The 57671-nt window shown below is 70.6% G+C and carries 50 protein-coding genes and 1 pseudogene (1 of these 51 running past the window's edge); 24 read left to right on the plus strand and 27 right to left on the minus strand.

Annotation, left to right across the window (positions count from 1 at the left end; translation table 11 throughout):
• Positions 1-181 precede the first annotated feature (181 nt).
• The 5 genes from GP2_RS10155 to GP2_RS10175 all read right to left on the minus strand — a co-directional run bounded on the left by GP2_RS10155 (position 182) and on the right by GP2_RS10175 (position 5242).
• On the minus strand, positions 182-988 hold the full coding sequence (locus GP2_RS10155) for a maleylpyruvate isomerase family mycothiol-dependent enzyme (protein ID WP_006900418.1): 807 nt from the start codon (positions 986-988) through the stop codon (positions 182-184).
• A gap of 133 nt (positions 989-1121) precedes the next feature.
• Positions 1122-2063 carry an EamA family transporter gene (locus GP2_RS10160; protein WP_006900419.1) on the minus strand — a complete coding sequence of 314 codons (942 nt, stop codon included), beginning with the start codon at positions 2061-2063 and terminating at the stop codon, positions 1122-1124.
• The gene (locus tag GP2_RS10165; RefSeq protein WP_006900420.1) at positions 2060-2533 is read right to left on the minus strand and encodes a hypothetical protein; all 474 of its coding nucleotides are present in this window, start codon (positions 2531-2533) and stop codon (positions 2060-2062) included. The genes GP2_RS10160 and GP2_RS10165 overlap by 4 nt, the downstream gene beginning before the upstream one ends.
• A 90-nt stretch (positions 2534-2623) precedes the next feature.
• A complete protein-coding gene (locus tag GP2_RS10170) occupies positions 2624-4168 on the minus strand; it encodes a 4Fe-4S binding protein (RefSeq protein WP_006900421.1) in 1545 nt (514 codons plus the stop codon).
• Positions 4169-4201: 33 nt separating this feature from the next.
• A complete protein-coding gene (locus tag GP2_RS10175; RefSeq protein ID WP_006900422.1) occupies positions 4202-5242 on the minus strand; it encodes an AurF N-oxygenase family protein in 1041 nt (346 codons plus the stop codon).
• A 276-nt stretch (positions 5243-5518) separates the two neighbouring features.
• On the opposite strand from GP2_RS10175, the gene GP2_RS10180 reads away from it, so the two are divergent.
• From GP2_RS10180 to GP2_RS10200, 5 genes are read left to right on the plus strand one after another with little or no spacing between them, the layout of a single operon-like run.
• Positions 5519-7195, plus strand: a complete 1677-nt coding sequence (locus tag GP2_RS10180) for an FAD/NAD(P)-binding protein (protein ID WP_174320717.1) — start codon at positions 5519-5521, stop codon at positions 7193-7195.
• A 1-nt stretch (position 7196) separates the two neighbouring features.
• Positions 7197-7646, plus strand: a complete 450-nt coding sequence (locus GP2_RS10185) for a hypothetical protein (protein ID WP_006900424.1) — start codon at positions 7197-7199, stop codon at positions 7644-7646.
• Positions 7643-9232, plus strand: a complete 1590-nt coding sequence (locus tag GP2_RS10190) for an FHA domain-containing protein (RefSeq protein ID WP_006900425.1) — start codon at positions 7643-7645, stop codon at positions 9230-9232. Before GP2_RS10185 ends, GP2_RS10190 begins: the two co-directional genes overlap by 4 nt.
• 16 nt (positions 9233-9248) lie before the next feature.
• The gene (locus tag GP2_RS10195) at positions 9249-11360 is read left to right on the plus strand and encodes a cation:proton antiporter (protein ID WP_006900426.1); all 2112 of its coding nucleotides are present in this window, start codon (positions 9249-9251) and stop codon (positions 11358-11360) included.
• A 1-nt stretch (position 11361) separates the two neighbouring features.
• Entirely contained in the window at positions 11362-12174 is an 813-nt protein-coding gene (locus GP2_RS10200; RefSeq protein ID WP_006900427.1) for a protein kinase domain-containing protein, read from the plus strand.
• A gap of 44 nt (positions 12175-12218) precedes the next feature.
• Here GP2_RS10200 and GP2_RS10205 read toward each other — a convergent pair whose 3' ends face one another.
• The 3 genes and pseudogenes from GP2_RS10205 to GP2_RS10210 all read right to left on the minus strand — a co-directional run bounded on the left by GP2_RS10205 (position 12219) and on the right by GP2_RS10210 (position 14205).
• Entirely contained in the window at positions 12219-13766 is a 1548-nt protein-coding gene (locus tag GP2_RS10205) for a serine/threonine-protein kinase (RefSeq protein ID WP_006900428.1), read from the minus strand.
• A 41-nt stretch (positions 13767-13807) separates the two neighbouring features.
• Positions 13808-13960: pseudogene (locus GP2_RS22150) on the minus strand (IS256 family transposase); the annotation flags it as partial.
• Positions 13888-14205, minus strand: coding sequence for a hypothetical protein (locus tag GP2_RS10210; protein WP_040526741.1), 318 nt, complete (start codon positions 14203-14205; stop codon positions 13888-13890). The pseudogene GP2_RS22150 and the gene GP2_RS10210, both read right to left, overlap by 73 nt.
• 142 nt (positions 14206-14347) lie before the next feature.
• Here GP2_RS10210 and GP2_RS10215 point away from each other — a divergent pair, with 142 nt between their 5' ends.
• From GP2_RS10215 to GP2_RS10245, 7 genes are all read left to right on the plus strand, one after another.
• Positions 14348-15208: a universal stress protein gene (locus tag GP2_RS10215; RefSeq protein ID WP_006900430.1), complete on the plus strand. Its 861-nt coding sequence runs from the start codon at positions 14348-14350 to the stop codon at positions 15206-15208.
• Positions 15209-15285: 77 nt separating this feature from the next.
• Positions 15286-15735, plus strand: coding sequence for a redox-sensitive transcriptional activator SoxR (gene soxR / locus GP2_RS10220; RefSeq protein ID WP_006900431.1), 450 nt, complete (start codon positions 15286-15288; stop codon positions 15733-15735).
• 130 nt (positions 15736-15865) lie between these two features.
• Positions 15866-16912 carry a patatin-like phospholipase family protein gene (locus tag GP2_RS10225; protein WP_006900432.1) on the plus strand — a complete coding sequence of 349 codons (1047 nt, stop codon included), beginning with the start codon at positions 15866-15868 and terminating at the stop codon, positions 16910-16912.
• Positions 16909-18144, plus strand: coding sequence for an MFS transporter (locus tag GP2_RS10230; RefSeq protein WP_006900433.1), 1236 nt, complete (start codon positions 16909-16911; stop codon positions 18142-18144). The genes GP2_RS10225 and GP2_RS10230 overlap by 4 nt, the downstream gene beginning before the upstream one ends.
• Before the next feature lie 93 nt (positions 18145-18237).
• Entirely contained in the window at positions 18238-19509 is a 1272-nt protein-coding gene (gene arcA / locus GP2_RS10235; protein WP_006900434.1) for an arginine deiminase, read from the plus strand.
• 11 nt (positions 19510-19520) lie between these two features.
• Positions 19521-19895: a GntR family transcriptional regulator gene (locus tag GP2_RS10240; protein ID WP_006900435.1), complete on the plus strand. Its 375-nt coding sequence runs from the start codon at positions 19521-19523 to the stop codon at positions 19893-19895.
• A gap of 32 nt (positions 19896-19927) precedes the next feature.
• Positions 19928-21715, plus strand: a complete 1788-nt coding sequence (locus GP2_RS10245; protein WP_006900436.1) for a BCCT family transporter — start codon at positions 19928-19930, stop codon at positions 21713-21715.
• A gap of 75 nt (positions 21716-21790) precedes the next feature.
• On the opposite strand, the gene GP2_RS10250 is transcribed toward GP2_RS10245, so the two are convergent.
• Entirely contained in the window at positions 21791-23371 is a 1581-nt protein-coding gene (locus tag GP2_RS10250) for a dolichyl-phosphate-mannose--protein mannosyltransferase (protein ID WP_006900437.1), read from the minus strand.
• Between the two features lie 38 nt (positions 23372-23409).
• Here GP2_RS10250 and rsmI point away from each other — a divergent pair, with 38 nt between their 5' ends.
• Positions 23410-24312, plus strand: coding sequence for a 16S rRNA (cytidine(1402)-2'-O)-methyltransferase (gene rsmI, locus GP2_RS10255; protein WP_006900438.1), 903 nt, complete (start codon positions 23410-23412; stop codon positions 24310-24312).
• Here the strand turns inward: rsmI and GP2_RS10260 are convergent.
• The 7 genes from GP2_RS10260 to GP2_RS10290 form a co-directional block, all read right to left on the minus strand.
• Positions 24248-25483 carry a helix-turn-helix domain-containing protein gene (locus tag GP2_RS10260; protein ID WP_006900439.1) on the minus strand — a complete coding sequence of 412 codons (1236 nt, stop codon included), beginning with the start codon at positions 25481-25483 and terminating at the stop codon, positions 24248-24250. The genes rsmI and GP2_RS10260 overlap by 65 nt on opposite strands.
• 58 nt (positions 25484-25541) lie before the next feature.
• Positions 25542-26720: an aminodeoxychorismate synthase component I gene (locus GP2_RS10265; RefSeq protein WP_006900440.1), complete on the minus strand. Its 1179-nt coding sequence runs from the start codon at positions 26718-26720 to the stop codon at positions 25542-25544.
• A 16-nt stretch (positions 26721-26736) separates the two neighbouring features.
• The gene (metG, locus tag GP2_RS10270) at positions 26737-28326 is read right to left on the minus strand and encodes a methionine--tRNA ligase (RefSeq protein WP_006900441.1); all 1590 of its coding nucleotides are present in this window, start codon (positions 28324-28326) and stop codon (positions 26737-26739) included.
• A gap of 169 nt (positions 28327-28495) precedes the next feature.
• The gene (locus GP2_RS10275) at positions 28496-29479 is read right to left on the minus strand and encodes a HEAT repeat domain-containing protein (RefSeq protein WP_006900442.1); all 984 of its coding nucleotides are present in this window, start codon (positions 29477-29479) and stop codon (positions 28496-28498) included.
• The gene (locus GP2_RS10280) at positions 29473-30126 is read right to left on the minus strand and encodes a HEAT repeat domain-containing protein (protein ID WP_006900443.1); all 654 of its coding nucleotides are present in this window, start codon (positions 30124-30126) and stop codon (positions 29473-29475) included. The genes GP2_RS10275 and GP2_RS10280 overlap by 7 nt, the downstream gene beginning before the upstream one ends.
• Before the next feature lie 56 nt (positions 30127-30182).
• Positions 30183-32537, minus strand: a complete 2355-nt coding sequence (locus tag GP2_RS10285) for a glycoside hydrolase family 65 protein (protein ID WP_006900444.1) — start codon at positions 32535-32537, stop codon at positions 30183-30185.
• A complete protein-coding gene (locus GP2_RS10290) occupies positions 32534-33316 on the minus strand; it encodes an HAD family hydrolase (protein ID WP_210753658.1) in 783 nt (260 codons plus the stop codon). Before GP2_RS10290 ends, GP2_RS10285 begins: the two co-directional genes overlap by 4 nt.
• A gap of 115 nt (positions 33317-33431) precedes the next feature.
• Here GP2_RS10290 and GP2_RS10295 point away from each other — a divergent pair, with 115 nt between their 5' ends.
• The 4 genes from GP2_RS10295 to rsmA all read left to right on the plus strand — a co-directional run bounded on the left by GP2_RS10295 (position 33432) and on the right by rsmA (position 37389).
• Entirely contained in the window at positions 33432-34268 is an 837-nt protein-coding gene (locus tag GP2_RS10295) for a PhzF family phenazine biosynthesis protein (protein ID WP_040526767.1), read from the plus strand.
• 40 nt (positions 34269-34308) lie between these two features.
• Entirely contained in the window at positions 34309-35226 is a 918-nt protein-coding gene (locus GP2_RS10300) for a TatD family hydrolase (protein WP_006900447.1), read from the plus strand.
• 151 nt (positions 35227-35377) lie between these two features.
• Complete coding sequence (locus tag GP2_RS10305) at positions 35378-36523, plus strand: resuscitation-promoting factor (protein WP_006900448.1); 1146 nt, start codon at positions 35378-35380, stop codon at positions 36521-36523.
• A complete protein-coding gene (rsmA, locus tag GP2_RS10310) occupies positions 36487-37389 on the plus strand; it encodes a 16S rRNA (adenine(1518)-N(6)/adenine(1519)-N(6))-dimethyltransferase RsmA (protein WP_040526745.1) in 903 nt (300 codons plus the stop codon). The genes GP2_RS10305 and rsmA overlap by 37 nt, the downstream gene beginning before the upstream one ends.
• 104 nt (positions 37390-37493) lie before the next feature.
• On the opposite strand, the gene GP2_RS10315 is transcribed toward rsmA, so the two are convergent.
• Positions 37494-38486, minus strand: coding sequence for an LLM class F420-dependent oxidoreductase (locus GP2_RS10315; RefSeq protein WP_006900450.1), 993 nt, complete (start codon positions 38484-38486; stop codon positions 37494-37496).
• A gap of 163 nt (positions 38487-38649) precedes the next feature.
• Between GP2_RS10315 and GP2_RS10320 the strand changes: the two genes are divergently transcribed.
• From GP2_RS10320 to GP2_RS10330, 3 genes are all read left to right on the plus strand, one after another.
• Positions 38650-39318 (plus strand): HAD family hydrolase, encoded by a 669-nt coding sequence (locus GP2_RS10320; RefSeq protein WP_006900451.1) that lies wholly within the window; start codon positions 38650-38652, stop codon positions 39316-39318.
• A 97-nt stretch (positions 39319-39415) separates the two neighbouring features.
• Positions 39416-40366: a 4-(cytidine 5'-diphospho)-2-C-methyl-D-erythritol kinase gene (locus GP2_RS10325; RefSeq protein ID WP_006900452.1), complete on the plus strand. Its 951-nt coding sequence runs from the start codon at positions 39416-39418 to the stop codon at positions 40364-40366.
• Between the two features lie 87 nt (positions 40367-40453).
• Positions 40454-41593 carry an alpha/beta fold hydrolase gene (locus GP2_RS10330; protein WP_006900453.1) on the plus strand — a complete coding sequence of 380 codons (1140 nt, stop codon included), beginning with the start codon at positions 40454-40456 and terminating at the stop codon, positions 41591-41593.
• Between the two features lie 4 nt (positions 41594-41597).
• Here the strand turns inward: GP2_RS10330 and GP2_RS10335 are convergent, their stop codons facing one another.
• The 4 genes from GP2_RS10335 to GP2_RS10350 all read right to left on the minus strand — a co-directional run bounded on the left by GP2_RS10335 (position 41598) and on the right by GP2_RS10350 (position 46967).
• Positions 41598-43415, minus strand: a complete 1818-nt coding sequence (locus GP2_RS10335) for an ABC-F family ATP-binding cassette domain-containing protein (protein ID WP_006900454.1) — start codon at positions 43413-43415, stop codon at positions 41598-41600.
• 57 nt (positions 43416-43472) lie between these two features.
• Positions 43473-44357, minus strand: coding sequence for an SGNH/GDSL hydrolase family protein (locus tag GP2_RS10340; protein ID WP_006900455.1), 885 nt, complete (start codon positions 44355-44357; stop codon positions 43473-43475).
• A gap of 208 nt (positions 44358-44565) precedes the next feature.
• Positions 44566-45723 (minus strand): acyl-CoA dehydrogenase family protein, encoded by a 1158-nt coding sequence (locus GP2_RS10345; protein WP_006900456.1) that lies wholly within the window; start codon positions 45721-45723, stop codon positions 44566-44568.
• Between the two features lie 47 nt (positions 45724-45770).
• The gene (locus GP2_RS10350) at positions 45771-46967 is read right to left on the minus strand and encodes an acyl-CoA dehydrogenase family protein (RefSeq protein WP_006900457.1); all 1197 of its coding nucleotides are present in this window, start codon (positions 46965-46967) and stop codon (positions 45771-45773) included.
• A gap of 334 nt (positions 46968-47301) precedes the next feature.
• On the opposite strand from GP2_RS10350, the gene GP2_RS10355 reads away from it, so the two are divergent.
• Positions 47302-48435, plus strand: coding sequence for a thiolase family protein (locus tag GP2_RS10355; protein WP_006900458.1), 1134 nt, complete (start codon positions 47302-47304; stop codon positions 48433-48435).
• 38 nt (positions 48436-48473) lie between these two features.
• The gene (locus GP2_RS10360) at positions 48474-49238 is read left to right on the plus strand and encodes an SDR family NAD(P)-dependent oxidoreductase (RefSeq protein ID WP_006900459.1); all 765 of its coding nucleotides are present in this window, start codon (positions 48474-48476) and stop codon (positions 49236-49238) included.
• 66 nt (positions 49239-49304) lie between these two features.
• On the opposite strand, the gene GP2_RS10365 is transcribed toward GP2_RS10360, so the two are convergent.
• The gene (locus GP2_RS10365; RefSeq protein ID WP_006900460.1) at positions 49305-50498 is read right to left on the minus strand and encodes an acyl-CoA dehydrogenase family protein; all 1194 of its coding nucleotides are present in this window, start codon (positions 50496-50498) and stop codon (positions 49305-49307) included.
• 235 nt (positions 50499-50733) lie between these two features.
• Here GP2_RS10365 and fabG point away from each other — a divergent pair, with 235 nt between their 5' ends.
• The gene (gene fabG / locus GP2_RS10370; RefSeq protein WP_006900461.1) at positions 50734-51492 is read left to right on the plus strand and encodes a 3-oxoacyl-ACP reductase FabG; all 759 of its coding nucleotides are present in this window, start codon (positions 50734-50736) and stop codon (positions 51490-51492) included.
• Between the two features lie 50 nt (positions 51493-51542).
• The gene (locus GP2_RS10375; RefSeq protein ID WP_006900462.1) at positions 51543-52766 is read left to right on the plus strand and encodes an acetyl-CoA C-acetyltransferase; all 1224 of its coding nucleotides are present in this window, start codon (positions 51543-51545) and stop codon (positions 52764-52766) included.
• Between the two features lie 87 nt (positions 52767-52853).
• Here GP2_RS10375 and GP2_RS10380 read toward each other — a convergent pair whose 3' ends face one another.
• The 5 genes from GP2_RS10380 to GP2_RS10400 all read right to left on the minus strand — a co-directional run.
• The gene (locus tag GP2_RS10380; RefSeq protein ID WP_006900463.1) at positions 52854-53738 is read right to left on the minus strand and encodes a LysR family transcriptional regulator; all 885 of its coding nucleotides are present in this window, start codon (positions 53736-53738) and stop codon (positions 52854-52856) included.
• A 6-nt stretch (positions 53739-53744) separates the two neighbouring features.
• Positions 53745-54644 carry a LysR family transcriptional regulator gene (locus GP2_RS10385; RefSeq protein ID WP_040526747.1) on the minus strand — a complete coding sequence of 300 codons (900 nt, stop codon included), beginning with the start codon at positions 54642-54644 and terminating at the stop codon, positions 53745-53747.
• A gap of 79 nt (positions 54645-54723) precedes the next feature.
• Positions 54724-55485, minus strand: a complete 762-nt coding sequence (locus GP2_RS10390) for a crotonase/enoyl-CoA hydratase family protein (RefSeq protein WP_006900465.1) — start codon at positions 55483-55485, stop codon at positions 54724-54726.
• An 87-nt stretch (positions 55486-55572) separates the two neighbouring features.
• Positions 55573-56700 (minus strand): MBL fold metallo-hydrolase, encoded by a 1128-nt coding sequence (locus tag GP2_RS10395; RefSeq protein ID WP_006900466.1) that lies wholly within the window; start codon positions 56698-56700, stop codon positions 55573-55575.
• A 173-nt stretch (positions 56701-56873) separates the two neighbouring features.
• Positions 56874-57671 carry the 3' portion of an ABC-F family ATP-binding cassette domain-containing protein gene (locus tag GP2_RS10400; RefSeq protein WP_006900467.1) on the minus strand. It continues 786 nt past the right edge of the window, so 798 of the gene's 1584 nt are visible here — the last part of the coding sequence; the start codon falls outside the window, past its right edge; it ends in the stop codon at positions 56874-56876.

Below are 57671 nucleotides of genomic sequence, written 5' to 3' on the forward strand. Positions count from 1 at the left end.
GGCGGCCGCACCTCGGAGAGCCGCGCGACCGGTCACGGGCGCTCCGGCGAGCAGCATCGTGCCGGTGGCCGCGTGCAGACCCGTCGGGTCCGACGCCCCGCGGGATCGCCTGCCGGTCGCTGATCCCCGGGACCGGCCGAATCCCGGAACAGCCGGCCCGCAGAACAACTGAACAACCCGCTCAGGCGGGCAGGAACCTCGAAGCAAGCCGTGGCGCAAGCCACGGCTTGCTTCCCCATGCGAAGGCCCGTCCGGTCAGCGCCGCCCAGGCCGGCGAGATCCGGCCGTATCCGGCCAGCAGCGCGGTGGTCGCGTCGACGCTGATGTGGACGTCGGGACGCCGCGGTTCGGGCGGGTTGATGACCAGGTCGCCGTCGGTGAACTCGTAGATGTAGCGCTCCGAGCATCCCCGGAGCCGGATGTCGTAGGTGGCATCGTGGCCGGCCGCGCCGGCGGAGTCGACCCAGCTCGGCAGGATCTGCTGCCGGCCGCGGATGATCATCAGCACCACATCGGGTTCCACCCACCACTGTGCGCCCACCGCGCGGGCAATGTCGTGGCCGTGGACGACGAACTCGCCGATGAGGATTCCCAGCGCGGCGTCCGCGCGGATGAGCCGGTCGCCGTCGAAACGCATCTGGGGAACCCGGGCGTTGAAGTGCGAGACCGCGTCGACGAGCGTGTCGAGGTCGTCGCGCAATCGATCGGCCAGCACCCGGACGTCGCGGGTCGGCAGGTTCGCGATCTGCTTGGCGTTGAAGTCGGGAACGTCGAGGGCGTCCCGGCACCACTCGCCCTCGTCGCGGGCGAGCGCGAGGAACCGCGTCGGCGCGAGGGCCACGTGTCCCAGGCAGTCGACGAGCGTCCAGCCGGGGGTGTGCGGAAGACGGGTCTCGGTGTCCTCGACGCCGTCGACGAGCTCGAGGAAGCGCGCCCCGGTCGTCAGGGCCGCGTCGATGTAATCGAACCGCGAGAACATTCCGGTCACGCGCGGTCTCCCACCCACATGGGGGACGAGACTACTACCACCGCAAGCGGCATGCGACACGCCGGTTCCCGGCAGGCGGGAGGCGTGCGATCGGGTACGCGCGCGAGCGGTCGCCGAGTTCCGCCGACCTCGCTCAACCCGCCTCGCCCAGCCGCACGAACACCACTCCGGCCACGATCAGCAGCCCGCCGATCAGCTGGATCGGGGCCGGCAGCTCGTCGAGTGCGATCCAGGCGAACAGCACCGCGAACAACACCTCCGAAAGTGCGACGAAGGACATCACCCGCGCGCCCAGGAGACGTCCGGCGGCGATGCCGAAGCCGTAGGCCATCGCCGCGGACACGACTCCCAGCAGGAGCAGCGGAACCCACCAGGGCAGCGACAGCGTCCCGATGTCCACATCCGCCGTGCCCGCGGTCATCGGCAGTGCTCCGACGAGCCCGGCCAGGCCCAGGACGACGGCCCCGACCAGCAGTCCGCCGGCGGCGAGGGCGAGCGGCGGCAGACCGGTGCGTTCGTCGGCCGAGATCACAAAGTACGTCGCCGCCCCGACCATCGCCGCCAGCGCCCACATCACGCCGACCACGCTGATCGGCACGTCACCGGTCAGGTCGAGGACCAGCGCGAGACCGGCGATCGCCAGTGCCGCACCGAGGACCGTCACCCGGGTCGGCCGTTGGGCGTGCCGCAACCACATCCACACCAGGACGGCGACCGGAGCGGTGTATTCGATGAGCAGCGCCACGCCGACCTGCAGATAGGTGACCGCGTAGAAGTAGGCGAGCTGACAGCCCGCCACGGCGAGCAGCCCGTAGGCGGCGACGACGCCCCAGGACCGGGCGGCGGGGCTCGCCGGAATCGGGGGCTGCCGGTCGCGGAACGCCAGAAAGCCCGGGATGGCCAGGACCGCGGCGCCGACGGCGATCCGCACGGTGACCGTCGCACCGGCCGACCAGCCGGACTCGATCATGGCCCGCGCCAGTACCCCCGAGATCGCGAAACAGGCCGACGAGACGAGCGCGAGGACGAATCCGACAGCGGGACCCGACGGCCGTCCGATGGTCGGGACGGTCACGGGTTCTTCGCGGCGACGATCGCCGCACGGACCGCCTCACGGCATTCGTCGCCCGCGGGTTCCCCGACGCCGAGGTAGAAGCTCGCAGGCCGGCCCTCGTCGCCGACGAAACCGGTCACGGAGAACCCGTCGGCGGTCTCGGGCTGGTCGATCGAGGCGACGGCGAGCGCGGCCGACATCGCCGAGATGCCCCGCCGGGCACCGGAGACCACGACGATCAGGTGGGTCGGATGCAGCACGACCAGCGTCTGGTGCTCGGAATCAGGGTCGGCGGGATTGCTGCGCCGCCCGAACAGCCGGGCCGGCCACGACGACGCCGGCAGGTTGATGGATCGCGTGCTCCACGCCGGCAGGTCGTCGGTCAGGACGAGATGACGGGCCTCCGCATGCTCCCGGAGCGCGGCCGCCACGGCGGCGGTGAGATCACTGAGATCGGCGCGGGTGGTCGTGCGTTCGTATGCGGGACCCATGACTCGACAATGTAGCGGGCGCGGCCCCCGCCGCGTGGCGTCCCGGACACGCCCGCTCGTCGCACCCGCCCGGCAGGGTTTGGCGGATCGCTACCGGCGCCCGAGGAGCGTCCGCCGCCGCGGCGCCGCCGTCGGCAGCAGGCCCGCTTCGAGGTCGGCGAGCAGCGAGGCCACGGTCTCGGCGGAGTCGGTCTTGTTGGTGCCGATGAACCCGGTCGGCCCGCGCTTGATCCAGCCCGTCACGTAGACGCCGGGCACCGGCTCGTCACCGTCGAGCACACGTCCGGCACGGTGCGGGATCACGCCCGTGTCGTCGTCGAACGGCAGGCCGGGCACCGCGACCCCGCGGTAGCCGACGGACGTGAGCACCAGCCCGGCGTCGAGAACGCTCGTCTGCCCGGTGGGTTCGATGCCCGACGCGGCGCCGGTCGCGTCGACGGTCAGGCGGTTGCGGCCCACCAGGACGCCCGTCGCGCGTTCCCCGCCGACGATCTCGAGCGGGGAACCGAAGAACGCCAGACGGATTCGCCGGCCCTCGGGCGCGGGCCGGGACGCACACTCGGAGAGGATGTCCAGCTTCGTCTTGATCGTGTTGTCGGCCGCGGAGTCGATCCGGGTCGATTCCAGGTCCGCGGGATCCACCACCACCGGGACGCCGGAGTCGACGAGCCCGATCAGCTCCGGGAGGGTGAAGGCCGCGTGCACGGGCCCGCGGCGTCCCAGGACGACGACCTCCTGCACCGACGAGGTGCGAAGCGCGGCCAGGGCCGGACGCGAGATGGACGTCGCGGCAAGGGTTTCGGGATCGGCGACGAGGATGCGTGCGACGTCGAGCGCGACGTTGCCGTTGCCGACGACCACCGCGCGTTCGGTGGACAGGTCGACCGACAGGTCGGCGAAGTCGGGATGGCCGTTGTACCAGCCGACGAAGGCGGTCGCGCTCGTCACGCCGGCCTTGTCGACACCCGGGATCGGCAACCGCTTGTCGGTGGGGGCGCCGCCGGCCCAGATGAGCGCCGAGTGACGCGCGCGCAGGTCGTCGAGCGAGATGTCGCGTCCCACCTCGGTGTCGAGGAGGATCTCGAGACGGGGATTGCGGGCGATGTCGTCGAACAGCCGCATCACCTTGCGGGTGTTCAGATGATCCGGCGCGACGCCGTACCTGGCGAGGCCGAACGGGCGGTCGAGCCGCTCGTACATGGTGACCGAGACCTGCGGGTGACGCAGCAACTCGTCGGCGGCGTACATGGCCGACGGGCCGGACCCGACGATGCCGATCGACACCGGGCCGTCGACGGCGAGCTGCCGCGGGCGGTCGATGGGGGCCAGCGGCAGGCGGCGTGCCGGATCGACGGGGAACCGGGCCGCCGAGCCGTCGACCGTCTCGCGGTACTGCGACGCGTTGACCTCGGCGAACCGCTCCTGGCCGGTGGGCAGGCGGTGGCCGGGGACGATCGCGCCGACCGGGCAGGCGCTGACGCAGGCGCCGCAGTCGACGCAGGTCGCCGGGTCGATGTAGAGCATCTCCGAGGTGCCGAAGTCCGGCTCGTCCGGAGTGGGATGGATGCAGTTGACCGGGCATGCGTAGACGCACGACGCGTCGCCGCAGCACGCCTGGGTGACGACGTGTGGCATGGGGGTTGCTGTCTACCTCTGTGGGGCCGCGACTCAGGCGGCGGTGTAGGTGGGCTCGCTGCGGAAGCGCGAGGAACGGCCGTGGATTCCGAGCGCGCGCCACACCAGCCGGGAGACCGGATTCATCAGGCCGCTCTGCTCGGCGAGCATGCGGACGTCGCCGAAGACGTTGCGCAGGAAGCGCTTCGACTCGGGCGAGCGCCAGAAGATGTCCTTCATGACCTCGCGCGGGACGTCGAACCGTCGCTGGAACTCCCGCGGGGGCACCACGATGGCGCTGCACAGGGTGCGCATCGTGATCGGCAGCATGATCGACAGCGCGAAACGCTGGAAGGCGTTGCGCTGCGGCACCTGCTCGCGGATGAAGTGATGAGCGAACGAGATGTGGCGGGCCTCCTCGGCGACGTGCAGCTGCATGACCGCCGCCATCGTCGGATGGAGACGGGCGCGGGTGCGCAGGAAGTCCTTCTGGATGTGGTCGATCGGCTCCTCGCCGCCGAGCACGCCGAAGAAGAACACCACCGGGAACACCGTCGAGATGAGCGGCACCAGCGGCGAGATCACGCGGTAGCCGACCTTCGCGCCGGGGACGTCCATGCCGACCCGGTTCACGAACTCCTGGAACATCAGGGTGTGGTTGCACTCCTCCTTGGATTCGTGCGTGGTGTACCGGAATTCGCGTGCCCCGTTGGGCAGCTTGAAGCTGTACTGCATCAGCCCGCGGATAAGGACCGACTCGAACTGCAGGCCGACCTTGGCGACATTGGCCTGGCGCCACATGCCGATCTCGATCTGCTTGTCCTGCGGCAGTTGCTGGTACCAGGGGTGGCGGCCGATGGGGTCGACGTCGTAGGACAGGATCCAGCGCGGATCATTCGGGGTGACCGCCATGTGCGGTGCGTCCCAGTCGATGTCGACGTACGGATCGAAGTTGCGGTGCACCGAGGCCGCGGACAGGTCGTCGAGCACCTGGGCGTAGTCGTGGCCGTCGCCGGTCTTGTCGTGTTCGGGAACGTAACGCTTGCCCGACTCGTCGGTGGACTCGGCGGCGGGATTGGTCAGAGCTTTGGTCATCGTCGCGTCCTTCGCAGATGAGGCCAGGCTGCCGTCAGGCTGCCACAGCGATTGATTCGAACGTATTCATCGAGACCTCTATTTGTCAACAGTCAATGTCACGATCGGGTCTGACCTGGCTGTTCGACGCTCCTGACAGTCGCGCCGGCCGGTCGCGGCGGGGTAATCCGAACGGTTGGTTTCGCGCTGTCGCCGGGCGGGCGGCGGGTTAGAGTTACCGCACCGATTGGTGTCGCAGGCCACACAGACCCGACAGGAGCAGAATTGTCTCGTGCTATGAGCGGCGGACCCGCGGCGCGGCGCCCGGTTCCTCCTCCCGGTCCGGCACCGCGTCCGCCGTCTCCGGGGCCCCGCCCGGCCGGTCCGCCCCTGCCAGGTCCGCCCCTGCCGGGCCCGGCGCCATCGGGACGCGGCGACCTGACGCCGGAGCTCATCGAGACCGACGTGTGGACCGACGCCATGGTCGCGGCGGCCGGCATCCCCGTGGTCGACGTCCCGTTCGTGACGGTCGGTTCGGGGATCGGATCGTTCGTCACCGTCGACTACCTGCGGATCTGCGGGGTCCCGGTCGAGCAGATCGCCGTCCTCGGCCCGCAGGACGTGCCCTGGCACAGTTACGAGTACCTGACACGGGTCTCGCAGATCCCGCGCGGGGAACGCCTGCGCTCGGACTCCGCGTCGACGCCGGACAACATCTGGGGCTTTCCCTCCTACGCGGTCCGCGAGGCGTGGGCCGACAGGACGCTCAAACCGCTGTGGAACGTCCTGGTGGAGCCGATCTTCGCGAACTACTACACCCCGCGGGCGGGTCAGGCCTTCGAGTCGATGGAGAAGGAGTGCAAGCGGATCGGCTACCTCGAGTGCCTGCGCCGCGGGCAGGTCCGGATGATCCGGCGCCGCAACGGAGGCGGCTACTTCACGATCCTCACCCCGCCGCAGGGGACCTCGCCGACCAAGCGCGTCGCGTTCCGGAGTCGATGGGTGCACGTCGCGATCGGCTATCCGGGCATCAAGTTGCTCCCCGACCTGCAGGCGTTCCGCGAGACCTACCGGGATGCGAGCAAGGTGGTCAACGCCTACGAGTCGCACGAGCACGTCTACCAGTCGCTGCGGCGCAAGCCCGGGACGGTGGTGATCCGCGGCTCCGGGATCGTCGCCTCCCGCGTGCTGCAGCGTCTCATCGACGACCGCGACGCCTACGGCCTGCAGACGCAGATCGTCCACCTGTTCCGCACCTACGTCGACAAGTCGCACGGCCCGCACATCTGGATGCGCCGCAAGGGCAAGGACGGCTGGGCCTACCAGGGCTTCAACTACCCGAAGTCGGTGTGGGGCGGCCAGTTGAAGGCTCGCACGCGCAAGCTCGAGGGCCACGCGCGCGCCGAGGCCTACAAGCAGATGGGCGGCACCAACACGCCGGTGCGGGACAACTGGCAGGAACAGCTGCGGCGCGGGCGGCGTGAGGGCTGGTACCGCGTGGCCGTCGGCACCGCCGAGCGCCTGGTGCCCGGTCCCGGAGGCCAGGGCGTGGTGACCACGGTGCGCGTCGACCCGCATGCGCCGGTCCGGCAGGACCACCGGCCCGACGGCACCTTCGAGATCTACGCCGACTTCGTCATCGACTGCACGGGTCTCGAGGCCGACGTGCGCGAGCACCGGCTGCTGCGCGATCTGCTCGACCACACCGGCGCCGGACTCAACCCGATCGGCCGCATGGACGTCGAGCGCGACTTCGAGCTGCGGGGCACCCGCAACGGCGACGGCAAGATCTACGCCTCGGGAAGCGCCACGCTCGGCGGCTACTTCCCGGGCGTCGACACCTTCCTCGGGCTCCAGATCGCCGCGCTCGAGATCGTCGACGACCTGGCCCGGCAGGGCTTCTGCAAGAAGCTCACGCCGTGGCGGTCGACGGCGCAGTGGTGGCGGTGGGTCAACAACAAGGGGGTCGACTGACATGCTGCCGACCCTGTGGGGGCGCATCCAGACGCGGGTCCTCGTCCTCGGCATCCTCGGCGGGGTGTGGACGCTGGTCCTCATCCCGTTCCTGTGGTTGCTCTCCCCGGGCAGCCCGTCGGCCGCCGATGTCTTGCGCGTCGCGTACACCGTGCTGTTCACGGTCATCGTGCTCGGCGTCGCCTGGGAGTTCGTCTACCACTTCCTGCAGCAGTTCCGGTGGGAGAAGGACTGGCCCACCCTCTTCGGCCTGGTCACCGCGATCAACGAGGGCGTCGTGGCCTGGCTGGTCGTCCACGGCACCGGCATCCTCCCGCAGGATCTGCGGCCGTCGCCGCTGGTGTTCTCGGTGCAGTTCGTGACGACCTGGCTGCTGGTGTGGGTCGCCGTCAACGGGCCGCTGCGGGCGGTGTTCCCGCACTGGCGATTCCGGGGAGGTCGGTTCCTGTGACCGGTCCGGGCGAGATCCCGAGCGTGACCCCGACGGTGACCCTGGTCCCCGGCACCGGGATCGTCATCCGCAAGCCGGCGTTCCTGGCGGTGCTGTTCGACGCCGTGCCGGCGGCCTTCGTCACCGACGTCCTCGACATCGAATCCGCGGTCGCCGTGCCGGATTCGGCGCCGCGCCGCGGGCGGCACCTGGTGCGCGCGCTGGCCCGGCTGGTCGCGACCGCCGACGAGCCGGTCGACATCGGCTTCGCCGCACCCGACGACGTCGGCGTCGCGGTGTTCCTGGCGGGCGACGTCTACGGCGAGACCGACGGCCATCGGATCGAGCCGGGCGTCGACGCCCCGTACGACAAGGCCATCCCGTGGCCCTACGAAGGGCTCGGCCTCTACCTGGAGGGGACCGTCCCCGCCGAGGTGGGGGAGGAGAGATTCGACCTCGTCGACGGCGTGGTCCCCGCCGCCGGTGCGCTCCTGCACACCCCGCTGGGGCTGCGCGGGACCGAGTTCCACCCCACCGGGGAGTCCGTGCGCGGCGCGGTCCGGGCCGCGCGATCCGGCGAGGGCCCGGTCGCGGGCGCACCCGGAGCCCCCGGGATCCCGGAGGGCGCTCCCGCTCCCGTGCGAACGCCCGGATCCCCGCAACCCGAACCCGTCGAACGCGAGGGCGAGCCGGTGCCCGGACCAGCGGGTGGCGGGGCCGGTGTCCCGCCGCCGGCGGACGGAGACGTCGCCGGGCCGGAGCCGGTCGGGGCGGCCCTGGGTGCGGAGCCGGAGAAACCCGCGGTCGAGCTCGGGAAGCCCGCTGCCGCAGCCGTTTCCGGAGAGCAGATCCCGTCGGGCCCCACCGAGCGGTTGCGGCCGGAACCGGCCGCGGCACCCGATCCCGCCCCGGTCGGCGAACCGCTGCCCTTCACCTCGACGCCGCTGGGAGGAGCCCCGGACGGGCGGCAGGCGCCGAAGAGCCCGTTGCCGCCGGCCTCTCCGGGCGGTGCGCACTCCCCGGTGCCGCCGGGCCGGCCGGAACCGGTCGCCGAACCGGTCGAACCGCGCCCTCCGCTGCCCAAGCAGGAGCACTCCAGGCCGGTGACCGAGGTCGTGCGGGTGGAGGCGAGTCGCGCCAGGGTTCATGGAATCCGTTGCGCCCGAGGGCACCTCAATCATCCGCAGTCCTGGCTGTGCGGCGTGTGCGGCATCCGCATGGATCAGCTGACGACTTTCCTCGTGGAGGGCGAACGCCCGCCGCTGGGCTGGCTGCTCCTCGACAACGGATTCACCTTCCTGCTCGACGAGGACCTCGTGATCGGACGCGAGCCCGGGGCGGCGGGGAGGAACACGGCCGGGCCCAAGCCGATCCGGGTCAAGGACGAGACCGGCCAGCTGTCGCGGCGCCACATCGAGATCCGCCTGGTCGAATGGACCGTCCAACTGGTCGACCTCGGCTCGGCGAACGGCACCTTCGTGACCGACCCGACCACCAGCCGCGAGATCCGGCTGCTCCCTCACCGGCCGCATGTCCTCGTTCCGGGGTCGCACGTCCGGATCGGCGGACGGCACTTCATCTTCGAGTCGCATCACGCGAGGATCTGAAGGCCGGGTCTGGCAGATGGACAAACACACGGTCGCGTTTCTCCTCCTGGATGTCGCGGTCATCATCGCGGCCGCTCGGATCGGCGGCATGATCGCGCGCGCCGTGCGCCAGCCCGCGGTCGTGGGCGAGATCGCGGCGGGCCTCGCGCTGGGGCCGAGCCTGCTGGGTCTTCTGCCCGGAAGCCCCGACGAGTGGCTGTTCCCCGGCGACGTACGGCCCCTGCTCGGCGGTCTCGCGCAGATCGGTCTCGTGCTGTTCATGTTCATCGTCGGCCTCGAGCTCGACATGCGCCTGACGCGCGGTCGCGAACGCGCGGCCGCGAGCATCTCGGCGAGCTCGATCGTCGTGCCGTTCGGACTCGGTGCGGCTCTGGGATTCCTGCTCTACCCCGCGCACGACACCGTCGACGGCGTCCACATCGAACGACTCGGCATGGTCCTGTTCACCGGTGTCGCGATGTCGATCACCGCGTTCCCGGTGCTCGCCCGCATCCTCACCGACCGGGGGATGATGCGCACCGTCCCCGGCGTGTTCAGCCTGGCGGCGGCCGCGGTCGACGACATCCTCGCCTGGACGCTCCTGGCCTTCATCATCGCCGTCATCTCCGGCGGCAGTCCGGTGGAGGTCGCCGAGATCGTGGGGTTGACGCTGGTCTACGCCGCGGTCATGTTCGGACTCGTCCGCCCGCTGCTGGCGAAACTCGTCGAATGGCGCGACACGGCCGGCCGGCTCACGCCGGACATCCTCGCGGTCATCCTCATCGGGGTGTTCCTGTCGTCCACGGCGACCGACGTGATCGGCATCCATCAGATCTTCGGCGCCTTCATGTTCGGCGCGGTGATGCCGAAGGTCGGTGCAGAGCGACTGCACCGGGAGATCCTCGAGCGGCTCGAGCAGGTCAGCGTGCTCCTGCTGCTGCCGATGTTCTTCGTGGTCACCGGCCTGAGCGTCGACCTCGCCGCCATCGGGGTGTCCGGGCTGTGGCAGTTGGGCCTGGTCCTGCTGGTGGCCGTGACCGGCAAGTTCTGCGGGGCCTACGCCGGCGCCCGGCTCAGCGCGATCCCGACGCGCCAGTCCGCGGCCATCGCCGTGCTGATGAACACACGCGGCCTCACCGAGCTCGTGATCCTGTCGGCCGGACGGGATCTCGGCGTGCTGAGCGACGACCTCTTCGCGATGCTGGTCGTCATGGCCCTGGTGACCACGGTGCTCACCGAGCCGTTGCTGCGTCTGGTGTACCCGGACAGCGTGGTGGACAGCGACATCGCCGCGGCGGAGCGGCGCGCCCTCGCCGCGGCCACCGCACCCCGGGTGATGGTGGTGCTGCGAGATCCGGCCGGCACGGTCGAGGAACTCCGGGACCGCCATCGGCGGATGCTCGACTGCGCCACCGGATACGACGTGGTGCTGGCCGGGGTGCTCACCTCGCCGGACCGCAGGTCGGCCCGTCTCGAGGTCGGCGTGCCGGTGGTGCCCGACTTCGCCGCCATCGCCGAGGCGATCGAGAAACTCAACCTGCTCGGCTCGTCGCTGACCGGGGCCGGGGCGGTGTCGGTGCTCTGCCGGTTCAGCGCCGACCCCGCCGCCGATCTCGACGCGATGGCCGAGAACGCCGGTGCCGACGTCATCGTCGTCGACTCCGCCGACCGCGGAATCGCCGAGCGGCTCCGGGCCGCACCGGTCGCCGTCGTCGACGAGGCGGCGGCGCCGGGTGCGGCGCCGGGTCGAGGCGTCGTGACCTGCGTGTCGTCGGACGGTCGTGCCGGCCGCACGGCCGTGGTCCTCGCCGCCGGGCTGGCGCTGTTCGGCTCGCGGACGCTCACCGTCGTCTCCGGCGCCTCGCGTCGGCGTCTGCTCAACGACCTGAGGCCCGTGTCCCAGCGCGGTGTCGCGATCACCGTCGTCGACCCGCGGCGTCACCGCGCCGAGGACGGTTCGTTCGTGGTGGCCGGGGCGGCCGGCGAGGAAACCGGGGCGGCGGTCACCGTCCTCGACAACGCCCGCACCAGCGAGGAATCCCTGGGTGAGCGGATCACCACCCTCTATGCGCCCGCCGACGCCGCCGACGCCGCAGACGCCGCGGACGCGACGAGTTCGTCCACCACGTCTTCACCAGAGAGGCATTGACATGGCCACAGTCGAGATCCCGCGTCGGCTCGCGGATTTCACCGTGCTGAGCAAGCTCGGTGTCGGCGGCAACGGAACCTTCTACCTCGCCGAACCGCCGGCGCGTCTCGGGCTGGACACCGATCGCGTGGTCCTCAAGGTCTTCAGCGGGGTGTGCAGCGACGACGCCTACCGGCGCGGCGTCCGGGAGCTGCGGGCGTTCGCGGCGGTGGCGTCCCCGTATCTGGCCGCGCTGTACGACGCGATCCTGCAGGGCCAGTTCATGTATGCGATGGAGTACTTCCCGCTCGGCTCGCTGTCGTCGCCGGCGCGTCGGCTCGATCGTGACGAACGCCTGGCCGCCGTCGCCGACGCCGCGCGCGGGGTGCATGCGCTGCACGAGGCGGGAATCGCCCACGCCAACATCACCCCGTCGAGCATCATGGTCACCGAGACCGGCGGGAAGATCTCCGATCTGGGACTCGCCCGGGTCCTCGCGGCCGACGAACCGATCACGAGCTTCGCGCAACCGGGAGCCGTGCAGTACATGGATCCCGCCCTGCTCGCCGGGGACATGCCGTCGCGGGCGACCGACATCTGGTCCCTGGGTGCGTGCCTGCACCGGGCGCTGACCGACGAGGGCGTCTACGGCGAGGTGCCCGACGCGCAACCGCTGCTCGCGATCCGCGCCGCGTTGTCGACGCCGCCGACGCTGTCGGAGAGGCTGACCCGCGACGAACGCACCCTCGTCGCGAACTGTCTCGCCCTGGCGGGGTCGCGTCCGGCGACCGCACTCGAGGTCGCCGAACGGATCGACGCGCTGCGGAACAGGTGACCGGTGCGGGGCCGGACGACGCCGCCCGGTGACGACCGCGCGGTTCAGCCGAGTGGTGCGGTGCGCCACCAGGCGTCGAGGATCTCACGCCCCGAGTGGTCCGGCCAGGTGGTGATGACCGTGTACGGAACATGGACGGGCGCCGAGAAATTCGTCACCAGCCAGCCGTCTTTCACGCTCTCCCGGCTCGCCGACGCCGGGCCGTCGCGCCACGTGATCTCGTCGCCCGGGTAGCCCTTCAGCGGCGCGGTCACCTTCTGTTGCGCGCCCGGCGGTGCCGTGTGCCAGACGGCGTAGGTCAGATTCTCCGGGTCGGTGCAGGAGATGCCGTCGACACCGTCGCGGGACACGGCGGCGCAGGTGGCGTCCCGCCAGCCCGTGGCATCGGGAGACGCGGGGATCAGCCGGGGAAAGGCATCGGCGATGTGGGACACCGCGGGTGGCCACGGTGCGGGAGCGTTGCGGGAGCCGACCAGCATGACCGCGCCGACGCACACGGCGACGACCACGGCGGCGACGAACAGCGGCACCAGCCACGCCTTGCGCGACCGCGGTATCGACGACCCGCCCTGCGACCACACGGGCCCGGCGACGGGCCCGGCCGGGCGGCCCGGGTGGCCGGCGGTCCCGAACACACGCGGAGCGGGGGAGCCCGCAGCGTGGGCGTCGGAGTCGGGGACGCGGGCGAGCGCACCGTGGGGCGACGGCGACGGCATGACGTCGGTCGGCGGTTCCCCGTCGGTGTGGGTGAGGTGCAGCGCGAGCTCGGCCGCGCGGGCGAATTCGGCGCAGGTCCGATACCGCTGTTCGGGCCCGGGGTCGAGCGCGCGGGCGAGCACGGCGTAGAAGGCGGGCGAGACCGCTCCCGAGACCCGGTGCCGGGCAACGGATGTGGTGCCGGTCAGCAATTCGACGAGGACGCGTCCGAGGCCGGCGACGTCGGTGTCGGGATGCGGGGTGTCCTCGTCCTGCGGGGGCGGCGTCAGGCCGAAGCCGCCCAGCGTGACCACGCCGGGCGGGCGCAGGTCGGCGGGGCCCGGGTCGGCATCGGTGTGGATGAAGATGTCGGATGTGACGAGTCCGCTGTGGACCAGGCGGCGGAGATGCGCCGCGTCGAGCGCCTCGCCGACCGCCCGGACGATCACGACCGCGCGATCGACGTCGATCCCGTCCGGGTGGTGGTGCACCAGTGCGGCGGCGTCGTGTCCCGGCACGGGTGCGGTCGCCACCCACAGGTGCCCGTCGGCGAGACCGTGGCCGACGACGCGCGCGATCGCGGGATGGGTTGTCGCCCTGGCAGATTCGTTGGACCGGGAGAACCACTGCCGGAAACGCGCGTCGGCGCTGTGCTCGGCGTCGACCACGGTGAGGACGACCGGGGGCGGCGATCCGGACCCGGGTGGGGCGGCTGCGCGGGAACCGGGTGCAGGGGAGTCGGAGGCAGGGGAGTCGGAGGCAGGGGGGCCGTGATCGACCGGCGTGGCGCGGTAGGTGGTGCCCGTCGCGATCCGGCGGAGCACGCGGTCGATGCGGTATCCGGCGAAGACCGAACCGTGGGCGAGGTGCTCGCCGTGGGTGGCATCGAAGGACACGCTGGCTCCCTCACCTGTCGTGTGAGAGTCCGATCCTACTAGCAGTCGGCGACCACGGTGGTCAGCGCGGTCTCGGCGCGCTTGCGCCGCTCGAGGAGCCACTCGGGGAAGTAGGTGTGGCTCACTCGAACAGCGCCGGAGCCGAGCCGAACAACATCACGATGAAGAACGCCAGAAGGAACCACGAACCGCCCTGCCACAGTTGCCATCGCCCGCCGCGCCGGTACACCCGGTAGGTTCGCACCAGCATCGAGATCGCGCCGACGAGGACGACGACGGGTGCGGCCACGATGAGCGCCGTCTGCAACGGATCCGACGAGAACCCGGCGACGACGACGAGCGCGAGCCCGAACACCGCGGTGATCGCGACGTGGGTCGCGATCTCGCGAAAATCGTTGCCGCCGTTCCGCGGTTCCGGGGACGTGTTCGGGTCGCTCATGATAAGCCCACGGTACACGTCACGGTCCATGCCGACGCCGCACGTGATCAGGACTTATTGCTCTTTGCCGCCGGTCGTCGCGCGGAGCAGGATGGAGTCAGGGTCCGGACGGGCCCGCCGTCAAAGGAGATGAGCGAGGGAAATGAACGCGATACTCGTCGGAGTGGACGGTTCGGACGCTGCCACCAGCGCGGTGCGTTGGGCCGCCAAGGCCGCGGCGGCCGAGCATCTCGACCTCAAGATCGTCAGCGCCTATGACGCGAGCACCAGCGACTACGCGCCCGGCCTCATCATCCCTCAGGACGTCATCGACGCCATCCGCCAGGACGCGTCCGACGCCGTGCACGCGGCGGCCGAGGTCGCGCGGCAGGTCGCGCCCGGAGTCTCGGTCACCACGTCGATCGTGGACGGTGACGCGGCGCGCGTGCTGCTCGAGCTGGGCAAGGACGCCCCGCTGATCGTGGTCGGGACGCGGCACCTCGGCAGCGTCAAGGGGCTGTTCCTCGGCTCGGTGAGCATCAACGTCGCCGCGCACGCGCACGGTCGGGTCGCGATCGTCGCCGGCGACGGCATCGACGACGGTCCGGTGGTGGTCGGGGTCGACGGCTCGCCGGTCAGCGACGCGGCGGTCGCCGAGGCCTTCCGTCAGGCGTCGTTGCGCAACGCGCCCCTCATCGCGGTCCACACCTGGAGCCCGCTGGACGCCGACGCCCTGCACGGCTACGGCATCAGCCGCGAGGAGGTCGAGCGGATGACCGGGGATTCGGTCGAGGTGCTCGCCGAGCGTCTCGCCGGGTACTCGCAGGACTACCCGGACGTCCGCGTCGAGCGGCGGGTGCTGCCCGACGAGCCGGCGAAGGCGCTGCTCGACGCCGCGGTCGGCGCACAGCTCATCGTGGTCGGCAGCCGGGGTCGCGGCGGTTTCCGCGGCCTGCTGCTCGGATCGACGAGCCAGAAGGTCATCCACAATGCACTGTGCCCGGTCATGGTGGTGCGCACCTGAACGGTGCCCGAGCGCGCCGGGTCGCGGGCACGCGCCGATGACCTACCGCCCGGATCGGCGGTGCCTACGATCGTCGTATGACCCCGAAGAGACTCGAGCTCTCGGTCGGTGAGCTCGCGCGGCGTGCCGGCATCGCGCCGTCGGCGGTCCGGTTCTACGAGGACCAGGGGCTGATCTTCAGTCGTCGGACCGCCGGCAACCAGCGCCGGTACCACCGCGCGATGCTGCGGCGGGTGGCGTTCATCCGCGCATCGCAGGTGGCGGGCATCCCGCTGTCGGTGATCGGCGAGGTGCTCGCCGGGCTCGGCGACCACGAGTCCCCGTCGAAGGCGATGTGGGAGGCGGCGTCGACGCGGTGGATGGACGACATCAACCACCGCATCGAGCTGCTGGAGAAGATGCGCGACCTCATCGGCTCCTGCGTGGGCTGCGGGTGCCTGTCACTCGGGGAGTGCCACCTGCTCAATCCCGACGACGAACTCAACCGGCTCGGGCCCGGACCCCGCCGCCTCATCGGCGAGGAGTGATCGCCCGGCCACCGTCGCCGCCCGACCGTTCCGCGCCGCCCGTCCGTGCCGACCGATCCGCGCCGACCGCCTCCGGCGTCGACCCCTCTCCGACGACGGGGCCGTCGACGCCCGGCGGTAGGGTTGGCGCATGGCTCGACCGTCGCGAGTGGCGCTGGCACTGGGAAGTGGAGGAGCTCGCGGCTACGCCCACATCGGGGTGATCCAGGAGCTCGAGGACCGCGGGTTCGAGATCGTGACGGTCGCCGGATCGTCGATGGGTGCGCTGGTCGGCGGCCTGTACTGCGCGGGCAAGCTCGACGACTACGTCGAGTGGATCGCCGGCCTGACCCAGCTCGACGTGGTCCGGCTCCTCGACGTCTCGCTGTCCAAACCGGGGGTCATCGGCGCCGAACGAATCCTCTCCCGGGTCCGGGAGATCGTCGGCGACACCATGATCGAGGATCTCGCGACCCCGTTCACCGCCGTCGCCACCGACCTCACCACCGGGCGCGCGGTGTGGTTCCAGCACGGCCGGCTCGTCGACGCGCTCCGCGCCTCGATCGCGATCCCGGGCGTCATCAGCCCGCACGAACACCACGGTCGACTCCTCGCCGACGGCGGCATCCTCGACCCGTTGCCCGTTGCGCCGACCTCGGGCGTGTCGAGTGACGTGACGATCGGGGTGATCCTCGGTTCCGACGGCGGGCCGGAGACCGGCGCGAGCCGGCCGCCGAAGGCCAAGGGCCTGCTGCGCCGCAACGTCGCGCCGCTGCTCGACAACGTGCGTTCGGTTCGCGAGCGGTTCGGCTCCGACAGCTCGGAGGCCTCCGTCGGCGCCCCGGACGACTCCGACCGCACCTCCACCGGCGACGGCGGACCCGGTGCGGCCGCCATGGCCGCGGGCGACGACGAGGGCGCGGTCGTGGTCGACTCCGGCGCCGTGTCCGCAGAGGGGGGTTCCGGGGGAAGTGAGGAGAAGTACCGCATGGGCCGTGTGGAGGTCCTGAGCCGTTCCCTCGACATCATGTCCGACGCCCTGACGCGATATCAGGTCGCCGGATATCCGCCCGACGTCCTGATCCGTGTGCCGCGGCGCGCGGTGCGCACCCTGGACTTCCACAAGGCCACCGAGATGATCGACCTGGGACGGGAACTGACCGCCAAGGCCCTCGACGACCTGCCCGAGATGCCATGAGGCGCATCCCACGCGGCATCTGGGTGCTGCTGTCGGCCAATGTCGTCATCGCGCTGGGCTACGGGTTCATCGCGCCGGCGCTGCCGTCGTTCGCGCGGACGTTCAACGTGTCGTTCACCGCGGCCACCGCGGTCGTGTCGGCGTTCGCGGTCATGCGATTGCTGTTCGCGCCCGCCAGCGGCCGGCTGGTGGGGATGTTCGGCGAACGCCGCATCTACCTGACCGGCCTGCTCATCGTCGCCGCGAGCACCCTGGCCTGCGCCTTCGCGAACTCGTACTGGCAACTGCTGGTCTTCCGCGCGGCGGGCGGCATCGGGTCGACGATGTTCAGCATCTCCGCGATGGCCCTGCTCATCCGGATGGCGCCCGCAGACATCCGCGGTCGGGTGTCGGGGTTGTTCTCCGCGGGATTCCTCATCGGCTCCATCACCGGCCCGCTGATCGGCGCGGCGCTCGTCGGATTCGGGCTGCGGGTGCCGTTCGTGGTGTACGCCGTCGCCCTGCTCGTCGCGTCCACGGTCGTGGCAACCCAGTTGCGGGAGGTCGTCGCAGCGGATCAGGAGCAGGGGCCGACCGCCGGGCTCATCGGGTTCCGGACCGCGCTGCGCGACAGCGCCTATCGCGCGATCCTGCTGTCCAACTTCACCCAGGGCTGGGCGTCGATGGGGGTCCGTGTCGCCGTGGTCCCCCTGTTCGTCACCGAAGGACTCGACGCGGGTGCGGGGATGGCCGGCATCGTGCTGGCCGTCTACGCCGGCGGCAACGTCCTCGCCATCCTGGTCGCCGGTCGCCTCTCCGACCGGTTCGGCCGACGCCCCGTCATGCTGCCCGGACTCGTGATCACGGTCGTCGCGACCGTCCTGCTCGGGTTCTCGCCGGGCATCGGTGTCGCACTCGGACTCTCGGTGCTCGCCGGCATCGGCTCCGGGCTGTTCGCCCCGACGCACCAGGCAGCGCTCGCCGACGTCCTGGGCAACCGACAGCAGGGCGGGTCGGCGCTCGCGGCGTTCGGCATGTCGTCGGATCTGGGGGCGGTGACCGGGCCCGTCGTCGTCGGATTCGTCGCCGACCGCGTCGGTTTCGGGCCGGCGTTCGTGCTGACCGGCGTGGTGGCGGCGGTCGCACTGGTCGCCTGGCTGTTCGCGCGGGAGACCGCACCCGCGATCGTCGGCGGCGCGGGTCCGATCCTGACCTCCGCCGAGAACGAGACGCCCGCCGGCGAGGGCAGGTGAGAGCCCGGCGGGCCGCGCAGAAGCGACTCCGGTGAGTGCGACATCTCGCCCGAGGTGATGTGCGCGACCGCCGCGACGAATTACGGTTGAGCGATGACGCGTGAAGTACAGCCGGATGCCACGGTCGGCGAGAGCGCCGACGGCGGGTGGGACTACGAACTCGGCGCCGACTCGGAGGTCGGCACGCTCCGCGCGGTGATGCTGCACCGTCCCGGCGACGAACTGCGCCGGCTCACCCCTCGCAACAGCGATCAGCTGCTCTTCGACGGCATCCCGTGGGTCGACCGCGCGCAGGAGGAGCACGATGCCTTCGCGCAGGTGCTGCGCGACCGGGGCGTCGATGTGTATCTGCTCGACGACCTGCTGACCGAGACGATCGCCCACAGCGGCGCCGCCCGCATCCAGGGCATCGCCGCCGCGGTCAGCCCCCGCCGGCTCGGGGCGCATCTCGCCGAGGATCTGGCCAAGCATCTCCGCGGGCTGCCCCCGGCCGAGCTCGCGCACGTGCTGACCGCCGGAATGACCTTCGACGAGCTGCCGCTCACCCCGTCGGCGCAGCGGTCGTCGCTGGTCCGGCGGATGCACCACGGACCCGAGTTCGCGATCGAGCCGCTGCCCAATCTCTTGTTCACCCGGGACAGCTCGTTCTGGATCGGGTCACGCTTCGCGATCACCTCGCTGGCGTTGCCGGCGCGTGCCCGCGAGACCTCGCTCACCGACCTGATCTACGCGCACCACCCGCGGTTCACCGGGGTCCGACGCGCCTACGAGTCGCAGGTCGCTCCGGTCGAGGGCGGCGACGTGCTGCTCCTCGCACCCGGGGTCGTCGCGGTGGGCGTGGGGGAGCGCACCACTCCCGCCGGCGCAGAAGCCCTGGCGCGCAGCCTGTTCGACGATCACCTCGCGCACACCGTGCTCGCGGTCCCCATCGAGCAGCGGCGTGCCTTCATGCATCTCGACACCGTCTGCACGATGGTCGACACCGACGCGGTGGTGATGTACCCCAACATCCGCGAGCACATGACCGCCTTCACCCTCACCCATGACGTCGACACCGACACCGTGGAGGTGAGCGACGAGCGTCCGTTCGTGGAGGCGGCCGCCGAGGCGATGGGCATCGAGAAACTCCGGGTCATCGACACCGGGCTCGATCCGGTCACCGCCGAACGCGAACAGTGGGACGATGGGAACAACACGCTGGCCCTGGCGCCGGGTGTCGTGGTCTCCTACAACCGGACCGTGGAAACCAACCGGCGACTCCGCGATTCGGGGATCGAGGTGATCGAGATCGAGGGCCGCGAACTCGGCTCGGGCCGCGGAGGACCCCGATGCATGTCGTGTCCGCTGGCACGAGATCTGTTGTGAGGTAACCGAAGATGAGTTCGTTGTGGTCGCATCTGCGGATCGACCCGGATTCCGACACCCCGCCCTACGAACAGGTGCGGCTGGGCATCATCGACCTCATCGCCGACGGCACGCTGCTCGCCGGCGAACGACTGCCCACCGTGCGGGCCCTCGCCTCGCACCTCGACCTGGCCGCCAACACCGTCGCACGCAGCTACCGCGAACTCGAGGCCGCCGGCGTGATCGAGACCCGCGGGCGCCAGGGTTCGTTCATCAAGGCCGGTCGCAACGACGTCTACGACGCCGGATTCGCGGCCGCGACGACCTTCGTCGAGACCGCCCGTGAGCTGGGGTTCGACGACGAAACGGCCGTCGAACTGGTCCGGCGGGCACTGGGCCCGACTTGAAAAGGCACCACCGACGTTGCTTTGGTGGACTAATGACAAATGAACAGATCGTGCCGTCTGGCCGTGCGCGGAACACGCGCCGACCGGGTCAGGGGAGACGGCCGGAGGGGCCCCGAATCGACCCGGTGGTCTTCTCGATCACTGCGCTCCTCGTCATCGCCTTCGTCGTGTGGGGCGCCGCGGACTCGGACGGACTCAACAAGACCAGCTCCGACGTCCTGGGCTGGATCACCACGAATCTGGGCTGGTTGTTCATCCTGTCTGCCACCGGGTTCGTGATCTTCGCGGTGTGCCTGGCGGTGTCGAAGTACGGCCGAATCCCGCTGGGCCGTGACGACGAGAAGCCCGAGTTCCGCACCATCAGCTGGATCGCGATGATGTTCAGCGCGGGAATGGGCATCGGCCTGATGTTCTTCGGCGCCTACGAACCGCTCTTCCACTTCGTCAGCCCGCCTCCCGAGGTCGGTGCCGACGACATCCGGGCCGCGATGGCGACGACCATGTTCCACTGGGGATTCCATCCGTGGGCGATGTACGCGGTCGTCGGACTCGCGCTGGCCTACAGCACCTTCCGGCTGGGCAGGACCCAGCTGATCAGTTCGGTCTTCGAGCGGCTCTTCGGGGCGCGCGCGACGAACGGCCCGGCGGGCAAGGTGATCGACATCCTGGCGATCTTCGCGACGCTGTTCGGCACCGTCGCCTCCCTGGGACTCGGTGCCCTGCAGATCGGTTCGGGCCTGGACAAGGTCGGATGGGTAAACGAACCCACCAAGTACCTGCTCGTCGGGATCATCGCGGTCCTCACCGCGGCCTTCGTGGCCTCGGCGGTGTCGGGCATCGCCCGCGGCATCCAGTGGCTGTCGAACATCAACATGGTGCTGGCCGTCGTGCTGGCCGCGTTCGTGTTCGTCGTCGGCCCGACCATCTTCATCCTCAACCTGATGCCGACCACGATCGGCGCCTACGCGACCGACCTGATGACCTATGCCGCGCGGTCGGATGCGACCGTCTCCGGATCCGCGGCCGAGGACTGGCTGGCCGACTGGACGATCTTCTACTGGGCGTGGTGGGTGTCGTGGACCCCGTTCGTGGGTCTGTTCCTGGCCAAGATCAGCCGGGGCCGCACGATCCGGGAGTTCGTCATCGGCGTCATGGTCGTCCCGACGACGGTGTCGCTGGTCTGGTTCTGCGTGTTCGGCGGGACCGCGATCCGCGAGCAGATGACCGGCGTCCTCGACTTCGACGCCGCGAACGACGCGAGCGAGGACACCCTGTTCGACGTCCTCGCGAACCTGCCCTGGTTCGGCGTCGCGTCGGCCCTGGTGATGATCCTGGTGGCGATCTTCTTCGTCTCCGGCGCCGACTCGGCGTCGCTGGTGATGGGCACACTGTCACAGCGCGGCGCGGAGGAACCGTCCCGTGTGGTGACGGTGTTCTGGGGCGTCCTGACCGGCGTCGTGGCCGCCCTGCTGCTGGTCATCAGCGGCGACGACGCGCTGGAGGGCATCAAGACGATGGCGATCATCGCGGCCCTGCCGTTCGTGCTGGTCATGATCGGCATGTGCCTGTCGCTCTACCTCGACCTGCGGCACGATCCGCTCATCGTCTCCCGCACGGTGCTGTCGGCGCGGGTCGACGAGCACGTGCGCGAGCAGGCCGAGGCCATCGCAACCGGAGAACTCGAGGCCATCGACCCCGACGCCGTCCGCCACCTCGAGAAGATCGAGCCGCAGCTCGTCGAGCAGGCCGGCGGTAACGGGGAGGTCGCCACGGACGGAGCCGGCGTCGACAGCGTCGACAAGGACGGTTCGCCGGCCTGAGCCGTTTCGCCACGTCGCACCGGGCCCGCGCAACGGCCTGACGCCGGCGCTCCTCGGTCATCGGGGAGCGCCGGCTCAGCTCCAGCTGGGCAGCCAGATCTGCTGCCGCCACATCCCGGGCGAGATCGGCGAGGCCGTCAGGATCGGCCACAGCCACACGAAGTTGGTGACGACCAGCGCCACGTAGACGCTGACGACGATGATCGCCAGCGCACGACGCTCCGGCCGCTGCCCGGCCTTCGCCGCGGCCGACCGCAGCAGGTCGCCGCAGCACAACGCCAGTCCCATGACGAGGAACGGGGCCAGGACGGTGGCGTAGAAGAAGTACATCTGCCGGTCGAGCGCCAGGAACCACGGCAGGATGCCCGCGAAGTAGCCGACGAGTACGGCGGCATAGCGCCAGTCGCGGCGGACGATCCACGACCACAGTCCCCACAGCAGCATCGGCAGCGACAGCCACCACATCGCCGGGGACCCGATCAGCATCTGGGCCCGGACGCACTCGCCCGCGCCGCACTGGTCGGGTCCGTTCTCGATCGCGTACAGCATGGGCCGCAGGCTCATCGGCCACGTCCAGGGCTTGGACTCCCACGGATGTTGGTTTCCCGCCGAGTTGGTGAGACCCGAGTGGAACTCCAGGATCCCGGACTCGTAGTACCAGAGCGACCGCCACGCGCCCGGAATCCACGCCCACGGCCCGTCGGTGCCGATCGCGTTGCCCTCCTCGTAGCGGTACACGGCGGTCTCGCTGTTGAACCACGGGATGTAGCAGAGGAAATAGATGATCACCGGCATCACGGCGAGGCTCGCCCCGGCCGGGACGACGTCGCGGACCAGGGTGCCCAGCCAGGGTCGCTGCACGTGGTAGGCGCGTCGGGTGGCGACGTCGAACCCGATGGCCAGCACGGTGAAGAAGACGACGTAGTACAGGCCCGACCACTTGGTGCCGCAGTTGAGACCGAGCATCACGCCGGCGGTGAACCGGTACCACCGGAACCCGAGCCGGGGGCCGAACCGGCTGTCGCCGATGCGCCCCTCCATGTACACGCGGTACATGCGCTCGCGGACCTGGTCGCGGTCGGCGACGAGCGCGGCGAACGCGGCGACGACGAACAGCGTCTGGAAGATGTCGAGCATGCCCATCCGGGACTGCACGAAAAGCACGCTGTCGCAGATCGCGAACAACCCGGCGATCGCGCCGACGAGGGTCGAGCGGGTCAGGCGGCGCACGGCGCAGTAGACGAGCACGACGATGAGGACACCCGAGATCGCCGGGGCGACGCGCCAGCCGAGCGGTCCGTAGCCGAAGACCGCCTCCGACGCGGCGAGCATCCATTTCCCGACGGGCGGATGGACGACGAGGCCGTAGGCGGGGTTGTCCTCGATCCAGTTCCCGCCGGTCAGCACCTGCCAGCCCTGCGGCACGTAGTGCTTCTCGTCGAAGACCGGGGTGCCCTGATCGGTGGGGTGGCCCAGACCCCAGAACCGGGTGACCGAGGCGATCAGAGTGATGACGAGACCGACCAGGAGGCCGCGACGACGATCGGGCGCCCCGAACAACGGTGGCGGCACCTCGGGGCCCAGCCGCGAGGGAACCCGCGGCGAGACCTCGACTCCGGCGGGCACACGGGTGTCGCGCTCGTCGGTGATGGTCACCCGCCCGATCCTAGTGGGCCCTCGTAAGCTGGCTGACGATGAACTCCGCCGAGACCGACACCGACGCCACCGACCAGCCGACAACCGGGACCGACCGGACGACCGGGCGGCTCGTGCTGGCGGCCACCCCGATGGGGCAGGTCGACGACGCCTCCCCGCGACTGCGGGCGGCCCTGCAGACCGCCGACATCGTCGCCGCGGAGGACACCCGGCGTGCCCGCTCGCTGGCCGCCGCCCTCGGCGTCGAGATCGGCGGGCGCCTCGTCAGTTACTACGACCAGGTCGAGGCCGCGCGGACACCGGGCCTGGTGGAGGCGATCGCCGGTGGGGAGACGGTCCTGCTCATCACCGACGCCGGCATGCCCTCGGTGAGCGACCCGGGCTACCGCATCGTGGTCGCCTGCGCGGAGGCCGGGCTGCCGGTGACCGCTCTTCCGGGACCGTCGGCGGTGACGACCGCCCTCGCGGTGTCGGCGCTGCCGTCGGAGCGGTTCAGCTTCGAGGGGTTCGCCCCGCGCAAGTCCGGCGCCCGCACGGAGTGGCTGCGTGAGCTCGCCACCCAGCCGCGCACCGCGGTGTTCTTCGAATCGCCGCACCGGCTGGCCGACACCCTGGCCGCGGCCGCCGAGGTCCTCGGCGCCGACCGGCGCGCGGCGGTGTGCCGCGAGATGACCAAGACCTACGAGGAGGTCCGCCGCGGGACGCTCGCCGAGCTGGCCGAGTGGGCCGCCGGCGGCGTGCGGGGCGAGATCACCGTGGTGGTGGCCGGCGCGACCGAGACCGAACCCGACATCGACGATCTCGCCGACCGCGCCGAGCGGCTCGTCGCCGGCGGGATGCGGCTGAAGGAGGCGTGCGCCGCCGTGACCGAGGGGACTAGTGCGTCGCGGCGCGACGTCTACCAGTCGGTCCTTCGAAGGCGCGACGCTGCTCGGGACTGACCCGCAGTTCGACGCGCGGCGCCAGTCGGTAGGGCCGGCTCGCGACGAGCGCGCCGACCACCCGGCGCAGGCGCGACAGTTCGGCCCGGACGCTCACGGTGTGCTTGTCGTCGCCGAAGAGCATCTGGCTCAACTGCTGTGAGGTGAGCCCGTGTTCGCCGGCATCGGCGAGCAGCAGCAGGATCTGCGCGTGGCGCGGGGTCAGGACCGTGCGCCACGGGGCGTCGTCACCGGTGACGGTGATGGCGGGCTCGCCGTCGAGGTCGAGGTCGGCGATGACCGGGCCCGCCGGGCCGGCCGGCCGCACCAGCCACCCGAGGCCCAGCCGCTCGACGACGCAGATGCCGAGGCCGGGCACAAACTGGCGCATCTCCTCGACCGGCGCCGCGACCCGCACCGGCGGGGTGCACCCACGGCCTTCGGCGACCCAGCCGTCGTCGTCGACGAGCAGCCCGGGGCCGTGGAGACCCGCGAGCTGCGCGCAGCCGCGGTAGCGAAGCTCGGCGAGGGTGCGCTGATGCGCCAGCGTCACCTCGTGCTCGCTCAGGGTCGACAGCGCCGCGGTGAGCGTCGACGCCGCGGGCTGCATGTTCATGGCCGGCCCGGCCAGCCCGGCGATCGCGACCATCTCACCGGTACGCGGGTCGTGGATCGGCGCGGCGGTGCAATACAACTCGTGCAGCGAGCGCGAGTAGTGCTGGGCGCCGAAGATCCGGCACGGTCGGCGGTTGCGGATGGCGAGCCCGACGGCGGTGGTCGCCGCGCACTCCTCGTCCCAGCGGCTGCCCTCGACGAGGCCGAGGCGGTCGGCCTCGGGGAGCACCGAGCGCGAACCGCCGCGCCACAGCATCACCCCGTCGGTGTCGAAGATGCCGAGCGCCATCATCGGGTCGTCGGCGGAGGCGGCGAACACGCGTCGGAGGGTCTCGATCGCATGCCGGATCGGGTTGGCCGCGCGCCGGGCCTCCAGTTCGTCCCGGCCGATGCGTTCACGGTGGTGGTCATCGACCGTCGACGGGTTCCCACCCGCCTGCACGCGGGTCCACGACTCGACCACGTCGTCGCCGAACCCGGGCGGCGGTGTCGCGCCCGACATGATCGCCTCGCGGTCGCGGTTGATCTCCCGGGCGAGCTCCGTCAGGTCGGTGGTCGCCTGGATGGAGATGGTCATGGGTGCCAAGCTTACCGAAATGCCCGCTCGGGTCCGGTATTTGTGACCTCTCAGACCCTCAGGCGGACACGCCGGACCCGTCTTCGCCGGCGCCGTGCCCGACGATGCTCGCCGCCTTGTCGAGACATTCCTGCCACTCGCGGAGGGGATCGGAGTCGATGGTGATGCCGCCGCCGACGCCGAGTCCCAACGTCCCGTCGGGGGAGATCTCCACGGTGCGGATCGCGACGTTGAGATCGAGCGCGCGGTCGGGGCCCGCGATGCCGATCGCCCCGCAGTACACGCCGCGGGCGTCGGCCTCCCAGTCGGCGAGCAGTTCCATCGCGCGCAGCTTCGGGGTGCCGGTCACCGATGCCGGCGGGAACGTCGCGTCGAGCACGGCGTCGTTCCCGGTGCCCGGTCGCAGGATCGCCTCCACCGTCGACACGAGGTGCCACACACCCGGTGCCGGGACCACCGCGAGCAGTTCGGGCACACGGACGCTGCCGGTCACCGCGATGCGTCCGAGGTCGTTGCGCACGAGGTCGACGATCATGACGTTCTCTGCGACGTCCTTGGCCGACGCGGACAGCGCGTCGGGATCGGCGTGCGCCGGCAGCGTGCCCTTGATCGGCGAGGACGAGACGATGTTGCCGGTGCGGCGCAGGAACGTCTCCGGCGAGAGGCTCGCCACCGCGCCCCAATCCCCTTGGAGGAAAGCCGCTTTCGCCGGAACCGTGGCGCCGGCGAGGTCGGCGAAGAAGTCCACCGGCTCACCGGTGAGCGTGCCGGTGAACCGGGTGCAGACACAGGCCTGGTAGACCTCGCCGGCCCGGATGGCCTCGAGGCACTCGGCGATGGCGGCCAGGTGCGGCTCGCGGCGCGGCGCCGCCCATCGGGCCGTCGCGGGTGCGCCGGCGACGCGCGCCGGTTCGGCGAGGGCGGCGAGCGCCCAGTCGGGGACGCCGGTGCCGAGCACGCTCCACTCGCCCCCGCGCAGGACGAGAATCCCGTCGGTCAGGCCGCCCGCGACGGCCGGCAGCGCGGACTCGTCGGCGCGAACCGGGAAACCGAGATGACCGATCCAGTACCGGTCCGGGTCGTCGGGCGGTGCGCACCCGGGCACCACCTCGACCGAGGGCGCGATGACGGCGTCGGCGCCGAGCCAGTCGCCGATCAGCGCCGCCGGCGGCGGGAGGCCGCGCGAGCGGGTCTCGGCATGCAATGCCCGGAGTGCGTCGAGCGCTGGCGCGGCCATCTGAGGTGGGTCGGGGTCAGTTCTCGTAGCGCGGGAACACCGGGGACGGCTTGGGCAGCGAGGCACCGGGCGCCAGCCGCCTGGCGACCGCGGTGAACTGCCGGTCGTCGCCGACGGCGAGCAGATCCAGGATCTTGCCGGTCGACTCGGGCATCGCCGGCTGCGCCAGCAGCGCGACGATCCGCACGACCTCGGCGCACACGTAGAGCACGGTGCCGGTGCGGTCGAGGTCGGTCTTGGCGAGCTTCCACGGCTCCTGCGACGAGATGTACCGGTTGGTCTCGGCCAGCGTCGACCACAGCGCTTCCAGGCCGAGGTGGATGGCCTGGTTGTCGAAGTGCGCCCGGACCTGTGGCAGCAGCCCGTCGGCCCGCTCCAGCAGCGTCTTGTCGACGTCGGTGAGCTCACCCGGTTGCGGGACCGCGCCGTCGAAGTACTTGCCGATCATCGACAGGGTGCGCTGGGCGAGGTTGCCGAACTCGTTGGAGAGGTCGGAGTTGATCCGCGACACGATCGCCTCGGCCGAGTACGACCCGTCCTGGCCGTAGGACACCTCGCGCAGGAAGAAGTAGCGCACCGGGTCCAGGCCGAACTCGTCGATGAGGTTCTCCGGGTCGACGACGTTGCCGACCGACTTCGACATCTTCTCGCCCTTGTTGAACAGGAAGCCGTGCGCGAAGACCCGCTTGGGCAGCTCGACGCCCGCGCTCATCAGGAACGCCGGCCAGTACACGCAGTGGAAGCGGATGATGTCCTTGCCGATGATGTGCAGGTCGGCCGGCCAGTACCGCTCGAGGGTCTGCGGGTCGTCGGGGAACCCGGCGCCGGTGAGGTAGTTGGTCAGAGCGTCGACCCACACGTACATGACGTGTTCGGGGTGGTCGGGGACCGGCACACCCCAGTCGAAGGTGGTGCGTGAGACCGACAGGTCGGTCAGGCCGCCCTTGACGAAGCTGATGACCTCGTTGCGGCGCACGTCGGGACCGATGAAGTCGGGCTGCGACTCGTAGAGCTCGAGGAGCTTGTCCTGGTAGGCCGAGAGCCGGAAGAAGTAGGTCTCCTCCTCGGTCCAGGTCAGCACGTGGCCGTTGTCGGCGGCGACGCGCTCGCCGTTCTCGTTGACGACCGTGTCGGTCTCCGCGTAGAACATCTCGTCCCGGACGTCGTACCAGCCGGAGTACTTGTCGAGGTAGATGTCGCCGCGCTCGGTCATCCGCCGCCACAGCTCCTGCGACGCCCGCTTGTGGTCCTCGTCGGACGTGCGGATGAAACGGTCGAAGCTCGAGCCGAGGCGCTCCTGGAGCGCCTGGAAGCGGTCGGAGTTGCGGTCGGCGAGCTCGGCGGTGGGGATGCCCTCGGCCTGCGCGGTCTGCTGCATCTTCTGGCCGTGGACGTCGGTGCCGGTGAGGAACCGGACGTCGAATCCGTCGAGGCGCTTGAACCGCGCCAGGGCGTCGGCCGAGATGTACTCGTAGGCGTGCCCGATGTGCGGTGCGCCGTTGGGATAGGCGATCGCGGTGGTGATGTAGTACGGGCGCCCCGCACCGTGGGAGGTGCCGGAAGCGGCCGTACCGGACAGATCAGGGCTGGTCAGATCGGGTGCCATAGTGATCCACAGAGTACCGACCGGCGGTGCGGCTCAGCCAATCGCGTGTCGATTGCGGGTCGGGCTGATCACAACCGGTGCAGATCACATCGGCGCACGTCCGGCGCGGAGAGCGGTGTCGCAAAGGCCGTGTCGGCGCGCCCTGTTCGTGGTGGGTGAGGCCGGCACCTCACCCCTCTCGGCTCCGTTCCCGGATGTAGCGCGCCGTTCGGCTGACCGTCTCGTCCCGATCGGTGGTCAGCCGTTCCAGTGCCGGCGACGCCGCGTCTGCGGCGAATTCGGCCAGTGCTTGCACCAGTCGCAGCCGGACCGCGGGGTCGGGGTCGTCGCCGAGTCGGTCGACGAGCACGCCGATGATCCGCTGGTCGTCGCCGAACGCGGCGAGGATCTCCGCGGCCTCGACGTCGCCGTCCCCGGCCGCGATCAATTCGACGAGTGCGGGCACGGCGGGCTCGCGGCCCAGGCGGCCCAGTGCCGACGCCGCGGTCCGGCGCACGACGGGATCGGTGTCGGTCAGCGCCTGCTCGAGCGTGCGGACCGCGTGGGCGTCGTCGACGCCGGCGAGTGCGGCGACCGCCCGGCGCAGGATCAGCGGATCATCCTCTGCCGCACCGGAGATCAGGGGGCCGAGCGAATCCGGGAGCTGAGCGAGTGCCCACCGTAGCGCGCCCGCGACATTCGCGTCGGATTCGACCAGCAGGGCCTCGGCCAGTGGCTCTCCCGGCACCCCGAGTTCGTTGGCGCGCAACGCGGCCCGCTGGCGGTGCGCGGCGTGCTCCGAACGCACGCCGCGCAGCAGTCCGACCACGTCGAGCACCGTCGACCAGTCTTCCGGCCGTGCCGACCGGATCTGCCGGAGCCGCGCGAGCAACGTCGTGTCGGCGGCCATCCGGGCCTGCGTCTCACGGATCAGCCGGTCGGTCAGCTCCTCTGGGGAGAAGGCCGGGTCGTCGAGTGCGCGCGCGACGTCGCGCAGCGAAAGACCCAGCGAACGAAGGCTTTCGACCTGTACGAGACGTTCGAGGTCGGCGTCGGAGTATTCGCGGTATCCGCCCGTGGTGCGGCCGGTCGGTCGGACGAGGCCCAGGGAGTCGTAATGGCGCAGCATCCGGGTGCTCACACCCGAACGCTGCGCCACCTCGCCGATCAGCATGGGGCGTCCCGGCTCCGGGTGGTCGTCGCGAGGTCCACCTCATGCGCGAAGTCGCTGTCCGGATCGTCGAGCAGCCGAAGCGTCGCCTCCGCGTGTGCGCGCACCTCGGGCTCGGGATGCGACCGCGCCCGCATCAGCGCCTCGCGGGCGGCGTCGTCGAGCGCGGCCAGCGCCCGGCCGAGGCTGCGACGCACCTCGAGATCGCCACGACCGAGCTCGGTGGACAACTCCGTTGCCAGAGCGGTCTCCTCACCTGGCGGGACGAGGACCACCGCGGCCCGCCATGCCGCACGCGCGACCTCGGCGTCGTCGTCGTGGAGCAGTGCCGCGGTGATCGAGGGCCAGGCCGCGCGATCTGCGACCTTCGACAAGGTGTGCAGGGCCTGGCTCCGTGTCTGCGGCACGTCGGATTCCAGCGCGGCGACGAGCTGCGGGACGGTGACCTCGGCCGGCAGCCGGGTCAGCGCCCAGGTCAGCATGTCCCGCACGAAGAAGTCCGGTTCGACGCCGAACCGCGCGACGAGGTCGTCGACGAGCCCCGGGCCCGGCTGCGTCCCGGCGGCCATCGCCGCACGCAGCCGCGTCGACGGGTCGGGTGCGCCGAGCGCGACCGCGAGCGATCGGGTGGTGGGTGTTCGGTGATCCATGGGTGCACCTCCTCGTCACCCACCCAAGACCTTGACACGGTGCGAAGGTCAAGACCTCAGATCTCGCGTCGGTAGGGCTCGCAGCCGGGCGGCGCCTTCGGCGGCTCCCGGTACTCGATGTCGGGGATCTTCATCGTCACCGGCGTCTCGCCGAGCGTGAACTTCTCCCCGTGGTGCGCGAGTTCGATCGGCGGACCCGACAGCAGGCGGTAGGTGGCCTGCTCCTTGTCGACCGCGACGACGATCTTCGACCCGCGCACGATCATGCGGAAGGACAGGTAGGTCAACCGGTTCGGCAGTCGCGGCGCGAACGTGATCTTCCCGCCGAAGTCGCGCATGCCGCCGAAGCCGGCCACGCAGTCCATCCACGCACCGGCCAGAGCCGCGATGTGCAGGCCGCTGCTGACGTTGTTGTGCAGGTCGTGCAGGTCGGTGAACACCGACTCGGCCAGCAGGTCGAAGGCGAGGTCGAGGTAGCCGACCTCGGCGGCGGCGACCGCCTCGCAGCACGCCGACAACGACGAGTCGCGGACCGTGATCGGGTAGTAGTAGTCGAAGATCCGCAGCTTCTGCTCGGGGGTGAACGCGTCCCCGAACAGATAGGTCGCGAACACCAGATCCGCCTGTTTGACGACCTGCTTGCGATAGAGGTCGTAGTACGGGTAGTTCAGCAGCAGCGGGTACCTGCCCACCGACGACTCGAAGTCCCACGCGCCGAGCAGGGTGAACGACTCGCACTGCTGGTGCACGCCGAGACGCTCGTCGTACGGGATGGTCATGTCGTCGGCGCACGCCTCCCAGTGCGCGGCCTCGGCGGCGGTCACCCCGAACTTCTCGGCGAGGTCGGGCCGGCGCTGCACGGCCTCCACCGCGTCGCGCAGGTTGCGCTGTGCGGCGAGGTTGGTGAACAGGTTGTTGTTGACCACTGCGGTGTACTCGTCGGGGCCGGTGACGCCGTCGATGCGGAACTTGCCGTTGGCATCGTGATGCCCCAGGCCGGCGAAGAGCCGGGCCGTCTCCACCAGGATCTCGACGCCGCACTCGGTCTCGAACTGTTCGTCGTTGGTGGCGCGCAGGTACCGGTCCGTGGCGTTGGCGATGTCCGCCGACACGTGGACGCCGGCGGTTCCGGCGGGCCAGTAGCCCGAACACTCGTCGCCGTTGATCGACCGCCAGGGGAACATCGCGCCGCGCTGGCCGAGTTCGGCGGCACGGGCTTTCGCCTTGTCCATCGTGTTGTGCCGCCACCGCAGTTCCTCGCCGGCCGCCGCGGGCACCGTGTAGGTGAGCATCGGCAGGATGAAACTCTCGGTGTCCCAGAACGTGTGGCCGTCGTAGCCGGGGCCGGTGAGACCCTTGGCCGGGATGGCGCGGGACTGGCCGCGGGCGCCGGCCTGCAGCACGTGGAACAGCGCGAACCGCACCGCCTGCTGCAGTTCGGGATCGCCGTCGAGTTCGATGTCGGCGTCGCGCCAGAAGTCCTCCAGGTAGCGCACCTGGTCGGCCTTCAGCGAATCCCAGCCGGTCTCCATCGCCATCGCGAGGGCGGCGTCGACCTGGGCGCGCAGCGCCGGGACCGAGCGTCGCGCCGACCATCCGTAACCGATGTACTTGGTCAGCGTGAGGCTCTTGCCCGCCGGCACGTTGGCCGCGATCGTCAGGCGCGCCAGATCCCCGTCGGCCCGGATGAAGGTGTCGGCCTTGTCCGGGAAGTAGATCTCGTGGTCCATGCCCGCGGCGATGTGCAGCCCGGACTGCTTGGTGTGGTGCACCAGCATGCCCCAGTAGTTGCGGCAGGTCGCCAGATCGGAGACGAGCGGCGCCTCGAGCGCGGCGGCCAGGCGCGGGTCGTTGCCCGGCGGCGGGACGGGCTCGTTGGCGAGCAGGTCGGACTGCAGCACGAGCTTCATGTCCTCGCCGATCGGCTCCACCTCGTAGCGGATCGCCGCGATGGTGCGCTTGGTGAAGGACACCAGGCGCTCGGACTTGATGCGCACGGTGCGCCCGGTGGGCGAGGTCCACACCGTGTGCCGGCGCAGGGTGCCGGTCCGGAAGTCGAGGGTCCGCTCGTGTTCTTCGGTACGCCCGTACCGAAGGTCCATCGGCTCGTCCTCGACGAGCAGGCGGATGATCTTGCCGTCGGTGACGTTGACGACGGTCTGCCCCGATTCCGGGTAGCCGTACCCGCTCTCCGCGTAGGGCAGGCCGCGCAGCTCATAGAAACCGTTCAGGTAGGTGCCCGGGTGGTCGACCGGCTCGCCCTCCTCGAAGGTGCCGCGCAGGCCGATGTGCCCATTGGACAGGGCGAAGAGGGTCTCGGTCCGGCCCAGCATGTCGAGGTCGACCCCGCCGCTCCACTTGAGCTGCCAGGGGTGGATCTCGAAGCCGTGGGCGCGCTCGCCGCCGCTCATGCCGGGAGCAATTCGTCGAGATCGTTGACGACGACGTCGGCGCCGGCCGCCCGCATCGCCTCGGCCTGGTTGCCGCCGACCCGGTCGACGCCGACGACGTAGCCGAACTCTCCTGCGGCACCGGCCTGCACGCCGGAGATGGCGTCCTCGAACACCGCCGCCTGCGCCGGCGGGACACCCATCAGCTCCGCGCCCAGCAGATACGAGTCGGGGGCGGGCTTGCCGTTCAGGCCCCGCTCGGCGATGTCGATGCCGTCGACCCGCACTTCGACGAACTTCGACAGGTCGGCTGCTTCGAGCACTGGTCCTCCATTCTTCGACGACGTGACGACCGCGATGCGCAAACCCGCGTCGCGGGCGGCCTCGAGGTACCGCACCGAACCCGGGTAGGCCTGGCCACCGTCCTCGGCGAGACTCTCGAGGAACATGTCGTTCTTCTTCTCACCGATCGCGGTGACGGTCTTCGCATCGACATCCGTGATACCGCGCGAGGCGAGGAACGCGCGAACGCCGTCCTCCCGGGGTCGCCCGTCCACGTGATCGAGGTAGTCCTGTTCGGTGAACTCGACGAAGCCCGGTGCGTCCGCGCCCCCGGCGCGTTCGGCCAGGAAGGCGTCGAAGGCCTTCTTCCACGCCTTGCGGTGGAGCACCGCGGTCTCGGTGAGGACACCATCGAGATCGAAGAGCGCGACTGTGATCACATCCGGCAATCCCAACACGATTCGCAACGCTACCCGTCCGGGTCGGTTTGGTCGCGGTGAAGCGCCACCGCGCGTCATCGCGACGTCGTGGGGTGTGACCGCCGTGCGCGGCGCGCGATCCGTTCAACGCTTCGGCGAACCGCCGGTTCGATGCCGGTGACGGCCGGGCCCGCCGGGTGCGACGATGGACCTCGTGACTCGACGATTCGCTCAGGTCGACGTGTTCTCCGCCCTCGGCACCGCGGGCAATCCCGTCGCGGTGGTGCTCGACGCCGGCGGTCCGGAGCCGGTGACCGAGGACCAGATGGCCGCATTCGCCCGCTGGACCAACCTGTCGGAGACCACCTTCGTGTTCCCGCCCGACGACCCGGCGGCCGACTACCGGCTGCGCATCTTCACCCCGGGCGGCGAGTTGCCGTTCGCCGGGCATCCCACCCTGGGGTCGGCGCACGCGTGGCTGACCTCGGGTGGGCGACCCAAGGGCGAGGACATCGTCCAGGAATGCGGTGTCGGGCTCGTCCGCATCCGACGGGCGGGCGCGCGGCTGTCGTTCGCGGCCCCGCCGCTGCGGCGGTCCGGTCCGGTCGACGCCGAGACGGTCGCGCGCGTCGTCGCGGCGCTGGGCGTCGCGCCCGACGAGGTCGTCGCCGCCGAGTGGGTGGACAACGGTCCCGAGTGGATGGTCCTGCAGGTCGGCTCGGGGGAGCGGGTCCTCGAGGTGACCCCGGACGTCCCCGCCCTGGGCGATCTGAAGGTCGGACTACTGGGCCTCTACGACTCGGGCGACGTCTTCGCCGAGGTCCGCGCCTTCGTCCCGGGCATCGGGGTTCCCGAGGACCCGGTCACCGGCAGCCTCAACGCGGGCATCGCGAAGTGGCTGCGCGCCACGGGACAGGCGCCGGAGGACTACGTCGCCGCGCAGGGCGGTGCCATCGGCCGCGCCGGCCGGGTGCACGTCCACGACGACGGCCGTGACATCTGGGTGGGCGGCGACACCGCCACCGTGATCGAGGGCACAGTCGCCCTGTAGGCGGCCATCCGGGCCGCCGGGGTTGTGCGAAGGTGAACGCATGACCGACGCCTCTGCCGAGACCTCGAGCGCATCGGGGGCCGTCAGCGACACCGAGACGATGAGCAACAAGGCGGCCAAGAAGCGGCGCCGGCGCGAGCCGCCGCCGGACCCGGCGCCCTTGCCCGGCCTCGTCGACGCCCACACGCATCTCGCGGCCTGCGGCGGACGGGATGCCGAGTCGGTGCGAGCCATCTGCGACCACGCGCAGGCCGTGGGCGTCGATCAGGTGGTGACCGTCGCCGACGACATGGTCGACGCCCGCTGGGCGGTCCGGGCCGCCGAATGGGACGACCGGGTCTACGCCGCCGTCGCCCTGCACCCGATGCACGCGCAGGATCTCGACGACGAGACCGCGGCCGAACTCGAGGAGATGGCGCGTCACCCGCGGGTCGTCGCGGTCGGGGAGACCGGCCTGGACTACTACTGGCCCGGCAGGTCCGACGACTGCGCCCCGCCCGAGGTGCAGCACGAGACCTTCCGGTGGCACATCGACCTGGCGAAGCGGGTCGGCAAGCCGCTGATGATCCACAACCGCGAGGCCGATCGCGACCTCCTGGACATCCTGGCCGCCGAGGGCGCCCCGGACACCGTGATCATGCATTGCTTCTCCGGTGACCGGAACGTTGCCCGCGAATGTGTCGACCGCGGGTTCATCCTGAGCTTTTCCGGAACTGTGAGTTTCGCCAACGCCGCCGAGCTCCGGGCCGCGGCCGAGCTGGTGCCGGACGAGCAGATCCTGGTCGAGACCGACGCGCCCTTCCTGACCCCGCATCCCTACCGTGGCCAGCCGAATCAGTCGTATTGCCTGCCCTACACGGCGCGTGCGCTCGCGGCGGTCCGCGGTGTCCCCGAGGCGGAGATGGCCGCCCTGTTAGGGGCCAATGCGCGGCGCGTCTACTCGATGCCTTTGCCATAATCTGGCCGGTTCGTTATCGTACTGTGATCCCGCTCGGCCAGAGTGCTTCGTCCGGCTGACGGCGGTACACGACGCGGTGCGTGTGCGTGTCGCAGAGGATGAGACGACTGGTCGCAGTGGTGCCCCTGTTCCCGACCAGATTGTTGTGCCCTTGCCTTCCGAACCTTCCGCCTCGCCCAAGTCGGTGTTCGCCCGTATCAACGGGACCGATTCCCTGCGAGCCCGTCTGGCGGTCGGAGCCGTCTGCGCGACCGTCGCCGCCGGTGGCGCGATCGGCGTCTCGATGCACAAGACCGTCACCATCGACGTCGACGGGAACACCCGTCAGGTGTCGACCATGGCGATGTCGGTGGAGAGCCTCCTCGAGTCCGAGGGCCTGGCCCCGGGCGAGGGCGACAAGGTCTATCCCGGCCTGGATGCCGGCCTCGGCGACGGGCAGGTCGTCAAGGTGAACCGCCTCAAGCAGCTGACCCTCGAGGTCGAGGGCAAGCGCGAGGTCGTGATCACCAACGCCGCGACGGTCGAGGAACTGCTCGCCGAGCGTGGTCTGACCGAGGCCGCAGAGGAGACCGACTTCGCCGGGAACAAGCTCCCGGTGGAGGGTGGTCTGGTCGACGTCGCGCTGCCCAAGCCGGTCAACCTCATCGACGGCGGCGCCAAGAAGCGTCCGACCGTGGCGGCCCACACGGTGGCCGACCTGCTCGAGGAGCTGGGCACGCCGCTCGGCCCCGAGGACAAGGTGGAACCGGCCGCCGACACCGAGGTCACCCCGAACCTGAAGATCGTCGTCACCCGCATCAAGACCGAGGACGTCACCGTCGAGGAGGCGGTGGCCCCGCCGGAGGTCAAGAAGGAGGACCCGAACCTCGTCCGCGACCGCAAGGTGGTGGAGAAGAAGGGGGTCCCCGGCCAGGCGCGCGTGACCTACAAGGTCACCACCGTCAACGGCAAGGTCGTCAAGCGCGACAAGCTGAACAGCGAGGTGCTCACCGAGCCGGTGCCCGCCACCGTCCGCGTCGGCACCAAGCCGGGTGCGCCGTACGTCCCGCCGGGCTCGGTGTGGGATGCGCTGGCCCAGTGCGAGGCCACCGGCAACTGGAACATCAACACCGGCAACGGTTTCTACGGCGGCGTGCAGTTCGACCAGAACACCTGGGAGCGTTGGGGCGGCCTCGAGTACGCACCGCGTGCGGACCTCGCCACCCGTGAGGAGCAGATCGCGATCGCCAAGAAGACCCAGGCCGCCCAGGGCTGGGGCGCCTGGCCGTCGTGCTCGGCCAAGTTGGGCCTCCGCTGAGCGAGGTGACGCCGGGCGGGGAGCCGCGACTCCTCGGGCCCGCGCAGATCCGCGAACTGGCCGCCGAGGTCGGCGTGCGTCCGACCAAGACGCTCGGACAGAACTTCGTCCATGACGCGAACACGGTGCGCCGCATTGTCGCCGCGTCGGGCGTGGGTCCCGACGACGTGGTTCTCGAGGTCGGTCCGGGTCTGGGCTCACTGACCCTCGCGCTGCTCGGCGTCGCCGGACGGGTCGTCGCCATCGAGATCGATCCCGTTCTCGCGCAACGCATCCCGCAGACCATTGCGGAGTACGCGCCGCAGCAGTCGGGCAACTTCGAGGTGATCCTCGCCGACGCCCTCCAAGTCGCCCGCGACGATCTGCCCGCCGTGCCGACCGCGCTGGTGGCCAACCTCCCGTACAACGTCTCGGTGCCGGTCCTATTGCATCTGCTCGGGCTGTTCCCGGAGATCCGGACGGCGCTGGTCATGGTCCAGGCGGAGGTCGCCGACCGTCTGGCCGCCCCTCCCGGGAGCCGGACCTACGGCGTGCCCAGCGTCAAGGCCCGCTACCACGGGCGGGTGAGCCGGGCAGGCGCGGTGGGTCGCAACGTGTTCTGGCCCGAGCCAAAGGTCGAGTCCGGGCTCGTGCGCATCGAGCGCACCGACGAGTACCCCACCGATCCGGACTTCAGACAGCGCGTCTTCGATGCGATCGACGCCGCATTCGCGCAGCGGCGCAAGACGATGCGATCGGCCCTGGCGACATGGGCGGGCTCGCCCGTCGAGGCCGAGCGGCGTCTCCGCGCCGCCGGGATCGACCCCGGCATCCGCGGCGAGAAGCTCGACGTCGCCGACTTCGTCCGGCTGGCGACCACCGACTGACCCGCGGTCCCCGCTTGCCCTGGGCGGCACGGCCTCGCAGGACGGACTCGGAACGACACCGCGGCCGAATGGCCCCGGCGAGATCACGATTCCGCCGAACCGCCTCAGTTCGACGCCGTGCGCAGCTTCTCCAGGAGTTCGGGTGCGGCCTCGCGGAGGAACTCGTCCTGGGTCTCGCCGCCGATCTGGACCAGTGCGACATCGGTGAACCCGGCCTCCCAGTACGGCTTCACCGCGTCGACGATCCGGTCGAGGTCGGGGCCGCACGGGATGTTCTCCGCGACGTCGTCGGGCGTGACGTACTGTGTCGCCGCCGCGAATCCGGCCGTGGTGCGCAGGTCGGCGTTGACATCCCAGCCTCCGGCGAACCAGCGGAACTGATCGTGTGCCCGCTCGACGGCGGCATCCCGATCCGGTCCCCAGCTGATCGGGATCTGCCCGATGGCGCGGGTCTTCTCGCCGTCGATCGTCCCGGTGCCCTCCTGGGCGTTCCACGACTCGATCAGCCCGGCGTTCGGTTCCACCGCGATGAGATGGTCGGCGAGCGGCCCGAACGTCTCGATCCCGGCGTCGCCGGCGACCGCGACCCCGATCGGGACCGGAGTGTCCGGCAGGTCCCAGATCCGCGCCGCGTCGACCTGGAAGAACTCGCCGCGGAAGTCGACGAGGTCGCCGGTGTGGAGTTTCCGGATGATCTCGATGGCCTCGGCCAGCATGTCCTGACGGTCGGCGACCGACGGCCACCCCTGGCCGACGACGTGCTCGTTGAGGTTCTCGCCCGATCCGAGACCGAGCGTGAACCGGCCGTCGGCGAGGATCTGCAGTGTCGCCGCCTTCTGGGCGACGATCGCCGGATGATAGCGGACGGTGGGGCAGGTGACGTAGGTCATCAGCTCGACCCGTTCGGTGGCGTGCGCGACCGCACCGAGCACCGACCACGCGTACGGCGCGTGCCCCTGCGACGACAGCCACGGGAAGTAGTGGTCGCTGGAGACCTCGAAGTCGAAGCCCGCCTCCTCGGCGCCGACCGCGAAGCGGACCAGGTCCTTGGGTCCGGCCTGCTCGGTCATCAGGGTGTAGCCGAATCGGGTTGGCATGTGGGCTCCTGGGGTCGGGGTCGGTCACGTCGGGTGCGGCCACGCGGTCACACGGGGTGTGGCCAGACCGGTCTCTCGGGCTGCGGCCATACCGGTCTCTCGGGTGTAGCCACACCGGGACCGGGGTAAACGGCGCGCCATGAACAGTCGGAGAACGGGTGCGATGTCCGCAGGTGACGACGCCACGGCGGTCGACACCGTCCTGCTCGACGTCGACGGGACCCTCGTCGACTCCACCTACCTGCACGCCGTGGCGTGGATGAAGGCCTTCACCGGGCGCGACCTCGCGCCGCAGTGGTGGCGGGTCCACCGGGCCATCGGCATGGGCGGCGATCGGCTCGTCGCCGAGATCTGCGGTGCCGATGTGGAGGAGGCGCTCGGTGACACCCTGCGCGACGACTGGGAGCGGCACTACCGCGGCATGGTCGGGGACCTGCGCCCGTGCCCCGGCGCGCGGGAGTTCGTCCGGTCGCTCGTCGACAGCGGCCTCCGAGTGGCACTGGCATCCTCGGGCAAGGCCGAATTCACCGACGCCGCACTGAAAGTGCTCGACCTCGACCGCGATGCGCTCGCTGCGGTGACCTCCTCCGACGACGCCGACTCGTCGAAGCCGGCCCCCGACATCCTGTCCGTCGCGCTCGAGCAGTCCGGCGGGACCAGGGCGGTCGTCGTCGGCGACACGGTGTGGGACGTCGCCTCGGCCCACCGGCTCCCGGCCGACTGCGTCGGCGTGATGTCGGGCGGGTTCGCCGAGGCGGAACTGCGCGACGCCGGCGCGGTGCTCGTGGTCGAACACGTCGGTGAACTGGCGGAGCGGGGTTGGCGGCCGTGAGTCGCTGACGCAACCGGCCGACGGCGCCGGCCTCCGGCGCGGGGCGGCCGTGTCGGCCGGGCACGGACGGCGGGTGCCGGTACTAGGCTGGTCACTTGTGTCGCCAACGTCGCTGTCGGTGGTTTCCGGCTCCGTGATCGCGCGTGCCCCCTCGAAGGTGAACCTCCATCTCGGGGTGGGTCCACGGCGCGACGACGGCTACCACGATCTGGTCACCGTCTTCCAGGCGCTGTCGCTGCACGACGACATCCGCGTCGCCCGTGCGAGCGATCTGACCATCGCGGTGCGCGGCGAGTGGGCGAACTCCGTTCCCGCCGACTCGTCGAACCTCGCGGCGCGTGCGGCGGTGGCGCTGGCCGACTGGGCGGGACGGCCGGCGAAGGTCGCCATCGACATCGCCAAGACGATCCCGGTGGCCGGCGGCATGGCCGGCGGCAGTGCCGACGCCGCAGGCGCCCTGGTGGCCCTGGCGCAGCTGTGGAAACTCGACATCTCCCGTGACGAGCTGGCCGAGATCGCGGCCGACCTGGGCAGTGACGTGCCCTTCGCGCTGCACGGCAACACGGCGCTGGGCACCGGACGCGGGGAGCAGCTGATGCAGGTGTTGTCGCGCGGCGAGTACCACTGGGTGCTGGCGCTGGCCCGCGAGGGCCTGTCCACACCGGCGGTGTACCGGGAGCTGGATCGGTTGCGCGAGAGCTGGTCCGGGCAGGACCTCGACGAGGACGAGTTGCTCCGGCGCCCCGACGAACTCATGCAGGCACTCGCATCCGGCGATCCGCACGCGGTGGCGCCGCTGCTGTACAACGACCTCCAGCCCGCGGCGCTGAGCCTGCAACCCTCCCTGCGTCGGACCCTGCGGGCCGGGGTCGACGCCGGCGCCCTCAACGGCATCGTGTCGGGGTCCGGGCCGACGTGTGCGTTCCTGTGCGCCGACGAACAGTCGGCGGTCAACGTCGCCGCCGAACTCTCCGGCGCGGGCGTCGCGCGGTCGGTGCGCACCGCGAGCGGCCCGGCGCCGGGGACCCGCGTGCTGGGCGACGGCTGACCCTCGGCGTGCACCTCCGAGTGCCCGATTTGTCGTGTGCGAATCCCCTGACCTGGACCGACGCCGACTGCCATTACAGTTGACCGGGTGTTTCGCAGAGCCCTGACGTGGACGTCGTTCGTCGCCGCGATGCTGGTCGGCATCGCGATGGTGGCGACCCCGTCGGCCACGGCCGCGGCACCCGCCAACGGATTCGTGTTCACCACCGAGGAGGTCCCCGCGGCCGAGCTGCCGTCGGCGGCGGCGGAGGGGACCCGCCTCACCTATGCCACCCGCGACCAGCGGGGGCGACCCGCGATGGCGAGCGGGGTCTACTGGGTTCCGCGCGGCACGCCGCCCGCCGGCGGCTGGCCGGTCGTCTCCTGGGCCCATGGGACCGTCGGCATCGCCGACGAATGCGCCCCCACCAAGCACCGACTCGGTGACGGAGTCGAGGCGCCGGTCCGGGCGGCGCTGGAGGCGGGCTATGCGGTCACCGCGACCGACTACGCCGGACTCGGCTCGGCCGGGGAGACCGACTACCTCGGGGGAGCCGCGGCGGCGCACTCGGTGATCGACATGATCCGCGCGGCGCGGTCGGTGGACGACTCGCTGGGCACGCGCTGGGTGTCGGTCGGGCATTCGCAGGGCGGGCACGCGGCCCTGCACGCCGCGCATCGCGCGCCGAGGTATGCGCCGGAACTGCCGGTCGCCGGCACGGTCGCGATCGCCCCGGCCTCGTCGCTGGAGGAGCTCTTCCGGGTCTTCGGTCCGCGCGTCCCGGGGCTCGGAGCGCTCAACGTCCTCAGCGCGCCGTTCCTCTACATGCTGTCGGGTCTCGACCACGCCCACCCCGACCTGCGGGTCGCCGACTTCCTCACCGACAGCGGCAGACGTCTCCTGGACCGCTCGCGCGGCCGCTGCAACGGCGATGTGGTCGAGGCGCTGCGGTCGGTGTCGCCGGGGTCGCTGGTGGCGTCGGCGTTCACCGCCGACTCCCGGTTCCGCGACGCGTTGCGCGACTACGCCGAGGTGCCGACCTCCGGCTACCCGTCGAAGGTGACCATCGCGCACGGCCTGCTCGACCCGGTCCTGCCGTACCCGCTGAGCCGCGTGCTGCGGTCGGCGATGAGCCGCGGCGGCGTGGACGTCGACCTCAAGACCTACGCCCGGGCAAACCACAGCAGCGTCGTCGAGGGATCGCTGCCCGACGTGATGAGCGCGATCCGCGAGGCGTTCGGGCGCTAGCCGTTCACTCCAGTGCTTCGCCCAGCTCCATCCACCGCTCCTCGAGGTCGGCGAGTTCGGCCTCCATCTCGCGGATGCGCTCGGTCTCGGCGGCCAGACCCTGATAGTCGGACTGGTCGTGGTCGGCGAGGGCGGTACGGGCGTCGTCGATCTTGGTGTGCAGCTTGTCGATCCGTCGTTCCAACGACGCCAGCTCCTTGCTCGCCGCACGCAGTTCGGCGCCGCTGAGGGACGAACCGCCGCCGCTCTTGTCGGCCGGGGCGTCCGGCGACATCGGGCCCGACCTCGGCGAGGACTCCGCCTTCTCCTGGGCCGCACGGAGTTTCAGGAACTCGTCGACGCCGCCGGGCAGGTGACGCAGCTTGCCGTCGAGCACCGCGTACTGCTGGTCGGTGACGCGCTCGAGGAAGTAGCGATCGTGGGAGACAACGATCAGGGTGCCCGGCCACGAGTCGAGGAGATCCTCGAGGGCGGCGAGCATGTCGGTGTCGAGGTCGTTGGTCGGCTCGTCGAGGATCAGCACGTTCGGCTGGTCGAGGAGGATGAGCAGCAGCTGGAGGCGCCGCTTCTGGCCGCCGGACAGGTCGCGGACCGGCGTCGACAACTGGGCGGTGTCGAAGCCGAGCCGTTCGAGAAGCTGCGACGGCGTGAGTTCCTGTGCCTTCGAGCCGGATCCGAAGGAGTAGGTGGCCTTGAGGTTGGAGATCACCACGCGCACCGGGTCGTCGAGGTACTTCTCGAGATCGTCGAGCCGCTGCGTCAGGGTGGCGACCTTGACGGTCTTGCCGCGCTTGACGGTTCCGCCGGTCGGTTCGACCGTGCCCGCGATCAGGCCGAGCAGTGTCGACTTGCCCGCGCCGTTGACACCCAGGATGCCGGTGCGCTCGCCGGGGCCGAGGCGCCACTCGATGCCGGAGACGACCTCGCGGTCGCCGTAGGAGACCGAGACGTCCAGGAGGTCGACGACGTCCTTGCCCAGACGCGAGATGGCCAGCGATTGCAGGGCCACCTTGTCGCGGACGGGTGGGACGTCGGCGATGAGCGCGTTGGCGGCCTCCACCCGGAACTTGGGCTTGGACGTGCGGGCGGGGGCGCCCCGACGCAGCCACGCCAGCTCCTTGCGGGCCAGGTTCTGGCGGCGGGCCTCGGTGGCGGCCGCCTGCCGGTCGCGTTCGACGCGCTGCAGGATGTAGGCGGCGTACCCGCCCTCGAAGGGCTCGACGATCCGGTCGTGGACCTCCCACGTCATGGTGCACACCTCGTCGAGGAACCAGCGGTCGTGGGTGACGACCAGCAGGCCGCCCTGGTTGGCCGGCCAGCGTCGCTTGAGGTGTTCGGCGAGCCAGGTGATGGCCTCGACGTCGAGATGGTTGGTCGGCTCGTCGAGGGCGAGGACGTCGTGTTCGCCGGCCAGGAGCCGCGCGAGCGACACGCGGCGCCGCTGACCGCCCGACAACGACCCGGCCTTCGCCTCCCAGTCCACGTCGCGCAGGAGTCCGCCGATGACGTCGCGCACCTTCGGGTCGCCGGCCCACTCGTGTTCGGGGCGGTCGCCGACGACGGCGTGCCCGACGGTCTCGTCGTCGTCGAAGCGGTCGACCTGGTCGAGGACGCCGATGCGGACGCCGCCGCGCACGGTCACCCGGCCGGAGTCGGGCTGTCTGCGGCCGGCGAGCATGGCCAGGAGGCTCGACTTGCCGTCGCCGTTGCGGCCGACGATGCCGATGCGGTCGCCCTCGTTGACGCCGAGGGACACCGAGTCGAAGACCTTGGTCGTCGGGTATTCGAGTCCGAGGTTTTCCGCGCCGAGAAGATGAGCCACGCCGACCAGGTTAGTGACCGGTCGCGGCCCGGGCTCCGGCGGATCGTCGTGGCAGGGCTACCGGCGGATCGCGTTGTTGACCATCATGGCGATCGCGAGGGAGCCCGCCTGGTTGACGTGGTAGGGAAGCGCGATCTTCTTCGAGAGCGCGCTCTCGTACCACGGGTTGACCACGTTGCAGGCGTCATGGCCGGCCGAGCCGCGATTGGCGTCGACGAACGTGCCCTCGACCTTGCGCGTGGCCCGCGCCAGCGCGTCGTTGGCGCGGTTGAAGACCTGACGCATCCACCGGGCGTCGGGGTCGCTGAGCGGGACGAGCGGCCAGCAGCCGTTGTTGCCGATGAATCCGCCGAGACCGACCACGATGATCTGCGCCCGGGGGGCCTTCTTGCGGATGGCGCTCAAGGCGGGGGTGACGCGGTCCTCCATCCGCTGGATGCGCGTCCTGACCTCGTTCTCCAGGCGTGCGCTGTGCCGGCAGCCTCGGTCGGTGAACGGCCGGCTGATCTTGCACTGGTTGAGGACCGCCATCCACTGCATGTCGTTGCCGCCGATGCTGACGGTGATCAGCTGCGCGTCCCGCGGGACGGAGTTCAGTTGGATGGGCTTGGTCCCGCCCGGTGTGTGCTGGGGCTGCCGGTAGAGGTGGACCGACTGCGCACCCGAGCACGAGGTGTCGACGAAGTGGCGCGGCAGCGTCATCATCGCCACGTACCGCGGGTAGTTCAGCGTCGAGCGCTTGCATCCGTTGAAGTACGCGGGGTTCAGGCTGTAGAAGGCGCCGGAGGCGCGCGAGTCGCCCATCGCGATGTACGGGCCGCCGGTGTAGCGCACGGGCGCGGCCTGTGCGGGGGATGCCGTCGTCATGACCAGCGTCGTCACGAACGCGCTCAACAGGACCGTCACCAGCAGGCGCCAGCCGCGCCGATACTCCCGCACCAAGTTGTTCTCCGCACCTTCTCGCTGATCGCTCAGGAAATCTTAAGGCACGCCTCTCGTGGCGCTCAGGGCGCGTCACGAGTGCAGCCTTCGGGACGGATGTCGCGATCTGCGGGCCCGGCGTTACGGGGAACGTGACACGCTGCCGATCACGTCGCGCCTTGTCCCGCAGACCGGGACGCCACGCGACGAGATCGACGACGAGGAGCCGTCAGAGCCCCAGATCCTTGGCGATGATCGTCTTCATGACCTCGCTGGTGCCGCCGTAGATGCGGGTGACGCGGGTGTCGGCGTAGAGCCGGGCGATCGGGTACTCCAGCACGTAGCCGTAGCCGCCGTGCAGCTGCAGGCACTTGTCGATGACGCGCCCGGCGGTCTCGGTGGCGAACAACTTGGCGCGGGCGGCGTCGGGGACCGTCAGCTCACCGGCGTTGTGGAGCTCGAGGGCGCGGTCGACGATGGCGCGGATGGCCTCCACCTCGGCCGAGCACTCCGCGAGCACGAACTTGGTGTTCTGGAACGACGCGACCGGCCGGCCGAAGACGTCGCGCTCCTTCGTGTAGTCGATCGCGTGCTTGACGGCCGCGGCGGCGGTGGCCGACGCCCCGATGGCGATGGTGAGACGCTCCTGCGCGAGGTTGTGGGTCAGGTAGGTGAAACCGGCGCCCTCCTCGCCCAGCCGGTCGGAGACGGGCACCTTCACCGAGTCGAACGACAGCTCGGCGGTGTCGGAGGCCTTGAGCCCGATCTTCTCCAGCCTCCGGCCGACCGAGAATCCCTCCGACGAGGTGTCGACGACCAGGATGGACAGGCCCGCACGACGATTCGCCGGATCGAACGGGGAGGTGCGCGCGACCACGAGGACGCGGTCGGCGAGCGCTCCGCCGGTGATGAAGGTCTTGGCGCCGTCGAGGACGTAGTGCGAGCCGTCCTCGGACAGCCTGGCGGTCGTCGAGATGTTGGCGAGGTCCGACCCGGTGCCGGGCTCGGTCATCGCGATCGCGAACATCAGCTCGCCGGAACAGAATCCGGGCAGCCAGCGCTCCTTCTGCTCCTGCGTCGCGTACTCCATCAGGTAGGGCAGGATCAGGTTGGAGTGCACCGAGTAGCTGCCGAACGTGACGCCCGCGGCGGAGGTCTCCTCGGCGATCACCATCGAGTAGGTGAAGTCCTTGACCCCGCCGCCGCCGAACTCCTCGGGCGCCTCGATGCCGAGGACGCCGAGTTCGCCGAGGCGGTTGTAGAACTCGCGCGGCGGGTGACCCTGCTTCTCCCAGTCGTGATAGACCGGCACGACCTCCTTGGCGATGAAGTCCCGGATCGTCCGGCGGAAGGCCTCGTGGTCCTCGGTGAAGATGCGACGCTGCATGGAGATGTCCTAACGGGTTGTGTGCCTTGCGAGTCGAGGTCGGGAATTCAGTGCTCGCGGTACTCGCGCAGCAGGCCCTTGGAGATGATCTGCTTCTGGATCTCGCTGGTGCCCTCGCCGATGAGCAGGAACGGGGCGTCGCGCATCAGGCGCTCGATCTCGAACTCCTTGGAGTAGCCGTAGCCGCCGTGGATGCGGAAGCTCGCCTGGGTCACCTCGGCGCAGTACTCGCTGCACAGGTACTTCGCCATCCCGGCGGCGACGTCGTTGCGCTCGCCGGAGTCCTTGAGCCGCGCGGCGTTGACCATCATCAGGTGCGCGGCCTCCACCTTGGTCGCCATCTCCGCCAGCGAGAACGCGATGGCCTGGTGCTCGGCGATCGGCTTGCCGAAGGTGGAACGCTGCTGCGCGTAGCGGATCGCCAGTTCGAAGGCGCGCTGTGCGACACCGCATGCGCGGGCCGAGACGTTGACGCGGCCGACCTCGATGCCGTCCATCATGTGTCCGAATCCCTTGCCCGGCACGCCGCCGAGGATGTCGTCGGCCGACGCGCGGTAATCGTCGAAGACGAGCTCGGTGGTGTCGATTCCCATGTAGCCCAGCTTCTCCAGCTTGCGCGGGATCGTGACGCCGGGCAGCACCTCGCCGAAGCCCGCCGGCTTCTCGACGAGGAAGGTGGTGAGGTTGCGGTGCGGCTTGTCCGCGCCCTCCTCGGTGCGGACCAGGGCTGCGACCAGGGTCGACGAGGCGCCGTTGGTCAGCCACATCTTCTGCCCGGTGATGACGTAGCCGGTGTCGCCGTCGCGCCTGGCGGTCGTCTTGATCGCCGCCACGTCCGAGCCCAGCTCGGGCTCGGACATCGAGAACGCGCCGCGCACCTCGCCGGTGGCCATCCGGGGGAGGAATCGCTGTTTCTGCTCGCCGGTGCCGTGCCGGCGCAGCATGTAGGCGACGATGAAGTGGGTGTTGATGACGCCGGAGATGCTCATCCATCCGCGGGCGAGTTCCTCCACGCAGAGCGCGTAGGTGAGCAGCGACTCCCCGAGGCCGCCGTACTCCTCGGGGATCATCAGCCCGAACAGCCCCATCTTCCGCATGTCGTCGACGATCTCCTGCGGATATTCGTCGGCGTGCTCGAGCTCCTGCGCGTTCGGGATGATCTGCTTGTCGACGAACGACCGGACGTTGGCGACGATCTCCTGTTGGACGTCGGTGAGGCCCGGGGTCTGCGCGAGACGGGTCATGGTGCTCGGTTCTCTCCCCTGCATGAATCGGCGCGGCGGCACCGGCGGAACGCAACATCCCCAGCATGCCCGCCGCCCGCCGGGCGAAGAAGACGCGATGGGCTAACGGTGCGATAGCACCTGCCAATGATCGCCGGCCCGTTCCGCAGCCGACGCGAAATTGCTGCCCGGACGTGCCGCCGGCGAGCCATAGGCAACGCCTCATCGTCCGTGAGCGGGAATCGACTTGTCCGCCGCCGCTCGCGCGTGGTCGGCTCGGATGGGCCGCAGTGTGTTCCACGCCACGGCGGCGTACGTACCCGAGCCATCCGAACCCATCACTCGAGGAGATCCCATGCGCGATGCAGTGATCGTCGACGCGGTGCGCGCCCCGATCGGACGCCGCCGCGGAGCCCTGTCCGGAATCCATCCGGCCGACCTGTCCGCCCACGTCCTCGAGGCACTCGTCGAGCGCACCGGGATCGATCCCGCTGTCGTCGACGACGTCGTCTGGGGATGCGTGAGCCAGACCTCCGAGCAGGCCGGCAACATCGCCCGCACGGCGATCCTCGCCGCGGGCTGGCCGGAGTCGGTGCCCGGCACCACGGTCACGCGGGCGTGCGGGTCGAGCCAGCAGGCGGTGAGCATGGCTGCCGCGGCGGTCATCTCGGGCCAGCAGGACATCGTGATCGCCGGCGGCGTGGAGTCGATGAGCCGGGTGCCGATGGGCAGCGCGGCCCCCAACGGCGAGCATCAGCCGGCGACCGTCCTCGACCGATACGGCGTCGACCGCTTCAGCCAGGGCCTCGGCGCCGAGGAGATCGCCAAGAAGTGGGGCTTCGACCGCACCCGCCTCGACGAGTACTCCCTGCGCTCGCACGAACTCGCGGCAGCGGCCACCGATCGCGGCGCCTTCGACGGCCAGCTTGCCCCGATCCCCGGCGTCCTCGAAGGCGACGAGGGGATCCGGCGTGGCGGCACCCTCGAGACGATGGCCAATCTCAAGCCCGCGTTCGCCGAGGACGGCGTCATCCACGCGGGCAACTCGTCGCAGATCTCCGACGGGTCGGGGGCGCTGCTCATCACGACCTCGGAGATCGCGAGGTCGCACGGGTTGTCGCCCATCGCCCGCATCCACACCGCCGTGGTCGCCGCCGACGACCCGGTGATCATGCTGACCGGCCCGATCCCGTCGACTGCGAAGGCGCTCAAGCGTTCCGGCCTGTCGATCGACGACATCGGCGCCTTCGAGATCAACGAGGCCTTCGCGCCGGTGCCGCTGGCGTGGCAGGCGGAGACCGGCGCCGATCTCGATCGCCTCAATCCGCTCGGCGGCGCGATCGCCGTCGGCCACCCGCTCGGCGGGTCGGGAGCGATCCTCATGACCCGGCTCGTTCATCACATGCGCGACAACGGGATCCGCTACGGACTGCAGTCGATGTGCGAGGCCGGCGGCATGGCCAACACCACCATCCTCGAACTCGTCTGATCCGGATTCCACCCACGACCGAAAGGGACGACAACCCGATGGAGCTCAAGGGCAAGTCCGTCGCGATCACCGGCGGCGCGTCCGGTCTCGGCCTCGCCACCGCCGAGCGCGTCGTCGACTCCGGCGGCCTGGTCACCCTGATCGACCTGCCGACGTCCGACGGCGCGGCGGTCGCCGAGAAACTCGGCCCGGCGGCGGTGTTCGCCGCGGCCGACATCACCGATGCCGAACAGTTCGCCGCGGCACTCGACGTCGCCGACGAGCGCGGCGGCCTGCGCGGTCTGGTGCACTGCGCCGGAGCGGGCCGGCGGATGCGCATCCTCGACAAGGACGGCAAGGCCGGCTCGGTGGAGGACTTCGAGTTCGTCATCAACCTCAACCTGGTCGGGTCGTTCCTGGCGCTGTCGCTGGGCGCCGAGCGCATAGCCCGTCAGGAGCCGATCGACGGCGAGCGGGGCGCGATCGTCATGACCGCCTCGGTCGCCGCCTTCGAGGGGCAGATCGGGCAGATCAACTACGCGGCGTCCAAGGCCGGCATCGTCGGCATGACGATCGTGGCCGCGCGCGACCTGGCGAGCAAGCTGATCCGGGTCAACACCATCGCGCCGGGCACCATGGACACGCCGCTGCTCGCGCGCCTGCGTGAGGACGTGCGCGACTCGCTGGCGGCCAGCATTCCCAACCCGTCGCGGCTGGGACGGCCGGAGGAGTTCGGCCGGTTGGCCGCCGACATCCTGGAGAACACCTACCTCAACGGGGAGACGATCCGTCTCGACGGCGCGATCCGGATGGCGCCGCGCTGACATCGCACGACACGATGGCCCAGGGTCGCGCTCGTCGCGACGCCGGGCCGTGTCGTCGCGGGTTGCTCAGCGCTGCGCGTTCTTCAGTCCCTGCTTGAACAGGTTGCGCCCGATGATCAGTTTCTGGATCTCGCTGGTGCCCTCGTAGAGCCGGAGCAGGCGGACGTCGCGGTAGATCCGCTCCACCGGGACCTCCCGCATGTAGCCGCTGCCGCCGTGGATCTGGACGGCCAGATCGGCCACCTTGCCGACCATCTCGGTGCAGAACAGTTTCGCCGCCGACGGCGCGGTGCGGCGATCGGTGTTCTCCACCCAGGCGCGGGCGGCGTCGCGCACCATCGCGCGGCCGGCCATCACCCCGGTCTGCTGCTCGGCGAGCATCGCCTGGACCAGCTGGAACTCGCCGATCGGTCGTCCGCCCTGGGTGGCGGTGGCCGCCCACGCCACGGACTCGTCGAGCGCACGCTGGGCGGTGCCGACCGACAGCGCGGCGATGTGCACGCGGCCGCGGGCCAGCGACAGCATGGCCGCCTGGTAACCGACATCCTCGCTGCCGCCGACGAGTGCCGAATCCGGTACGCGCACACCGTCGAAGTGGACGTCGGCGGTCCAGGCGCCCTCCTGGCCCATCTTGCGGTCCTTGGCGCCGACGGTGAGGCCGGGGGAGTCCGCCGGCACCAGGAACACCGCGATGCCGGTGCCGCTCTCGTCGGCCGGGCGGGTCCGGGCGAACACTACGAACAGGTTCGCCAGCGGGGCGTTGGTGATGAACCGCTTCTCTCCGGTGATGACCCAGTCGTCACCGTCGCGCACGGCCCTGGTGCGCAGGCCTGCGGGGTCGGAGCCCGCGCCGGGCTCGGTCAACGCGAACGACGCGACCACCTCGCCGGAAGCGATCTCCTCCAGCCAGCGCGACTTCTGCTCGTCGGTCCCGAAGTTCACCAGCACCTGACCGGCGATGCCGTTGTTGGTGCCGAACATCGAGCGCAACGCGAGCGAGGTGTAGCCGAGTTCCATCGCCAGCTCGACGTCCTGCGCGAGGTCCAGGCCGAGGCCGCCCCACTCCTGCGGGATCGCGTAGCCGAAAAGCCCCATGTCCTTGGCGGTCTGGCGGATGTCGTCGGGAATCGCGTCGGTGTCGAGGATCTCCTGCTCGCGCGGCACGACGACGCCTCGGACGAATTCGCGGGTCGCCGACAGGATGTCGGCGAAGTCCTCGTCGCTCACCTGGGAGCCGGCTCGCTGGTTCACTCCGGTCATGGTGTCCCACTCTTCCCGTGGGCCGGTGGGCGGTCCAATACGAAAGCGGGATCGCTCCGATAGCCGTTGCGTATGAGACGGCAGGCCCGAGATGCGGCCGGAGCGGGCTAGATTACAGACATCGCCGCGGGCGCACCCGCCGAGCGACGGCGTGCCGGTCCGCGAGGCGACACCGAGCGAGACGCCACCGAGAGCGCCACGTCCACCGCGTGAAGTCCACCGAAAGGACCCGAAGATGTCTTCCACCGCCGCGCAGCCGCTGCTCGATGGACGCACCGCCGTCGTGACCGGCGGCGCGCAGGGCATCGGACTCGAGATCGCCCGCGCCTTCGTCGACGCGGGCGCCCGGGTGGTCCTGGGCGACCTCGACCTCGACGCCGCGCAGGCGGCCGCCGACGGGCTCGGCGGGCGCGAGGTCGCCCGCGCGGTCAGGTGCGACGTCGTGAAGGCCGACGAGGTCGACGCGCTTCTCGCCGAGGCGGTGGAGGGATTCGGCTCCCTGGACGTGATGGTCAACAATGCCGGCATCACCCGTGACGCCACCATGCGGAAGATGACCGAGGAGGATTTCGACCTGGTCATCGCCGTCCACCTGAAGGGCACCTGGAACGGCACCCGCAAGGCCGCGGCGATCATGCGCGAGGCCAAGCGCGGGGCGATCGTCAACATCTCGTCGCTGTCGGGCAAGGTCGGCATGGTGGGCCAGACCAACTACTCGGCCGCCAAGGCCGGCATCGTCGGCATGACCAAGGCCGCGGCCAAGGAGATGGCACACCACGGGGTGCGCGTGAACGCCATCCAGCCCGGCCTCATCCGCTCGGCGATGACCGAGGCCATGCCGCAGAAGGCCTGGGACCAGAAGATGTCGGAGATCCCGATGCAGCGTGCGGGCGAACCCGCCGAGGTGGCGAGCGTCGCGCTGTTCCTGGCCTCGGACATGTCCTCGTACATGACCGGCACGGTCCTCGAGGTCACGGGCGGCCGCTTCATGTGAACGGCGATCCCAGCCGTCCCATCCGAACAGTCTCTTCCGAAAGGTCAACCATGCGAGACGTCGTCATCTGCGAGCCGGTCCGGACCCCGATCGGGCGCTACGGCGGGATGTTCAAGGACCTCACCGCGGTCGACCTGGGCGTCACCGCACTCAAGGGTCTCATCGAGCGGACGGGCATCGACCCGGAGGAGATCGAGGACGTCATCCTCGGCCACTGCAACGGCAACAGCGAGGCGCCGGCCATCGGCCGGGTGGTCGCGCTCGACGCCGGACTGCCGATCACGGTGGGCGGCATGCACATCGACCGCCGCTGCGGCTCGGGGCTGCAGGCGGTCATCCAGGCCGCCTATCAGGTGTCGGCGGGTGACAACGACCTCGTCGTCGCCGGCGGCACCGAGTCGATGAGCAACGCCTCGTTCTACTCCGTCGACATGCGCTGGGGCGCAGCGCGAACCGGCGTCACCATGCACGACAGCCTGGTCCGTGCCCGCTCGACCGCGGGCGGCCGGTTCCACCCGGTGCCCGGCGGCATGATCGAGACCGCCGAGAACCTGCGCAAGGAGTACGAGATCTCCCGCGAGGAACAGGACGAGCTCGCCCTGGAATCGCACCTGCGAGCGGTCCGCGCACAGAAGGACGGAGTGCTGGCCGAGGAGATCGTCCCGGTCACCGTTCCGAGCCGTAAGGGCGATCAGATCATCGACACCGACGAGCATCCGCGCCCGGACATCTCGCTCGAGTCGCTGGCGAAGCTCAAGCCGATCATGGGCAAGACCGACCCGGAGGCCACGGTCACCGCGGGCAACGCCAGCGGCCAGAACGACGCCGCGTCGATGGCGATCGTGACCACCTCCGAGGTGGCCGAGAGCCTGGGGCTGCGTCCGCTCGTCCGGCTCGTCTCGTGGGGGCTGGCCGGGGTCCCGCCGCGCACCATGGGCATCGGCCCGGTGCCGGCGACCGAGAAGGCGCTGGCCAAGGCGGGGCTGACGCTCGCCGACATCGACCTCATCGAACTCAACGAGGCCTTCGCGGCCCAGGCGCTCGCCGTCACCCGGGAGTGGGGCTTCGGCCGCTTCGGCAAGGGCGGCGACTTCGACCGCACCAACGTGAACGGCTCGGGCATCTCGCTCGGTCATCCGGTCGGGGCCACCGGCGGGCGCATGCTGGCCTCGCTCGCCCGCGAGCTGCACCGCCGCGAGGGACGTTACGGACTCGAGACGATGTGCATCGGCGGCGGCCAGGGCCTCGCCGCGGTGTTCGAGCGCGTCGCCTGACAGACTCACCGGGTCCCATCGGCCGACGAGCCGGTGGGGCCCGGTGTTCCAGTCCTCCGTACGCGGCGTCGGCGCCGTCCGGGTGCGCTAGTCGGCGGTTGGTCTCGCCTGTCCGCGAATGACTTCCACGAACGCCTGACCTGCCCGGGACAGCGATGCCGGGTCGAAGGCGATCGCGAACGGTCGGACGAATCTAGGCTCGGTTTCCCGGACCACGACCCGGTCGGCGACCGCCTCGGCCATCGACCGGTCGACCAGGGTGCCCCCGATCCCGGCCTGCACCATGGGAAGTCGCTCCTCGCGGTGCTCGGAGAGCACGGCGAGGGGCGGGCGTCGGCCGCCCACGCGCATGGCCTCCTCGAGTTCGTCGCCGACGGAATGGCCGCGCGGCACGAACACCATGGGGACGTCGGGCAGGTCGCCCAGCGGGATGGGGCCGTCGGGCACCTCGGTGTCCTCGGGATAGACCAGCACGTACTCCTTCTCGCCGAGCACGACGACCTCGAGTCCGTCGCCGGCGATGGGCAGGTGGGCGACCGCGAACTCGCAGTTGCCGTCTTCGATGGTCTGCGCGGCACGCGTCTCGTCGCGCAGTTCGCCGAGACGCACCGTCACGCGCGGGTAGAGTGCCCGGAACCGCGCGATGAGGTCCACCACCTCGCCGACGGCGGTCGCGGGGGAGGCGACCAGCTCCAGGTGGCCGGTGAGTTCGTCCTCGTGCGCGGCGAGCAGGTCGGTGACCGCGTCGACGTCGCGGAGGATCTGCCGGGCCGGGCCGACCATCGTCCGGCCCGCGGCCGACAGCACCATCCCGCGTCCGATCCGGTGGAACAGCTGCACGCCGAGTTCGCGCTCGAGCGCTCGCAGCGCCTGGGAGACGGTCGGCTGAGCGACTCCGAGAGCCGTTGCCGCACCGCCGATTCCCTGGTTCTCGACGACGGCGAGGAAGTACTCGACCTGACGTAGTTCCACGATCCCCTACCAATCCCGGTGTTCCGGTGCGGAGTCGATCCCGGCGTGCGCTCGTGCCGCGGCGATGAAGGCCACCGCCGCCGGCGAGGGCAGACCCGACCGCAGCACGAGATCCCACGGCCGGCGCAACGGGGGATCGAGGGTCAGATGCCGGGCCCCCGCGAGTTGCGTCGAGGCCACCGTGCGCGGGAGAACCGTTGCCGCGGTGCCGTGTTCGACGAGGCTCCAGACCGCGGCCGGCATCGCGCAGTCGACGACGACGTTGCGGGCCTCGTCGTCGACGAGATCGGCGAACAGGGCGGCGGTGTTCTGGTCGCTGTGGTCGATGACGAGTGGGACCGAACGAATGGCGTTGCGCGGCACGGTGTCCGGGAGATCGCGCACCAGGTCGCGAGCGGCGGCGACGACGAGCTCCTGCTCGGTGATCGGTATCGCGGTGAAGGTAGCGTGCTCCGCGGAGGAATCCATGACGCCGATCTCGGCGTCGCCGGCGCGCAGGGCCGAGAGGACCCCGGCGGGTCCGTCGGCGGCCAGGACGCGCACGGCGAGACGCGGAAACCGCTCGCGGAAGAGGCGGACGACGTCGACGAGCGGATCGATGCTGAAGGCGGAGTAGGTGACCACGTCGACCCGGCCCGCCTTCAGCTCCCGCACCGCGTCGACCTTCTGCTTGGCGCGGTCGACGTCGGCGAGGATGCGCCGGGCGGCATCGTCGAACCTGCGTCCGGCCTCGGTGAGTTCGAGACGACGCCCGGCGCGATCGAACAGGGTGACACCCAGCCGCTTCTCCAGGGTGCGGATGGCCTGGGACAGCGACGGCTGGGAGATGTAGAGCGACTGTGCGGCCTTCGTGATCCCACCATGGTCGACGACCGCGACGAAGTAGGTCACCAGGTGCAGGTCCACACCGGTCACTCTAGTGAGTCACCCACACGGGGAGGAGCGACCCCGCCGCCGGCCTGTCGGGCGGCGGGGGCGGTGTTGCTCAGCGGCCCTTCCACTGGGGCGCGCGCTTCTCGGCGAAGGCGCGGGCGCCTTCCTGCGCGTCTTCCGAGGCGAAGACCGGTGTCAGGTACTCCCACTGCTTCTTGATGAGGTCCTTGTCGGTGTAGTTGATCGCCATCGACGTCACCTGCTTGGTGGCCTTGACCGCGAGCGGGCCGTTGGCGGCGATGGTGGCCGCGAGCTCGCGGGCGCCGTCGAGGGCCTTGCCCGGCTCGGTGACCCGGTTGACCAGTCCGAACTGGTGTGCGCGCTCGGCGGTCAGCGGATCGCCGGTGAGGGCGAGTTCCATCGCGAGCTGGTAGGGGAGGATCTTCGGCAGGCGCAGCAGGCCTCCGGCCGCGGCGGCCAGGCCGCGCTTGACCTCCGGGATGCCGAACTTCGAGTTCTCGGCCGCCACGACGAGGTCGGCGGACAGCGCGAGCTCGCAGCCGCCGGCGAGCGCCCAGCCCTCGACCGCGGCGATCAGCGGCTTGCTCGGCGGGGCCTCGGTGAGACCGCCGAATCCGCGGTCGGGCAGCGACACCTGCTCGCCGCGTGCGAAGGCCTTGAGATCCATGCCGGCGCAGAAGGTGCCGCCCGCCCCGGTGAGGATGCCGATCGTCAGGTCGTCGCGGCTCTCGAGTTCGTCGATCGCCGCGGCGATGCCCTCGGACACCTCCAGGTTGACCGCGTTCTTGGCCTCGGGGCGGTTGATGGTGATGACGGCGACGCCGTCGGCGAACTCGGTGAGCACAGCGCTCATGGATCACTCTCCTGTTGTTGCGGGTTGTTTGTTGCGGGGTCGTCGATCCGCAGATCACCGCGGACCGTCGGCGAATGGTCTCGCGGGTCAGGTCGAAAGGGCAGGACCGCCTGCGGCCGGGCGTTCGGCGGCACGGTGTTCGGGCACCGGGGCCGGATACCAGCGCCCCGGCTCGGTCGCCTCGTCGGACAGGCGGCCGGGTTCGGTCGCGGTGAGGACGCCGCGCTCGCGGAGCACCAGGAGATGAGCGTCGGTCTCGCGCAGGGCGAGACGCTTCATGGTGAGGTTCAGGTCGGCGAACGGGCGCGACCAGGTGACGGCCTGGGTGATCTCCCACGCCGTCGACCCGGGCCGGGCGACGACGGCCTCGGTGATCTCGGCGAACCGATCCTCATGGTGGGCGAGCATGCCCGTCACGCGTGCGCCGAGTCCGCGAAACCGATACTCGTGCGACGGCAGGGCCTCGTGGTCGCGCATCTTCTCGGTGTTCGCCAGCGAGATCAGGTAGTCGGCGAGCGGAGAGTCGTTCTGCATCGGATTGGTGCCCACGTTCGGGCTGATGCGCGGCAGGAGGTGGTCGCCGGTGAAGATCACGCCCGCGTCGTCGTCGACGAAGCACAGATGACCAGGCGTGTGGCCGGGTGTCCAGATCGCGCGCAGGTTCCAGCCGTCGACCTCCAGCGGGGCGTCGCCGGTCAGTTCGCGGTCGATGGTGCGACCGTCCGGCAGCCGCACGAAGTCGATGAAGCCGAGGTCGGCGACGTCGGGCGGGGCTCCGAGGTCGCGGAGTTCGGCACGCGCCGCGTCGAGCTGCCGCTCGATCTCGTCGTCGGAGTGGTACCGCAGATGGCGGGCGTCGTCGCGGTGCATCCACAGCTCGGCGTCGGTGTGCTCCAGAAGGCGCGGGACGAGCCCGAAGTGGTCGGGGTGCAGGTGGGTGACGGCGACGGTGTGTACGTCGGTGATGTCGTGGTCGGTGCCGCGGATGCCCGCGACGAGGGCATCCCACGACTCGTCCGACGGCCAGCCGACGTCGATGAGCGCGAGACCGCCGTCGGGCGTCGCGAGCGCATAGACGAGGACGTAGCGCAGCGGATTGGGGCCCATCGGGACCGGGATGGACCACAGGCCGGGCCGGACCTCCTCCACCGGCGGGAGGACCTTGTCGGCCCAGGCCTGCTGCTGACGTCGACCGGTCACCTCGATCGCGGTCATCAGACCTCCTGCGTCCGGCGCGGCACGCGCCCCTCATGTGTTGCGCAACAACTCATCCGACCACGGATGAGGCGGCGCGCTCAATGGGGCCGCGGCTCAGGGGCCGTGAGGGACAACCTATGGATCGCCAGGTTGCGGGCCGGATCTGCCGGCCGGGGAGAACCGGAGGTTCTTCACCGGGCTCGCTCCTGCCGCGTGAGCACGACCCGCCGTTCGATCCCGATCCGCGCCAGGAACCCCGCGTCGTGGGACACGACCACCAGGGCGCCCCGCCAACTCTCCAATGCCCCGACCAGCTGCGTGACCGTGTCGAGGTCGAGGTTGTTGGTCGGCTCGTCGAGGATCAGCAGCTTCGGGGTCGGGTCGCCGAGGAGCGCGTCGGCGAGTGCGACCCGCAGCTTCTCGCCCCCGGACAGCTCGCCCAGCGTGCGTTCGGCGCGGTTGCCGCGGAACAGGAACCGCGCCAGGTGCGCCCGCACCTCCTGGGTGGAGATGTCGGGATGGCGTGCCGCGACATGCCCGGCGATCGACGCCGACGGGTCGTCGAAGACGATCTGCTGCGGCACGAACGCGTAGGGCACGACGATCCGCTCGCGGTCGATCAGGTCGGCGATCAGCGTGGACTTGCCCGCTCCGTTCGGGCCGGTGAGCGCGATCCGCTCGGGCCCGTCGACGCGCAGCCGGTCGTCGACGACGACCTGCGCGCGCGGGGCGACCTCGACCTCGGGGACGACGATCCGCGCGGTGCGGTCGTCGCGGACCTCCTCGCGCGCGGCGTCGAGGCGTGTGGCCGCCTCGTCGACGTCGGTCCGGTGCATGTTCCGCAGCTTGCCCGCCGACACCTGGGCCTCGCTGCGGCGCTTGTGCGCGATGATCCTCGGCACCCGTTTCTCGCGTTCCGCGGTGGCTGCGGTTCGAGCGCGGCGATCGAGCTTGATCTGCGCCTCGACGAGCTCGCGCCGCTGTTTGCG

The organism is Gordonia paraffinivorans NBRC 108238 (assembly GCF_000344155.1).
In the GTDB taxonomy this organism is placed as follows: Bacteria; Actinomycetota; Actinomycetes; order Mycobacteriales; family Mycobacteriaceae; genus Gordonia; species Gordonia paraffinivorans.

Excerpts from the sequence above, each read along its gene's own strand:
- GP2_RS10165 (WP_006900420.1), bottom strand. The coding sequence starts at position 2,533 with ATGGGTCCCGCATACGAACGCACGACCACCCGCGCCGATCTCAGTGAT.
- GP2_RS10170 (WP_006900421.1), bottom strand. The coding sequence starts at position 4,168 with ATGCCACACGTCGTCACCCAGGCGTGCTGCGGCGACGCGTCGTGCGTC.
- GP2_RS10175 (WP_006900422.1), bottom strand. The coding sequence starts at position 5,242 with ATGACCAAAGCTCTGACCAATCCCGCCGCCGAGTCCACCGACGAGTCG.
- GP2_RS10180 (WP_174320717.1), top strand. The coding sequence starts at position 5,519 with ATGAGCGGCGGACCCGCGGCGCGGCGCCCGGTTCCTCCTCCCGGTCCG.
- GP2_RS10185 (WP_006900424.1), top strand. The coding sequence starts at position 7,197 with ATGCTGCCGACCCTGTGGGGGCGCATCCAGACGCGGGTCCTCGTCCTC.
- GP2_RS10195 (WP_006900426.1), top strand. The coding sequence starts at position 9,249 with ATGGACAAACACACGGTCGCGTTTCTCCTCCTGGATGTCGCGGTCATC.
- GP2_RS10200 (WP_006900427.1), top strand. The coding sequence starts at position 11,362 with ATGGCCACAGTCGAGATCCCGCGTCGGCTCGCGGATTTCACCGTGCTG.
- GP2_RS10210 (WP_040526741.1), bottom strand. The coding sequence starts at position 14,205 with ATGAGCGACCCGAACACGTCCCCGGAACCGCGGAACGGCGGCAACGAT.
- GP2_RS10215 (WP_006900430.1), top strand. The coding sequence starts at position 14,348 with ATGAACGCGATACTCGTCGGAGTGGACGGTTCGGACGCTGCCACCAGC.
- soxR (WP_006900431.1), top strand. The coding sequence starts at position 15,286 with ATGACCCCGAAGAGACTCGAGCTCTCGGTCGGTGAGCTCGCGCGGCGT.
- GP2_RS10225 (WP_006900432.1), top strand. The coding sequence starts at position 15,866 with ATGGCTCGACCGTCGCGAGTGGCGCTGGCACTGGGAAGTGGAGGAGCT.
- GP2_RS10230 (WP_006900433.1), top strand. The coding sequence starts at position 16,909 with ATGAGGCGCATCCCACGCGGCATCTGGGTGCTGCTGTCGGCCAATGTC.
- arcA (WP_006900434.1), top strand. The coding sequence starts at position 18,238 with ATGACGCGTGAAGTACAGCCGGATGCCACGGTCGGCGAGAGCGCCGAC.
- GP2_RS10240 (WP_006900435.1), top strand. The coding sequence starts at position 19,521 with ATGAGTTCGTTGTGGTCGCATCTGCGGATCGACCCGGATTCCGACACC.
- GP2_RS10245 (WP_006900436.1), top strand. The coding sequence starts at position 19,928 with ATGACAAATGAACAGATCGTGCCGTCTGGCCGTGCGCGGAACACGCGC.
- rsmI (WP_006900438.1), top strand. The coding sequence starts at position 23,410 with ATGAACTCCGCCGAGACCGACACCGACGCCACCGACCAGCCGACAACC.
- GP2_RS10260 (WP_006900439.1), bottom strand. The coding sequence starts at position 25,483 with ATGACCATCTCCATCCAGGCGACCACCGACCTGACGGAGCTCGCCCGG.
- GP2_RS10265 (WP_006900440.1), bottom strand. The coding sequence starts at position 26,720 with ATGGCCGCGCCAGCGCTCGACGCACTCCGGGCATTGCATGCCGAGACC.
- metG (WP_006900441.1), bottom strand. The coding sequence starts at position 28,326 with ATGGCACCCGATCTGACCAGCCCTGATCTGTCCGGTACGGCCGCTTCC.
- GP2_RS10275 (WP_006900442.1), bottom strand. The coding sequence starts at position 29,479 with ATGCTGATCGGCGAGGTGGCGCAGCGTTCGGGTGTGAGCACCCGGATG.
- GP2_RS10280 (WP_006900443.1), bottom strand. The coding sequence starts at position 30,126 with ATGGATCACCGAACACCCACCACCCGATCGCTCGCGGTCGCGCTCGGC.
- GP2_RS10285 (WP_006900444.1), bottom strand. The coding sequence starts at position 32,537 with ATGAGCGGCGGCGAGCGCGCCCACGGCTTCGAGATCCACCCCTGGCAG.
- GP2_RS10290 (WP_210753658.1), bottom strand. The coding sequence starts at position 33,316 with ATGACGCGCGGTGGCGCTTCACCGCGACCAAACCGACCCGGACGGGTA.
- GP2_RS10300 (WP_006900447.1), top strand. The coding sequence starts at position 34,309 with ATGACCGACGCCTCTGCCGAGACCTCGAGCGCATCGGGGGCCGTCAGC.
- GP2_RS10315 (WP_006900450.1), bottom strand. The coding sequence starts at position 38,486 with ATGCCAACCCGATTCGGCTACACCCTGATGACCGAGCAGGCCGGACCC.
- GP2_RS10320 (WP_006900451.1), top strand. The coding sequence starts at position 38,650 with ATGTCCGCAGGTGACGACGCCACGGCGGTCGACACCGTCCTGCTCGAC.
- GP2_RS10345 (WP_006900456.1), bottom strand. The coding sequence starts at position 45,723 with ATGCAGCGTCGCATCTTCACCGAGGACCACGAGGCCTTCCGCCGGACG.
- GP2_RS10350 (WP_006900457.1), bottom strand. The coding sequence starts at position 46,967 with ATGACCCGTCTCGCGCAGACCCCGGGCCTCACCGACGTCCAACAGGAG.
- GP2_RS10355 (WP_006900458.1), top strand. The coding sequence starts at position 47,302 with ATGCGCGATGCAGTGATCGTCGACGCGGTGCGCGCCCCGATCGGACGC.
- GP2_RS10360 (WP_006900459.1), top strand. The coding sequence starts at position 48,474 with ATGGAGCTCAAGGGCAAGTCCGTCGCGATCACCGGCGGCGCGTCCGGT.
- GP2_RS10365 (WP_006900460.1), bottom strand. The coding sequence starts at position 50,498 with ATGACCGGAGTGAACCAGCGAGCCGGCTCCCAGGTGAGCGACGAGGAC.
- fabG (WP_006900461.1), top strand. The coding sequence starts at position 50,734 with ATGTCTTCCACCGCCGCGCAGCCGCTGCTCGATGGACGCACCGCCGTC.
- GP2_RS10375 (WP_006900462.1), top strand. The coding sequence starts at position 51,543 with ATGCGAGACGTCGTCATCTGCGAGCCGGTCCGGACCCCGATCGGGCGC.
- GP2_RS10390 (WP_006900465.1), bottom strand. The coding sequence starts at position 55,485 with ATGAGCGCTGTGCTCACCGAGTTCGCCGACGGCGTCGCCGTCATCACC.
- GP2_RS10395 (WP_006900466.1), bottom strand. The coding sequence starts at position 56,700 with ATGACCGCGATCGAGGTGACCGGTCGACGTCAGCAGCAGGCCTGGGCC.